Origin of the sequence: Sphingomonas taxi (assembly GCF_000764535.1) — a bacterium.
GTDB lineage: Bacteria > Pseudomonadota > Alphaproteobacteria > Sphingomonadales > Sphingomonadaceae > Sphingomonas > Sphingomonas taxi.
In genome coordinates, this window is the sequence record NZ_CP009571.1 from 2,987,533 (window position 1) to 3,043,526 (window position 55,994).

Sequence of the window (55,994 nt, forward strand, 5' to 3'; positions counted from 1 at the left end):
CGCCAATCGCACCGATGCGCAGATCAAGGCGCAGCAGGAGATCGACAAGGTCGAGCAGGACCAGCGCATCGCCGCGCAAAAGGCGCGCGAGGAGAAATTGCGCAGCCAGTTCAAGACGGTCGACGACGCGATGTCCAAGTGGGGGCTGTAAGTAGCGGCGACGACGCGCGCTGGATGGGCGCGGCGCTCGCGCTCGCCGAACGGACGCGCGGCCGTACCGCGCCCAATCCCAACGTCGGCTGCATCCTCGTCGCGGACGATCGCGTCGTCGGCCGGGGCTGGACGCAGCCCGGCGGCCGGCCGCATGCCGAAGCGAAGGCGCTCGCCGCCGCCGGCGCGGCTGCGCGTGGCGCCACCGCCTATGTGACGCTGGAGCCCTGTGCGCATGTCTCGCCGCGCGGCCCCGCCTGCGCCGATCTGCTCGTCGCTGCGGGCATTGCGCGGGTGGTCGTGGCGCTCGGCGATCCCGATCCGCGCACCGACGGCGCGGGCATCGCGCGGCTGCACGACGCCGGGATCGCCGTCGCGACCGGGGTGCGTGCCGAGGACGCCGCGCGCAGCATGGCCGGCTTTCTGACACGCCGGCGCCTCGCCCGGCCGTTCGTGACGCTCAAGCTCGCCACCTCGCTCGACGGCCGCATCGCATTGCCCGACGGCAGCAGCCGCTGGATCACCGGCGCCGGGGCGCGCGCCCACGCGCATCTCGAACGCAGCCGGCACGAGGCGATCCTCGTCGGTCGCGGGACATGGGAGACCGACCGACCCAGCCTCGACGTGCGGCTGCCGGGGCTGGAAGAGCGTAGCCCGTTGCGGGTCATCCTGTCGTCTCGCCCTCACCCTTCCGCGCCTGCGGCGCTCCCTCCCTCTCCCGATGGGAGAGGGAAAAGGCGCGCAGCGCCGAAGGGCGAGGGTGAGCGCGAGACGGTATCGATCGACTCGCCTGCCGCCATCGCCACCCTCCCCGCCGACCATATCCTCGTCGAGGGCGGCGCGGCGACCGCCGCCGCCTTTCTCCGCGCCGATCTGGTCGATCGCCTGCTGCTCTACCGCGCGCCGATCCTGATCGGCGCGGGCAAGGCGGCGCTCGGCGACCTCGGCATAGCCGATCTTGGCACCACCCATGGTCGCTGGCTGTTGCACGATGCGCGCGACCTTGGCACCGACCGTCTCGAGGTCTACGAGCGCACCCCATGTTCACCGGCATAGTCAGCGATATCGGCACCATCGAGACGGTCGAGGTCCGCGGCGACACGCGCGTCCGCATCGCCACCGCTTATGATACCGAGACGATCGACCTCGGCGCATCGATCGCCTGTTCGGGCGTCTGCCTGACCGTCATCGACAAGGGGCACGAGGGGGATCGCGGCTGGTTCGACGTGCAGGCGTCGGGCGAGACGATCGCGCGCACCGCCCGCGATCAATGGACGGCAGGTCGCCGCCTCAACCTCGAGCGCGCGATGAAGCTCGGCGACGAACTCGGCGGCCACATCGTCACCGGCCATGTCGACGGCATCGCCGAGGTGCTCGACGTCACGCCGGACGGCGAATCGCATCGCATCGGCTTCGCCGTCCCGGCGGCGCTCGCGCCGTTCATCGCCCCCAAGGGCTCGATCACGATCGACGGCGTCTCGCTGACCGTCAACGACGTCGAGGACGACGGCGCGACGACCCGCTTCTGGGTCAACCTCATCCCCCACACGCAGGCGGTCACCACGCTCGGCGGCCTCGCCGAGGGGCAGGCGGTCAATATCGAGATCGACGTGCTCGCCCGCTATCTGCAACGCATGGAGCATTATCGTGGCCGCTAAACCCGAGCTGGGGCGTCTGCGTCACGCCTTCCTGTCCTCGCCCGAGGAGATCATCGACGAGGCGCGCAACGGCCGGATGTTCATCCTCGTCGACGACGAGGATCGCGAGAACGAGGGCGATCTCGTCGTTCCCGCGCAGATGGCGACGCCCGAGAAGATCAACTTCATGGCCAAGCACGGTCGCGGCCTGATCTGCCTCGCGCTGACCAAGAAGCGCGTCGACGAGCTCGGCCTGACGCTGATGAGCCGCAACAACGGCACGCGCTACGAGACCGCCTTCACCACCTCGATCGAGGCGCGCGACGGCGTCACCACCGGCATCTCCGCCGCCGACCGGGCGCGCACCATCGCGGTGGCGATCGATTCGTCGAAGGCGCGCGAAGAGATCGTTACCCCCGGCCACGTCTTCCCGCTGGTCGCGCGCGACGGCGGCGTGCTGGTGCGTACCGGCCATACCGAGGCGGCGGTCGACGTGTCGCGGCTCGCCGGGCTCAACCCCTCGGGCGTGATCTGCGAGATCATGAACGAGGACGGGACGATGGCCCGGCTCGACGACCTCGTCACCTTCGCGCAGTTCCACAACCTCAAGATCGGCACGATCCGCGACCTCATAGCCTATCGCCGCCGCTACGACCATCTCGTCGAGAAGCGCGCCGAGGCGCGTTTCACCAGCGAATGGGGCGGCGAATGGACCGCGCTCACCTTCTGGAACAAGGCGACCGGCACCGAGCAGATCGCTTTGGTCAAGGGCAAGGTCGATCCGGCCAAGCCGACGCTGGTGCGGATGCACGCGCTGTCGCCCTTCGCCGACATCTTCGGCGAGAATGGCGCGCGCGAGGGGCTGCTGCGTCGCTCGATGGAGATCATCGCGGAGGAAGGGGCCGGCGTGATCGTCGTCATCAACCGTCCGCGCGCCGACCAGTTCACCGTCGCGCTCCAGGCCAAGGCCGGGACGCTGCCGGCGGCCGACATGGAGGAATTGCGCGACTATGGCGTCGGCGCGATGATCCTCACCGAGCTCGGCGTCGAGGAAATGGTGCTGCTCACCAACACCCACCATACGTTGGTCGGGCTCGACGGCTATGGCCTGTCGATCGTCGGCGAACGGGCAATCGAGGCGGACGACTGACATGGCGCATATCCTCATCGTCGAAGCGCGCTTCTACGACCATCTCAACGACATGCTGCTCGCCGGCGCCCGCGCGGCGATCGAGGCGGCGGGCCATAGCCACGAGACGGTGACCGTGCCGGGCGCGCTTGAGGTGCCCGGTGCGATCGCGCTGGCGGCGGATACCGACCGGTATGACGCGTTCGTCGCGCTGGGCGTCGTGATCCGCGGCGAGACCTATCATTTCGAGATCGTCTCGAACGAGAGCGCGCGCGGCATCATGGCGCTGACGCTCGACGGCCTCGCGATCGGCAACGGCATCCTGACCACCGAGAACGAGGCGCAGGCGATCGCCCGCGCCGACCCGGCGCAGCTCGACAAGGGCGCCGGCGCGGCACAGGCGGCGCTGGCGATGCTCGCGCTGCGCGAGCGGCTGGCGTAATCACGTAAGGGTTTTGGCGCGCAGAGACGCGGGGACGCAGAGGGGTTTCGCCCGCTGCGGCGGCCACGGCCCAGCGAAATTCCGCACCGCTCACCCCGCCCAGATATCCTCTGAGCCTTCGCGCGAACATCGACTCACGCGAAGGCGCGAAGGTGTCGCCTTCGTGCCGACGCCATGCCCCGATCCGCCGTCATGCGAAGAGCAGGCTGACGCCTGCGCCACCCACACCCCCTTCGCGTCTTCGCGTCTTCGCGCGAACCAAAAAAGACCCGGTACGTCGCCGTACCGGGTCAAGGTCGTCCGCAGGAGGAACGTCGTGGGGGGCGGAGGTCTCGTGCCCCCGCCCCCGATAGGATCAATTATAGGCGCGCTCGCCGTGCTCGCCGAGGTCGAGGCCTTCCTGCTCGACTTCGGGAGCGACACGCAGGCCGGTGATCGCCTTGGCGACGAGGATCGCGATGACCGTGCCGATCGACGCCCAGACGACGGTGGTGACCACCGCTTCGATCTGGACGAGCAGCTTGGCGCCCATCGCATAATCCGCCGCACCCGGCCCGCCGAGCGAGGGCGCATAGACGATGCCGGTGCCGACCGCGCCGATCATGCCGCCGACGCCGTGCACGCCGAAGGCGTCGAGCGCGTCGTCATAGCCGAGCTTCGGCTTGAGCACCGAGACCGCGAAGAAGCAGACCACCGAGGCGACGGCGCCGAGCACGATCGCGCCGAACGGCCCCGAATTGCCCGCCGCCGGCGTGACGGCGACCAGCCCGGCGATGATGCCCGAGCAGAAGCCCAGCGCCGACCCCTTGTGACCGCGCGCCCGCTCGACCAGCATCCAGAACAGCCCGCCCGAAGCGGTGGCGACGAAGGTGTTGAGCATCGCCAGCCCTGCCGAACCATTCGCCTCCAGCGCCGAACCCGCGTTGAAGCCGAACCAGCCCACCCACAGCAGGCCGGTGCCGACCCCGGTCAGCGTCAGCGAATGCGGCGGCATCGGCGTGGTGGGATAGCCCATCCGCTTGCCGAGCATGATCGAGGCGACCAGCGCCGAGACGCCGGCGTTGATGTGGACGACGGTGCCGCCGGCGAAATCCAGCGCGCCTGCTTTGAAGAACACGCCCGACGACGCCCAGACCATGTGCGCGATCGGGAAATAGACGATCGTCAGCCAAACCGCGGCGAACACCATCACCGCGCTGAACTTCATCCGCTCGACCACCGATCCCAGTACCAGCGCGACGGTGATCGCCGCGAAGGTCATCTGGAAGCAGATGAAGACATATTCGGGGATCTCGACCCCCGCGGTGAAGGTCGCCGCCTGCGACGAGGCGGTGACACCCTTGAGGAATGCCTTGTCGAGGCTGCCGATCACGTTCGACAGGCCGCCGGTGACGTCGGGGCCGAAGGCGAGGCTGTAGCCATACATCACCCACAGCAGCATCGCCAGGCAGGCGACCGCGCCGATCTGCGTCATCGTCGACAGCATGTTCTTGGAGCGGGTGAGACCGCCGTAGAACAGCGCGAGGCCGGGCAGGATCATCATCATGACGAGAACCGTCGAGGTCATCATCCAGGCGGTGTCGCCCTTGTTCACCGTCGCGGCCGGCGCGGCGGCGGCGGGCGCCTGCAAGGCGGCGTCCTGTGCCCAGGCGGGCAGCGCGGCGAACGCGAGGGCGGCAAGCCCCGCGGTGCCGGCGATCTTCAATCCGTGCTTCATCCTGTTACCCCCCTCAGAGCGCCGAATCGTCGGTTTCGCCGGTGCGGATGCGCACCGCTTGGCCGACTTCGAGCACGAAGATCTTGCCGTCGCCGATCGCGCCGGTGTTCGCCGAGGCCTGCACCGCTTCGACGACGCGGTCGGCGAGATCGCCCGGACAGACCACCTCGATCTTGATCTTGGGCACCATGTTGGTGCTGTATTCGGCGCCGCGGTAGATTTCGGTCTGCCCCTTCTGGCGGCCGAACCCCTTGACCTCGGTAACCGTCATTCCCGCCACCCCCAACGTGGTGAGCGCTTCCCTCACCTCGTCGAGCTTGAACGGCTTGATGATCGCAATGACCAGCTTCATCCCTGCCCCCTCGATTGTCCGAGGGAAGCATCGCAATCATCGTGCCAATCGCTGAAAGGGAGATATAGGCGCGCTTTGTGACGCGTCGTGGGGTTTGCCCGTTAGATAATTGTGCAGATGCGAAAGACTGCCTTAAAATTGGGCAGCATCGACGATCGCTTTGGCGGCATCGACATCTTCGTCATCGACCATCACCCGTACCGGGATCAGCAGATAGCTGCCGTCGGCGATGCTCGCCCCGCCGTCGAAGGCGATCGCATCGATCCCCTCGGAGTCGAGCCGCCCGACGATGATATTGGCGAGGTTGCGATCGTAGCGACCCAGTTCGACGAGGCTCATGGGACATCCCTCTATGGTCGCACGGCCACCCCTTGGCGTCCGTTGACCGGCCGACCCATCGTCCATATCATCACTTCATGGCAAGTACGCTCGACCTGCCGCTGAAGAGCACGCGTCAAATGAGCGTGACTGAAGTTCGCGCCGAGGCCGCGCGCTTCGGCGTCGCCCATGATGACGATGTCGAGTCCCTACGCGCAGCCTTGAAACATGAACTCGATCATCGCTGGCGCGAGCAGAGTCGCGAGTGGGCGGAGGCCGTCAATCGCTGGGTGGAACAGAACGGGTTGCCGCTGGAAAAGTATCGGCTGTTCTGATGGCGCAGTTCGACGTGTATCGCACGCCGGACGGCCAGCTTATCCTAGATTGTCAGGCGGACTCGCTAGGGTTTCTCGGCAGCCGTCTCGTCGTACCGTTGATGCGGCTTGAGGAAGCGCCGCCTCGCCGTGCGCGTCTCAATCCGATGTTCGACATAGAAGGGGAACGCTATGCGATGGTCACGCAATTCGCCGCAGCATTGAGCCGCGGCGCGTTGCAAACCTACATAGCCGATCTCAGCGCTTATCGCTTCGACATCATCGGCGCATTCGACATGATGCTGACGGGGGTGTAACGCAGGGATTACCCCGTTGCCGTCCCGCCCACCGTCAGCCCGTCGACCAGCAGCGTCGGCTGGCCCACGCCGGCCGGCACGCTCTGCCCGCCCTTGCCGCAGACGCCGATCCCTTCGTCCAGCGCGAAGTCGTTGCCGATCCCGGCGACCTTGGTCAGCACCGTCGGGCCGTCGCCGATCAGCGTCGCGCCCTTGATCGGCGCGCCGATCCGGCCGTCCTCGATCAGATACGCCTCGGTGCAGGAAAACACGAACTTGCCCGAGACGATATCGACCTGCCCGCCGCCGAAGCTCTTGGCGAAGATGCCTCGCTTCACCCGGCTCAGCAGTTCGGCGGGATCGTCGGTACCGCCCTTCATGAAGGTGTTGGTCATCCGCGGCATCGGCGCATGCGCGAAGCTCTCGCGACGACCATTGCCGGTCGGCGCGACGCCCATCAGCCGCGCGTTGAGCCGGTCCTGCATATAGCCCTTGAGGATACCGTCCTCGATCAGCACCGTCTCCGACGTCGGCGTGCCCTCGTCGTCGATCGACAGCGAGCCGCGCCGGTCGGGAAGCGAGCCGTCGTCGACCACGGTGACGCCCGGCGCCGCGACGCGCTCGCCGATCCGTCCCGAGAACGCGCTGGTGCCCTTGCGATTGAAGTCGCCTTCAAGGCCATGGCCGATCGCCTCGTGCAGCACGATCCCCGGCCAGCCCGGCCCGAGCAACACGGTCATCTCGCCCGCCGGCGCCGCCACCGAGTCGAGATTGACGAGCGCATGCGCCAGCGCCTCATCGATGCCGCGGTTCCACACCGTCGCGTCGAACAATCGATCGTAGAGATAGCGCCCGCCGATGCCGAACGTGCCGGTCTCGCGGCGGCCGTTCTGTTCGACGACGATCTGGATGTTGAGCCGCACGAGCGGTCGCACGTCGGTGGCGACGAAGCCGTCGGGGCGGACGATCTCGACCACGCTCCACGTGCCGGACAGGCCGACCGAGACCTGCGCGACGCGCGGATCGCGCGCCCGCGCCGCGGCGTCGATCGTCTGGCACAGGTTCACCTTGTCGGCGAACGGCACCAGGTCGAGCGGATCGGCGTCAGTATAGAGGTGGCGGTTGTTGCCCTGCGGCGGCGGCGCCTTGGCGCTCGTCGTCGGATCGATCAGCGCCATCGTTTCGCCGGCGCGGCGGATCGCTGCCTCCGACAGTTCGTTGGCGTGCGCGAAGGCGGTCATCTCGCCCGACACCGCGCGCAGGCCGAAACCGGCGTTGGTGTCGTAGCTCGCCGTCTTCAGCCGGCCATCGTCGAAGCCGAACGCCTCGGCCTTGCGATATTGCAGGAACAGTTCGCCGTCATCGGCGCGGCCGAGCGCATCCGCGGTGAGGCGGAGCGCGGCGTCGGGCGACAGAGCGTCGCGGTAGAGGAACGAGCGGGGATCGGCGGCTACAGTCATACCCCCGATATAGGGGCGTTAAACGCTGGCGCCATCCGGATGATCGGGCAATTTCGACTGGTCGGCGCCGTCGGCGGGTCCGCCGATCAGCACGAAGCGCCGATCGCAATAGCCGCAATCGACATAGCCCTCGTCGTCGATCTGCAGGAAGACGCGCGGATGGCCGAGCGCGGCGCCACCCGGAATATCGGTAGCGCCATCACAGGCGACACGGCGTTGCGAGACGCGGATGGTTTCGGGCGGCGGGATCATGCGGAGGCGGATAGCAAGACGCGCGAGCCGCTTCAATCCTCCCGACGCGGGGAAGGGGACCGCCGTGCCGGGGAGGAATGGGTTGCACCCCATCACGATCCGCGTATTCCGCCTGCATGACCGAGGCAGCGATCCGCATCCAGAACCTCTGCAAGACCTATCAGGGCGGCAAGCGCGCGCTCGACGGGGTCAGTTTCGACGTGCCGCGGGGGCAGATCTTCGGCCTGCTCGGCCCCAATGGCGCGGGCAAGTCGACGCTGATCAACATCCTCGCCGGGCTGGTCAACAAGACCAAGGGCAGCGCCGAGATCTGGGGCTTCGACATCGACGCGCAGCCGCGCAACGCCAAGGCGTCGATCGGTATCGTCAATCAGGAGATCCTGTTCGACCCCTTCTTCACGCCGATCGAGACGCTGGAAATCCAGGCGGGCCTCTACGGGGTCCCAAAGGGCCAGCGGCGCAGCATGGAATTGCTGCGCGCGGTGCATCTGGAGGACAAGGCGAAGGCCTATGCCCGCACCTTGTCGGGCGGCATGAAGCGGCGGCTGATGGTCGCCAAGGCGATGGTTCATTCGCCGCCGGTGCTGGTGCTCGACGAGCCGACCGCGGGGGTCGACATCGAATTGCGCCAGCAACTCTGGGCCTATGTCCGCCAGTTGAACGACGCCGGCGTCACCGTGGTGCTGACCACGCACTACCTCGAGGAGGCCGAGGAATTGTGCGACCGGATCGCGATCATCAATCACGGCCGGCTGATCGCCAACGAACCGACCCGGGAGCTGGTCGGCAAGGCGCAGGAAAAGGTGGTGGCGGTCACCGTCGACCGCGACGTCGCGACGCTGCCGGTCAACGCCTGTTTCGGCAAGATCGTGCTGAAGGGCGCGCGGACGCTGGAGATCACCTATGCCAAGGACCGGGTCAACGCCGGCGAGGTGCTCGCCGCGGTCCAGCACGACGGCTTCGGCATCGTCGACGTCTCGACCAAGGAGCCCGATCTGGAGGACGTGTTCCTCAGCCTGACGCGCGCCAGCAACGCGTGACCGAAGCGACCCGCAACAGCGACGTCCTCATCGTCGGCTCGGGCGCCGCGGGGCTCACCGCGGCGCTCAACCTCGCGGAACGGTTCAGGGTCACCGTGCTCGCCAAGGGCGCGCTCAACGAAGGGTCGACCGCCTGGGCGCAGGGCGGGATCGCCGCGGTGCTCGAACCCGGCGATACGTTCGACAATCACGTCGAGGATACGATGGTCGCCGGGGCCGGCCTCAATGACCGCGATATCGTCGAATTCGTCGTCGAGGGCGCCCCCGCCGCGATCGAGCGACTGACACAGCTCGGCGTCCCCTTCGCCACCGAGGGGAATACGCTTCATCTCACCCGCGAGGGCGGCCACAGCCATCGCCGTATCGTCCATGTCGCGGACGCGACCGGCTGGGCGGTGCAGGAGGCGCTGCAACGCGCCGCCGAGGCGCATCCCAATATCACGCTCGTCCCCGATCAGGTCGCGATCGACCTCGCCACCAGCCGCCACGAACAGCGCTATTCGGGCGCAGGCAACGTCTGGGGCGTCTATGCAGTCGATCGCGGCACCGGCCGCGTCACGCTCTACACCGCAAAGGCGACGGTGCTCGCCACCGGCGGCGCGGGGCGCACCTATCTCTTCTCCACCGCGCCGCGCGGCGCGACCGGGGACGGCATCGCGATGGCGTGGCGGGCGGGTGCGCGCGTCTCCAACATGGAGATGATGCAATTCCATCCGACCTGCCTCTACCATCTCGAGGTCAAGAACTTCCTCATCACCGAGGCGGTGCGCGGCGAGGGCGGGCGGCTGATCAACCCGACCACCGGCAAGCGCTTCATGTCCTATTACGATGCCGAGCGGATGGAGCTGGCGCCGCGCGACGTGGTCGCGCGCGCGATCGACGCCGAGATCAAGCGCTACGGCCTCGATTACGTCCATCTCGACATCAGCCACCAGCCCGCCGATTTCGTCCGCGGCCATTTCCCCAACATCTATGAGAAGTTACGCGGCCTCGGCATCGACATGACGACGCAGCCGATCCCGGTGGTGCCGGCGCAGCACTACACCTGCGGTGGCATCGTCATCGACCGCGACGGCCGCACCGATCTACCCGGCCTCTATGCCGCGGGCGAGTGCACCGAGAGCGGGCTGCACGGCGCTAACCGGCTCGCCTCGAACAGCCTGCTCGAATGTTTCGTGTTCGGCGAGGCCTGCGCCGACCATATCGCGGCGCATTGGGACGGGCTGCCGCCTGTCCCGGTGATCCGCCCGTGGGACGAGAGCCGCGTCACCGATTCGGACGAGGAGGTGGTGATCAAGCAGAATTGGACCGAGATCCGACGCTTCATGTGGAATTACGTCGGCATCGTCCGCACCACCAAAAGGCTCGAACGCGCGCAGCACCGCATCCAGATGCTGACCGAGGAGGTGGCGGATTATTACGGCCATTTCCGCGTCACCCCCGATCTGATCGAGCTGCGCAACCTGTTGCAGACCGCCGCGCTGATCGTCCGCTCGGCGCTGCACCGGCACGAGAGCCGCGGCCTGCATTATACGCTCGACTATCCCGAGACGCTGCCGGAGGCGGTCGATACGGTGCTGGTCCCGTAAGGGAAGCGATCGCCGCCCTCAGCCGGTCACCTCCTTGAACAATTGCCGTGCCGTCTCGGCGATCACCCGGCCGGCGCCGCGGTCGCCCTTGGCCATCGACGACATGAATGCCTTGGCCTGCGCCAACGTCAGATGCGGCGGCAACGGCGCGACCTCGGGATCGGTCTTCACCTCGAGGATCACCGGCCGGTCGGAGGCCAGCGCCGCCGCCCAGGCCCCCGCCAGATCCTCGGGTCGCTCGACGAAGATGCCCTTAAGCCCGATCATCTCGGCGAAGCGCGCATAGGGCACGTCGGGCAGGTCCTGCGTCGTCGGGAAGCGCGGATTGCCCTCCATCACACGCTGCTCCCACGTGACCTCGTTGAGGTCCTCGTTGTTGAACACGCAGACGATGAAGCGCGGATCGGCCCAACGCTGCCAATATTTCTGCACGGTGATCATCTCGGCGAGATTGTTCATCTGCATCGCCCCGTCGCCAACCAGCGCCACCACCGGCCGCTCGGGATGCGCGAACTTCGCCGCGATTGCATAGGGCACCGCCGCCCCCATCGACGCGAGCCCGCCGGACAGCGACGCGCGCTGTCCCTGCTTCAGCTTGAAGTCGCGCGCATACCAGTTGCAGCACGATCCGCTGTCCGAGGTGACGATCGCATTCGCGGGCAGCTGCGGTGACATCTCCCACACCACGCGCTGCGGGTTGACCGGTTTGGCCTCGGCCATCGCACGCGCTTCCAGCGTCTGCCACCAGTCGACGACGCCTGCCTCGATCGTCTCGCGCCAGCTACGGTCGGGCTTGGCGTGGAGCAGCGGGATCAGCGCCTCCAGCGTCTCGCGCGCACCGCCGTGCAGATTGACCTCGGTCGGATAGCGCAGCCCGAGCATGCCGGCATCGACGTCGATCTGCACCGCGCGGACCTTGCCGTCGGGCGGCAGGAACTCCGCCCATGGAAAGCCGGTGCCGATCATCAGCAGCGTGTCGGCGCCCTGCATCATGTCCCATGACGGCTTGGTGCCGAGCAGGCCGATCGCGCCGGTGACGAAGGGCAGTTCGTCGGACAGCACGTCCTTGCCGAGCAGCGCCTTGGCGACACCCGCGCCAAGCAGGTCGGTGACGCGCACCACCGCCTCGGCACCGTCGCGCGCGCCGGCGCCGATCAGGATCGCGACCTTCTCGCCGGCGTTGAGCACCTCCGCGGCGCGGGCGAGGTCGCGCGGCTGCGGCACGATCAGCGGCCGGCTGTAGCCGACGCCCGAGCGGGTGAAGCCGTGCTGGACTTTCGGATCCTCATAGGGTTCGTCCTGCACGTCCTTGGGCAGCACGATCACGCCGACGCCATTGCCCGCCACCGCGATGCGGATCGAGCGGTCGGTGACATGGCGGACCTGCGCCGGCGCGGTCGCCTCCTGCACGTAATCGGCGACGTCGGCGAAGATGCGGTCGAGGTTGAGCTCCTGCTGATAGCTCGCGCCGCGCACCGTCGTCTCCGCCTGGCCGGCGATCGCCAGCACCGGCGCATGATCGAGCTTGGCGTCGTACAGGCCAGTGAGTAGATGCGTCGCGCCGGGGCCACCGGTGGACAGGCAGACGCCGAGCTCGCCGGTGAACTTGGCGTGCGCGCTCGCCATGAACGCGGCCATTTCCTCGTGGCGGACCTGGATGAACTCGATGCCCTCGCCCGCCTTCTCCGCGCGTTGCAGCGCGCCGAGCACGCCGTTGATGCCGTCGCCCGAATAGCCGTAGATGCGGGTCACGCCCCAGGCTTTCAGCCGGTCCACGAAAAAGTCGCTGGTCATCTGTGCCATGGCGGTCGTCCTGATTGCCCGATTGCGGCAGTAACGGACGGGCCGCGGCAATGGTGCCCCGCGTTTCGCCGTACCGGTGCCGCGGTTCGTCGCAGTCGACCCGATCGCCGGTTCCTCCGCACCGTTCCTCCGATAAGGATCGTCGCCTTGCCAGCTGAGGCCCCTATTCCCGTATGATAGCGTATGGCCGTCCGGCCCGATCGATCCTGATGATCGCCAGTTGCGCCGCCCTTGCCGGCTGCGGCTCGACCTCGCGGCCGATCGGCAGCGGCCCCGCCCCCGCCGAGACACCGGCGCTCGCGGTGTCGATCCCGATCCCCGCCGCCGCACCGCCGCCGCGCCGGGTGGCACCGGCACAGCTGACCAGCGCAATCGATGCGCTCGCGCGCAATTTCGACGGCAAGTTCGGCATCGCAATCCGCGCCGTCGACGCGGGATGGACGGTGACCTCGCCGGGCGCGCGGATCCGCCTGCCGCAACAGTCGGTGAGCAAATTGTGGGTCGCGATGACGCTGATGGACCTGCGCGACCAGGGCAAGGCGCGGCTCGACGATCCCGTCGTCGTCCGCCCCGAGGACCTGACGCTGTTCCACCAGCCGATCGCGATGCTGGTCAAGGGCGACGGCTATCACACCACCGTCGGCGAACTGCTCACCCGTGCGCTGACGCACAGCGACAATACCGCCAACGACCGGCTGCTCACCTATGTCGGCGGCCCCGCCGCGGTGCATGCGATGATCGAGCGCAAACAATTGGGCGACATCCGCTTCGGCCCCGGCGAGCGCCTGCTCCAGTCGAGGACCGCGGGGCTGACGTGGAGCCAGTCGATGGCGGTCGGCGGCGGCTTCGAGGCGGCACGCTCGCGCCTGTCGCCGGAGGCGCGCACCGCGGCGCTCGACGCTTATGTCAACGATCCGCCGGACGGCGCGGCACCGCTCGCGATCGCCGACGCGCTGTCGCGGCTGGCGCGTGGCGAGCTGTTCACCGAGACCTCGACGCGCATCCTGCTCGATACGATGGGCGCCTCGGTGACCGGCCGCGCCCGGTTGCGCGCCGCTTTGCCCGCCGGCTGGCAGATCGCGCACAAGACCGGCACCGGGCAGGATCTCGGCGGTCGCAATGCCGGCTTCAACGACGTCGGCCTGCTCACCGCGCCCGACGGTCGGCGCTATGCGATCGCGGTGATGATCGGGGATTCGCGACGGCCGATCCGCGAACGGCAGCAGCTGATCCAGTCGGTCGCGGCGGCGGTGGCGAATTATGCGGGGGGCGGGGCGACGGGCGCCTGACCCCTATCGTCATCCCGGCGAACGTCGGGATGATTAAGGCCCTGTTACCCCAAAGCCACACTCCGCCAAACCCGGCGTCCATCCCAAGCAGAGGTTGGTGCCGCCCGGCCGATCGGGTAAACGCAGCCACGATGCCCCATCTCTATCTCGTCGACGGCTCGGGCTATATCTTCCGCGCCTATCATCGCCTGCCGCCGCTCACCAACAAACACGGCGAGCCGGTCGGTGCCGTCTATGGCTATACCGCGATGCTGTGGAAGCTCGCCGACGAGCTGCACGCGGCGGAGGGGCCGACGCATATGGCGGTGATCCTCGACAAATCGTCGAAGACCTTCCGCAACGATCTGTACGATCAGTATAAAGCCCACCGGCCGCCGCCGCCCGAGGATCTGGTCCCCCAGTTCCCGATGATCCGCGACGCCACCCGCGCCTTCTCGTTGCCATGTATCGAGACCGAGGGGCTGGAGGCGGACGACATCATCGCCTGCTACGCCAAGGCGGCGCTGGCGCAGGGCTGGCAAGTGACGATCGTCAGTTCCGACAAGGATCTGATGCAGCTCATCGAGCCCGGCCTCGACCTCTACGATACGATGAACAACCGCCGGCTCGGCGCGGAGCATGTCGCCGAGAAGTTCTTCGGCATCGCGCCGACGCAGCTCGGCGACGTGCTCGCGCTGATGGGCGACAGCGTCGACAACGTACCCGGCGTCCCCGGCGTCGGCCCGAAGACCGCCGCCAAGCTGATCCTCGAACACGGCGACCTCGAATCGGTCCTTGCCGCCGCGGAGGGGATGAAGAAGGGCAAGCTGCGCGACAATCTGATCGAGCACGCCGGCATGGCGCGGCTGAGCCGCGAACTCGTCTCGCTGCGCTGCGACGTCGCGCTGCCCGAACCGCTCGAGGATCTCGAACTCAAGGGCATCCCCGACGCGCCGCTGCGCGCCTTCCTCGAACATCACGGCTTCCGCACCCTGCTCGCCAAGCTCGGCCAGGTCGCCGACGATCCCGTCCCCGCACCCGCCTCGGTGCCCTATGAAGCCGATCCGCCGTGCGAGCATGACGCCTATGAAACCGTGGTCGACGTCGAGACGCTCGACCGCTGGATCGCGCAGGCGCAGCATCAGGGCTGGGTGGCGATCGACACCGAGACGACCGGCACCGACGCGACCGGCGCTGATCTGGTCGGCGTCAGCCTCGCGCTCGGCGCCAACAAGGCGTGCTATATCCCGCTCGGCCACGGCGGCAGCGACCTGTTCGGCGAGACGCCGCCGCAGATCGAGCGCGACGCGGCGCTCGCCCGGCTGAAGGTCCTCTGCGAGGACGCGTCGGTGCTCAAGATCGGGCATAATCTCAAGTTCGACATGATCGTGCTCGGGCTGCATGGCATCGCGATCGCGCCGCACGACGATACGATCGTGATGAGCTTCGACCTCGACGCCGGGCTGCACGGCCATGGCATGGACGAGCTGGCGGCGACGCACCTGTCGCATAGCTGCATCGCGTTCAAGGACGTGGTCGGCACCGGCAAGACGCAGCGCGGCTTCCACGAGGTCGATCTCAAGGCGGCGACGCGCTACGCCGCCGAGGATGCCGACGTCACCTATCGGTTGTGGAAGCGCTTCAAGGCGCGGTTGCCCGCCGAGGAGGCGACGCGCGTCTATGAGATGGTCGACCGGCCGCTGGTGCCGGTGATCGCGCGGATGGAAATGCGCGGGATCAAGGTCGATCGCGAGCGGCTGTCCGGCCTGTCCGCCGAGTTCAGCGGCCAGATCGCCGGGCTGGAGACGGTGATCCACGGTCTTGCCGGCGCGCCGTTCACGATCGGCAGCCCCAAGCAATTGGGCGACGTGCTGTTCGAGCGGATGGGCATCAAGGGCGGCCGCAAGGGCAAGTCCGGCGTCTATTCGACCGACGTCACCGAGCTGGAGCGGATCGCCGCCGACAAGGATTCGCCCGGCGCCGAGATCGCCGCGCGCGTGCTCGACTGGCGACAGCTCACCAAGCTCAAGAACACCTATACCGATGCGTTGCAGGCGCAGATCAACCCGCGCACCGGCCGCGTCCACACCAGTTACTCGCTGACCGGGGCGCAAACCGGGCGCCTGTCGTCGACCGAGCCCAATCTGCAGAACATCCCGATCCGTACCGAGGTGGGCCGGCAGATCCGCGACGCCTTCGTCGCCGAGCCGGGCAACGTCATCCTCGCCGCCGATTATTCGCAGATCGAGCTGCGGCTGGCGGCGCATATGGCCGACGTGCCGGCGCTGCGCGACGCCTTCGCCAATGGCGACGACATCCACAGCCTGACTGCGATGGAGCTGTTCGGCGAGGTCAACCGTGACACCCGCGGCCGCGCCAAGACGATCAACTTCGCAATCCTCTACGGCATCAGCCGCTGGGGGCTCGCCGGGCGGCTCGACGTCAGCGCCGAGGAGGCGCAGGCGATGATCGACCGCTATTTCGAGCGCTTCCCCGGCATCAACACGTATATCGCCGAGACGACGCAGAGCGTGCGCGAGCGCGGCTTCACCACCACCCTGTTCGGCCGCAAGACGCACTTCCCGCGCATCCGCAGCAAGGTGCAGCACGAGCGGCAGGGCGCCGAGCGCGCCGCGATCAACGCACCGATTCAGGGCACCAGCGCCGATATCATCAAGCGCGCGATGGTGCGGATGGAGCCGGCGCTGCGCGACGCGGGGCTGCCCGACGTCCAGATGCTGTTGCAGGTGCACGACGAACTGGTGTTCGAACTGCCCGAGGGCGACGTCGACGCGGCCAGGCCGGTGATCGAGCGGGTGATGGCCGAGGCGGCGCAGCCGGCGGTAACGCTGTCGGTGCCGCTCGGGATCGAGATCGGGACGGGCGCGAGCTGGGGAGCGGCGCATTGATCGCTGACGGCGCGCGCTCGCCCTTACCCTTCGCCGCCTTCGGCGGCTTTTCCCTCTCCCGGCGGGAGAGGGAGGGAGGCGCGCAGCGCCGGAAGGGTGAGGGTGGGTGCGGGACGCTCGCGATCGTCAACCCGTGACCGAATCGAAGGACATCGACGCGCTCGCCAAGGGCGGGCGCACCAATATCGCCGGCTTCGTGCTGCGCCTCGCCGCGCGCATCCCGTTCCTGTTCATCGCCGGCCGCCTCTACGGCCCGGATCTGGTCGGCCGCTTCGCGCTCGCCGTCGTCGTGGTCGAACTCGCCGCATTGGTCGCTACACTGGGTCTCAAGCGTGGCCTCGCGCAGGCGCTGTCGTCCTCCGACCAGCCGCATGTCTGCGTCGTCTGGGATGCGCTGGCGCTCGCCTTCATCCTGTCGATCGCGGCGAGCGCGGTGCTGATCGCCTTCCCGCAGGTGATGTACGCCAATACGCAGGTGACCGGGCTCGACCGGTTCCTGCCGTGCATCATCGTCGCGGTGGCCTGGTCGGACGTCAGCCTGTCGGCGCTCGCCTATCGCCACGACGTCAAGGCGGCGGTGACCGCGCGCGCCGTGGTCGAGCCGTGGACGATCTCGATCGCCGCCTGGGTCTTTTCCTTCTTCACGATCAAGGACGGGCTGGTCCTGTCCTATGTCGCGTCGATGACCGCAGCGCTGATCGCCAGCTTCGTGCCGTTCCTGCGCAGCTACGGCCTGCCGCGCGGCTGGTCGCCGCATCCCGGGCAATTGTTCGCGCTCGCCCGCGCCAATGCGCCGCTCGCCGGCGCCGACGCACTGGAATGGGGCAGCCGCAACGTCGACCGCTTCATCCTCGGCGTGATGTTCGAGCCGAAGATCGTCGGCATCTATTACATGGCGCAGCAGGTCGCGAGCCTGCCGCAGAAGCTCAAGACCAGCTTCGATCCGATCCTCGGCCCGGTCATCACCAAGAGCCTCGCGGTCAACGATCGCGCCGCGATCGCGCATCAGGTGCGGCAGGTGGCGTTCTGGATCATGGCGGCGCAGGCCGGGCTGGCACTGATGGGATCGATCCCCGCGGGGGCGGTGATGGGCGTGGTCGGGCCGCAATTCGTCGCTGGGAGTGCGGCGCTCGGCTTCCTGCTGACCGCCGAGGTGCTCGCCTCGACCGGGGCGGTGTGCGAATCGGCGCTGGTCTATACCGCGCGGCATCGCAACCTGATCATCTCGATCGTCATGCTGGCGGTGCAGATCGCGCTGAGCTTCGCGCTGATCGTCGCGATGCGCCGGCTCGGCTGGCCGACGACGTGGCAGGCGGCGGGGCCGGCGGTGGCGCTGATGGTCAGCGTGGCGCTGACCTCGGTGGTGAAGGCGACGCTGCTCGGCCGTATCCTGTCCGCACCGGTGTCGCCGTGGCGCTGGCCGCTGCTGTGGGCGGTGATCGCCGCGACGCTGGTCGGCGGCGTGTTCACCGCGCTGCCGCCGCAGTTCGAATGGCTCGAACTCGCCGGCGGCGAACCGGCGATCGCCGCGACCTATCTGTTCGTGCTGTGGAAATGGGCGTTCGGTCCGGCCGACCGGGCGTTGTTCGGCAAGATGCCCAATGCCGAGGAGGCCACCTTGCCCAACGTGGGATCACCCGTCCGGTAGACTTGAAGCCCTCCCCCGCAAGGGAGGGCTATAGGCGTTAGTGGCGGAAGTGGCGCATGCCGGTGAAGACCATCGCGAGGCCCGCGGCGTCGGCGGCGGCGATCACTTCCTCGTCGCGGATCGATCCGCCCGGCTGGATCACCGCGGTCGCCCCCGCCTCGACCGCGGCGAGCAGGCCGTCGGCGAATGGGAAGAAGGCGTCCGACGCGACCGCCGAGCCGATCGTGCGCGGCATCGCCCAGCCCGCCTTGTCGGCGGCGTCCTTCGCCTTCCTCGCGGCGATGCGCGCTGATTCCAGACGGTTCATCTGGCCCGCGCCGACGCCGGCGGTCGCGCCGTCCTTGGCATAGACGATCGCGTTCGACTTGACGTGCTTGGCGACGGTCCAGGCGAAGCGGCAGTCGGCCAGCTCCTGCTCGGTGGGAGCGCGCTTGGTGACGACCTTCAGCTCGCCTGGCGTACCATTGTCGCGGCCCTGCACCAGCCAGCCGCCGGCGATCGACTTGGCGAACAGGCCGGCGCGCGCCGGATCGGGCAGGTCGCCGGTGAGCAGCAGCCGCAGGTTCTTCTTGGCGGCGAACAGCGCCAGCGCCTCCTCGTCGGCGTCGGGGGCGACGACCACCTCGGTGAAGATGCCGGTAATCGCCTTCGCCGTCGCCGCGTCGAGCGGGCGGTTGACCGCGATGATGCCGCCGAACGCCGAGACGGTGTCGCAGGCGAAGGCCTCGGCATAGGCCGCTTCGAGGCTGGAGGCGGTGGCGACGCCGCAGGGGTTGGCGTGCTTGACGATGACGCAGGTCGGCGCGGCGTCGCGGAACTCGGCGACCAGCTCGAGCGCGGCATCGGCGTCGTTGAGGTTGTTGTAGCTCAGCTCCTTGCCCTGCACCTGGCGCGCCTGGCCGATGCCGCGGATGCCGTCGTTGCTGGCGTAGAAGGCGGCGGACTGGTGTGGGTTCTCGCCGTAGCGCAGCGAGGCGGCGCGGGTCATCGTCACCGGCAGCACCGCGGGGAAGGGCTCGGCCTGATCGACGGTGCCGAACCAGCGCGCGATCGCGCCGTCATAGCTGGCGGTGGCGGCAAAGGCCTTGGCGGCGAACAGGCGGCGCTGGTCGAGCGTCGTCTCGCCGGCCGCGACGATGGCATAGTCGGCGGGGTCGGTGACGATCGCGACATAGGCGTGGTTCTTGGCGGCGGAGCGGACCATCGAGGGGCCGCCGATGTCGATGTTCTCGATGACCGTGTCGCGGTCGGCGCCGCGGGCGACGGTCGCCTCGAACGGATAGAGGTTCACCACCACCAGGTCGATCGCGCCGATCGCATGCTCCGCCATCGCCGCGGCGTGCTCGGGGTCGTCGCGGACCGCGAGCAGGCCGCCGTGGACCATCGGGTGGAGCGTCTTGACGCGGCCGTCCATCATCTCGGGAAAGCCGGTAACTTCACTAACGTCGCGCACAGCAAGGCCGGCGTCGCGCAGCGCCCTGGCGGTGCCGCCGGTCGAAACCAGCTCGACGCCCTTCGCGGCAAGTGATTGAGAAAGCTCGACAATGCCGGTCTTGTCGGAGACCGACAGCAGGGCGCGCTTGATGGAGATGGTGGACATGGTCTTCCTTTGCGGCAGTCGCGCGTCCCCCTAGCGGCGGAACATGCGTCCGAACAGGTCAGATCGCGCGTTTCAATGCCCAGCTCACGTTGGCGCCGCCCGCCGGCGCCTCGCCGCTGACGACGAGCTGTTGCGTGGCGACCGGGTGGCCCTCGCCGTCGATCCACAGCGAATCCTCGATCGTCAGCGTCCCGCCGCGGCAGCGGAACTGCCAGAGCGCGCCGCCGGGCAGGCGGAGCAGCGCCGCCAGACCATCGGCGGTCGGCGACGCCTCGACCTGCGACCCCAGATGGAAGCGCACCGCGAACGGCACGACGCCGAGCTTGCGGCGCCGGCCCTGCGGCAGCAGCGCATCCTCGCCGCGCAATTCCTTGCCGTCGCCGGTCAGCATGAGCTGGCGGCGGTGGACGAAGCCCCAGCGACGGACATAGCCGTCGTGGCTCGCCTCGATGCGGCTGGCGACGTCCGATTCCTGCCGCGACAATTCGACCTCGGCGACGCCGCGGCCGAGCGTGCCGTCGGCGAGGATCGCGGTCGAATTGGAATCGCCCACCACCAGCGTCGAATGCGCCGCGGTGGTGCGCAGCCCCTCGGCATAAGCGGCCGGCAGTTGCGGCACCGCGGCGCGCGCGCCGCCGCAATTGACGATCAGCCGGGTCTCGCCGTCGGAGAATTCGAAGGCGAGCGTCGAGGCGCAGCCGCCCTCGACCAATTTGGCGATCGGCGGTGGCGCGGCATCGACGATCAGCACCGCGCCGCCGGCGGCGAGCCGCTGATAGCCCCAGTCGCGCGCCTGGCGCAGCGGCCGGGTGCGCACGCCGCTGGCGGCGATCACCGCGGCGAGCGCATCGGGCATCGCCGGGCCGCCGCCCTGCCAGCTCGACAGCATGCCGTCGCCATGGGTGACGCCGAGCAGCGCCGGCACGGCGCGGGTCAGCGCTGTCTGCGCCACGGCGGGCATCTCCTCGCGCCGCGCCTCATAGGTCTCGCGCAGCATGGCGAGCAGCATGATCGTGTCGAGCAGCATCACCGGGCTTCGCGACACCGAGCCGCCATCCTCGCTGAGCCCGTTGGCGAGCGCGCGGGCGAGCCCCGCCTCGCCGAAACTGCGGCGCGGATCGCCGCCGGGGATCAGCAGCCCCGCCGCGACGACGCCGCACCAGGCCGCGATGCGCGGCGCACCCGGCGGCGCCTTGTCGGCGCCGCGATCGAGGTGGCGGGCACCGCGCGCCAGCGTGTTGAGCACGCTGGAGCGATAGACGAGATCGGTCGACGACAGGATCAGCGGCGCATGCGCGGTCCAGAACAGCAGCCGCCGGCCCCACAGGTCGGGACGCCAGGCGAGCGGATCGACGCGCTCGGCATAATCGCCGAGCCAGCGCGCCATCAACGCCTCGGCGATCGGCGCGCCCTGCGCGCGCGTCGCCACCGTCGACAGGTCGCGCAGCCACGCGAAGCTGTGGACGTACTCGGCGAAGGGCTTGCCCCATTCGCCACGCTTGAACGCGAGCGTGTCGATCGGATGCGTCTCGCCGCGGAAGCTGAGATCGCCGCGCAGCATCGCCTGACCGCGGCGGACGTCACCGATGACGGGGTCGTCGGGGACGGCGATCAGCTTGAGCGGGTAGCGGCCCTTGAGGCGCATATTGTGGATCGGCGTGCGCCACGTCAGTTTGTGCAGCCGTTCCGAAAGGCGTTCGGCGAGGCTGAGCCCGCGCTCGCCGCCGACGCGCATCAGGCGCTTGCCCTCCTCGATCCCGTCGGGCGGCGATTCGGTGAGGGGGGCGTCGGTCGGCGGCGACAGGTCGTTCATCCCGCCGCCGGGGTGCCGCGCAGCGCGGCGATGTTGGCGGCATAACAGGACGGGCCGCCGCGGAAGGCGGCAGTGCCGGCGACCAGCGCGTCGGCGCCGGCGGCGACGCAGCGTGCGGCGTGGACCGGATCGACGCCGCCGTCGACCTCGAGGTCGATCGCGCGGCCGGTCTGGTCAATCATCTTGCGGATCGCGGCGATCTTCCTGAGCTGGCTGTCGATGAAGCTCTGGCCGCCGAAACCGGGGTTGACGCTCATCACGAGCACCAGATCGACCATGTCGATGAGGTAATCGAGCATCTTGGCGGGGGTGCCGGGGTTGAGCACGACGCCGGCGCGCTTGCCGAGCCCTTTGATGTGCTGGATCGTGCGGTGGATGTGCGGGCCGGCCTCGGGGTGGACGGTGATGCCGTCGGCACCGGCCTCGGCGAAGGCGTCGAGATAAACGTCCACCGGCGAGATCATCAGATGGACGTCGAACGGCTTGCTCGTATGCGGCCGCAGCGCCTTCACCACCGCCGGGCCGATCGTGATGTTGGGGACGAAATGACCGTCCATCACGTCGATATGGATCCAGTCGGCGCCCGCGGCATCGATCGCGCGGACCTCCTCGCCGAGTTTGGCGAAGTCGGCGGAGAGGATGGAGGGGGCGATACGGACCGGTTGCATGGCCTTTCTCTCTAACCGCCTGTCCTTCTATTACAATGCGCTTGGGGGCGGGGTTAACCAAATCTGCGGCGGTCGTGCTCCGGGTCCGCCGCAGGGTGGACCTTCGGAAAAGTCGAAACGTCGCGAACGTCCGCGTCGGCGGTGGAGACGCACGGTGCTCCTGCGAAAGCAGGAGCCCAGGGTTACGCAAAACAACGTCTTACGGCGTGCGGGACTCCTGGGCTCCTGCTTTCGCAGGAGCACTGGGGCAGTTTCGAAGGGGGCCCGGACACGTCCGGGTGACTGATTTTCGCGGTGATCGGCCGGCGTCGACGACGTTACGCGGGATCGCCACTTGCAAGCATTGGAAGCGGCTGACCAAGTCCTCCCCCGCCAGGGGGAGGGGGACCGCCGCGCGCAAGCGTGGTGGTGGAGGGGGAGGATGGGGTGGGAGCTTGCTAAGCGGGCTCCCGCCCTGTCCTCCCCCTCCGTCAGCGCTTCGCGCTGCCACCTCCCCCTGGCGGGGGAGGACTTGGTCAGCCGCGTTTCAGCCTTGCGATGAAGAAGCCGTCGCAGCCGCCTTCGCCGGTCAGCATGTTCGGCAGCGTGCGGACGTAGCCGTCGGGGTGGACGGGGATGCCCGCCGGGAGCAGCGCCGCGTCCGGTGCGTCGATCGCATAGTCTGGGCGTGCTGACAGGAAGCGGGCGAGCTGGTCCTCGCCTTCCTGACGTTCGAGGCTGCACGTCGCGAAGACGAGCGTGCCGCCGGGCTTCACCCAGTCGGCGGCGCGGGCGAACAGACGCGCCTGCAGCGCCGCCATCTCCTCGATGATCGGCGGGTGGACGCGGTGGAGCACGTCGGGGTGGCGGCGGAAGATGCCGGTGGCGCTGCACGGCGCGTCGATCAGCAGCGCGTCGGCCGGCTCGGCCGGCGCCCATTTGAGCACGTCGGCGGCGATCACCTCCGCCTTCAGCCGCGTGCGGAACAGGTTCTCGCGCAACCGCTTGATGCGCGCATTGGAGACGTCGACCGCCGCCACGGTGAAGCCGGCGGCGGCGAGCTGGAGCGTCTTGCCGCCGGGCGCGGCGCACAGGTCGATCGCGCTGCCGTGCGCGGCATCGGCGAGCAGCCGCGCGGGCAGCGAGGCGGCGACGTCCTGCACCCACCAGCGCCCCTCGGCGAAGCCGGGCAGATCGGTGACCGAGCCGGCGTCCGCGATCCGGACATGGCCAGGCAGCAGGCTGGTGCCGCCGAGTTCGGCGACCCAATGGTCGGTCTCGGCGGGATCGGCGAGCGTGACGTCGAGCGGCGGCGGCGCGGCGATCGCCAGCGCCGCGCCGTCGATCATCGCGGCGCCCCATTCGCCCTCCCAGCGCGCCTCGGCGAGCGGCGGCAGCGCCGGGATTTCGGGAAGCAGCACGCCCGAGCGGACGATCGCGCCGAACACGCCATGGACGAGCTTGCGCGGACCGCCGTCGACCAGCGGCAGCACGGTGGCGATCGCGGCATGATGCGGCGTGCCGAGGACGAGCGCCTGAACCAGCGCGATGCGCAGCGCCATCCGCGCCTTGGCATCGTCGGGCAGCGGCCGTTCGGTGACCGAATCGATCAGCGCGTCGAGATCGGGCAGCCGGCGCAGCACCTCGGCGGCGATGGCATGCGCGAGGCCGCGATCGGGGCCGTAGACGTGGCGCGTCGCGGCGACGAGCGCCTGTTCGAGCGGCTCGCCGCGGCGCAGGACCGCATCGAGCAGGCGCAGCGCGGCGCGGCGGGAGGGGGTGCCGAGCGCATCGGAATCGGTATTGGAAGAACGGGGCAAACTTGTCTTACCTGACGGTGGGGACCATGTGGAATCCACCTCTTAGACCGGAGAGACGCAATGGGCCAACGTCCCGAGCATGTGAAGCCGCCCGCTTATCTGAGCCAGAATCCGCCGGTGCCGCAGCCGGAGGCGAAAACATCGACGCAGCCCGACCCGCTTGGCCTTGATCCGACGCGCTATGGCGATTGGGAGCTGAAAGGTATTGCGATCGACTTCTGACCATAACGGAACCATATCGGCCTGATGCGCGTCCATGATGCATGTTAGCGTGGCGTCAGGCTTGGGCCGAACGATGGGTGTGAGGCCGGGGTTTTGAGGCCGGACAGGCGCGTCCTCCTGCTGGCCATCGCCGGGGCGATATCGCTGGTAGCCCTCCTCGTCATCGCGGCCTTTCCGTTCGGGATGCTCAAGGGCGTCGTCGCCGACCGGCTGAGCAAGCGCTTCGGGCGGCCGGTGACGATCGCGGCGATGACGCGGACCGACGGGTTCGGCTTCACGCCGACGATCGCGGTGCGCGGGGTGCGGATCGCGCAGGCGGACTGGGCGGGCGGCGGCGACTTCCTGCGGCTGCGCGAGGCGCGGGTCAGTTTTCCAGTGTGGCCGCTGCTCACCGGCACGTTCAAGCCGCGCGACATCGTCGTCGACGGATTGCAGCTCGCTCTGGTGCGGGCCGCCGACGGGCGCACCAACTGGTCGCGGCCGGGCGATCCGGAGCGCGGCGGATCGTCCAACGATCTCAAAGGGCTGACCGTAAGCGACAGCATCATCGCCTATCGCGACGACAAACGGCAGCGCAGCGTGCGCGTCGCCTTCGCGTCGGACGCGCAGGGGCTGCGCGCCAAGGGCAGCGGGACGATCCGCGGCACGCCGGTGCGGATCGCGCTCACCGGCGCCTCGGTCGCGCAGCCGGTGGCGGGGCCGTGGGCGTTCACCGCGACGATCGACGGCGCGGCGCTGCACATGCGCGCGACCGGCACGACCGACCGGCCGCTCGACACCGATGCGATGACGCTCGACGTCGCGGCGCGCGCCGCCGACCTGCGGCTGATCGACGCGGTGATCGAGGCGGGGCTGTTCGGGACGCAGCCGGTGGCGCTGACCGCGCACGTCCGCCATGCGGCGCCGCGGTGGATCGTCACCGGCCTCAAGGGCACGATCGGCCGGTCCGACATCGCCGGCCACGTCACCGTCGACAAGCAGGACGGGCGCACCAAGCTGGACGGCGCGGTGACGGCGCGCCGGTTCGACTTCGACGATCTGTCGTCGGACGAGGGGCTCGCCAAGGGTGCCGCGCTGGAGCGCGCGATCGGGCCGCGGCTGGTGCCGAACACGCGGATCAACCTCGCCAACATCGACCGCACCGACGGGCGGATCGCGGTGCACGTCGCGCGCGTGTTCAGCCATGGCGGCGGCACGTCGGTGACGGGGATCGACGGCGTGCTGGCGCTCGACCACCAGCGGCTGCGGGTCGCGCCGCTGACCGTGCGGCTCGCCGGCGGGACGGCGCGGGGCAGCGTGACGGTCGACCAGCGCGGCGGGGCGAAGACGCCGATGCTGGCGGTCGACCTGCGGCTGGTCGGCACGCGGGTCGAGGCGTTCGACGGTGCCGCGGGCGCGTTCACCGGGCGGGTCGAGGCGCTGGCGCGGCTGCGCGGGCGCGGCGACACGATCCGCGCGGCGGTCGGGCGGTCCGACGGCAAGATCGGCCTGACGATCCGCGACGGCAGCCTGCCGGCGCGCTATGCGGCGGCGCTGGGGTTCGACGCGGGGCGGGCGCTGCTCGCCGGCGGCGGCGACAGCGCGCGGCTGCGCTGCCTGGTGCTGGCGCTGCCGGTGCGCGGCGGGCGCGGCAGCGCGGCGCCGCTGGTCGTCGACACCAGCGCGAGCCAGCTGCACGGCGCCGGGACGGTGCGCTTCCCCGACGAGCGGATCGACCTGCGGCTGACCGGCGCGCCCAAGGGGCACAGCCTGCTGCGGCTGCCCGGATCGGCGTTCGTGACCGGCAGCCTCAGCGATCCCCGGCTGACCGTGCCGGCGGAGGTGAAGTCGGCCGGCAACATCTTCAAGGCGATCGGCCGCGCGATCACCGGCCGCCAGGGGCCGAGTGCGGTCGATGCCGATTGCGGCGGGCTGGTGGCGCGGGCGCTGCGATAAGGGGGGCGACGCTGCGATTCCCCTGACGTTTCCGCTCGCCGTGCCGTAGCGGCGCGGTTAGGGTCGGCGGCATGAACGACACCGCCTCCGCCACCGGCGCCAGCCTCCTGCCCGACAGCACCGACGCGTTCACCATCGCGCATCTCGCCGTTTTGGCGATCTTCGCGCTGCTGGTGATCGCCGCGATCGTCTGGGGGGCGCGGCTGAAGGCGCGGCGCAAGACCGCCGAACGCGATATCGAAAGCCGCAACGAGGACGTGATCGCCGCCGCCCCCGCCGAACCGACGCCGGTGCCGGCCCCGCCGCCGGCGCGGCGTGCAGAGGATGCGGCCCCCGCCGAGCCGGCGATCGAACCGGTGCGCGATCCACTCGCCGACGAACCGATCGCCGCCGCCGCGCCGCTCGACGCCGCGCCGGCGGTCGAGGCGGTGTCGGCCCCCTCCCCCGCCCCCGCTCCGACGGGCGAATCGCCGGCCGATGCGCCGGTGGGGACGTTGAAGGGACTCGGGCCGAAGCTCACCGCGCGGCTGGCCGAGCTGGGCATCACCACGGTCGGCCAGGTCGCGGCGCTGAGCGACGACGAGGCGCTGCGGCTCGATGCGCAGCTCGGGCCGTTCGCCGGGCGGATCACGCGCGATCGCTGGATCGAACAGGCGCGCTTCCTCGCCGCGGGCGACCGCGCGGGGTTCGAGGCGGTGTTCGGCCGGCTCTGACGCCGGTCAGCGGTCGAGGAAGGGCGCGGCGAGGTCGGGCCGCACCCGCAGCAGCCGGCCCGTCGCGCGGTCGAGCAGCGCCCAGGTGGTGACCGCCTCCACATTCACCTTGCCGTCGGCGCCGATGAAGCGGACGTGGCGGTCGAAGCGCGCGCCCTTGGGCGGTTCGGGGACCCAGGTCTCCCCCGTCACCGTCTCGCCGGCGGCGACGTTGCCGCGATAGTCGATCGCGTGGCGGGTCACGACCCAGACCAAAGCGGCACGGTCGGCCGCCGACGCGACCGCCTCCCAATGCGCGACGGCGATGTCCTGGATCCAGCGGACCCACACCGCATTGTTGACGTGGCCGAGCTCGTCGATGTCGTCCGCCGCGGCGGTGATCGACAGGGTGAAGCGCCCGCTCATCGCTGCCCCCTCACCGCTGCCGCCGCCGACGCCACCAGCGGAAGGCGGCGAACAGCGTGCCGAGCACCACCGCCGCCAGCGCCACCCACAGCCATTGCCGGCCGTGCGGACGATAGCGGCCGAGCAATTCGGCGATGCCGGTGCCGAAGACATAGCCGAGGCTGGTGAACAGCACGCCCCAGACCGCCGCGGCGATCGCGTTGATCCACAGGAAGGTGCGCGTCGGCACGTGGGTGGTGCCGATCGCGATCGGACTGACTGTGCGCAGGCCGTAGAGGAAGCGGAAGAGGAAGATGAAGCCGATCGGATAGCGTTCGAGCGTGTCGAGCGCCTTGGCGAAGGCGGGCTTCGACTGCGCGCGCTGCACCCAGCGATGGTCGCGGAAACGCCGGCCCGCCGCGAAGAACGCCTGATCGGCGACGAACGAGCCGGTCGCCGCGGCGATCATCGCGCCGGGCAGCGACAGCAACCCCTCATGCGCGAAGAGGCCGCCGGCGAGCACCATCGTCTCGCCCTCGATCCCCGCGCCGAGGAACACCGCGGCGAGCCCATATTGGGCGATGAGCGTCTCGATGCTCAGCGGTCGATCCCGAGCTGCCAGAGGACGAAGGCGTGCTCCTCGGCGGCTTCGCGCAGCGATTCGAACCGGCCCGACTTGCCACCATGGCCCGCGCCCATATTGGTCTTGAGCAGCAGGACGTTATCGTCGGTCTTGGTGGCGCGCAGCTTCGCCGCCCATTTCGCCGGCTCCCAATAGGTCACGCGCGGATCGTTGAGCCCGCCCGCGATGAACATCGGCGGATATCCTTGCGCGACGACATTGTCGTACGGGCTGTAGCTGCGGATCAGCTCGAACGCCGCTTTGTCCTCGATCGGATTGCCCCATTCGGGCCATTCGCCCGGGGTGAGCGGCAGATCGGCGTCGAGCATCGTGTTGAGCACGTCGACGAACGGCACGTCGGCGATCACCGCGCCCCACAGTTCGGGATCGGAATTGACGATCGCGCCCATCAGCTCGCCGCCCGCGGAGCGGCCGGCGGTGGCGATGCGGCCGGCGCTGGTCCAGCCGGCGTCGATCAGCCCCTTCGCCACGTCGACGAAATCGTTGAACGTGTTGGTGCGCTTGTCGAGCTTGCCGTCGTGATACCATTGCTGGCCGAGGTCGTCGCCGCCGCGGATATGCGCGATCGCATAAGCGAAGCCGCGGTCGAGCAGCGACAGCCGCCCGGTCGAGAAGCCGGGCGGGATCGCATAGCCGTAGGCGCCATAGGCATAGAGGAACAATGGCTGCGACCCGTCGCGCTCGAACCCCGCGGGATAGACGATCGACACCGGGATTTCGGTGCCGTCGCGTGCGGCGATCCTGAGCCGCTCGGTGCGATAGCCCGCGGCGTCGTAACCGGCCGGGATCTCCTGTACCTTAAGCACTTCGAGCGCGCCGGTGGCGACGTCGTAATCGTAGACGGTGCCGGGCGTGACCATCGATTCATAGCCGAGCCGCAACGTGTCGACGGCATATTCGGGATTGTCGCCGAGGCCCGCGGCATAGCTGGCTTCGGGAAAGGCGATGCGCTGCGGTTCGGTCGGCGCGTCGTAGCGATGGATCGCGATCTGATCGAGGCCGTCCAGTCGCCCCTCGACGACGAAGAAGTCGCGATAGCATTCGACGCCGGTCATGTAGAAATGCGCGTCGGCGGGGATCAGCTCGTGCCAGTCGCCCGGCGCGTTGACGCTGGCGGTGCACAGCCGCCACATCGGGTCGGTGTCGTTGGTGTGGATGAACAGCGTGCCGTCATGCGCGTCGACGTCATATTCGCGCCCCTCCTTGCGGGGGGCGACGAGGATCGGCGTCGCCAGCGGGTCGTGCGCCGGGAGCAGCCGCACCTCGCTGGTGACATGGTCGCCGGTGCCGATCACCAGCCACTGGCGATCGCTCGTCTCGGCGACGGCGACGCGATAGCCCTCGTCCGCCTCGCGGAACAGCTCGACGTCGTCGCTCACCGGCGTGCCGAGCCGATGGAAGCGGGCATTGTCGGTGCGCCATTGCTCGTTGGCGAGGCCGTAGAGGAAGCCGGCATCGTCGCTGGTCCAGACGATGTCGGAGAGCATGCCGGGGATCACCTCGGGCAGATGCTCGCCGGTGGCGAGATCCTTGACGCGCACCTCGAACCGTTCGGCGCCGCTGTCGTCGATGGCGTAGGCGAGATGGCGACCGTCGTTGCTGACCGCGAAGGCGCCGAGCCGGAAATATTCCTTGCCCTCGGCGAGCGCGGGTTCGTCGAGCAGCAGTTCGTCGGGGCCGCCGGCGACGGGCTTGCGCCACCATTTGCGATATTGGCCGCCGGTCTCGTAGGCGGTCCAGTAGAGCCAGTCGCCGTCCTTCTGCGGCACCGAGGATTCGTCCTCCTTGATGCGCGCCTTCATCTCTTCGTACAATCGGTCGACCAGCGGCTGGTGCGGCGCCATCACGCTTTCGAAATAGGCATTCTCCGCCGCGAGATAGGCGAGCACGTCGGGGTCGGTGACCTCGGGATAGTTCGGGTCCTTAAGCCAGGCATAGGGATCCTCGAGGGTGATGCCGTGCGTGGTGAAGCGGTGCGGGCGCCGGTCGGCGACGGGCGGCGTGATATCGGTCATTCCTATGCCTTAGCTGCGCGATCGGGGGCCGTCATGCCCTTCCCCATGCAATCGGACGGTCGAGCAACAAAGCGGAAACACCTCGACCATTGAACCGTTCCGGCCGCGCCGCCATGGCTGCTCCCCGGACGATTGGGGGACATGGGACATGGCCGGCGGATTGGTTGCGCTGCTCGACGATATCGCGGCGATGGCGAAGCTCGCCGCCGCCAGCCTCGACGACGTCGCCGGCGCGGCGGGCAAGGCGGGGGCGAAGGCGGCGGGCGTCGTCATCGACGATACCGCGGTGACGCCGACCTATGTCGTCGGACTGAGCCCGGCGCGCGAACTGCCGATCATCGGCAAGATCGCGCTGGGGTCGCTCAAGAACAAATTGCTGTTCCTGCTGCCCGCGGCGCTGGTGCTGAGCGCGCTGGCGCCCTGGGCGATCACGCCGATCCTGATGCTCGGCGGCGCCTATCTGTGCTTCGAGGCGGCGGAGAAGATCGTCGGCGCGCTGACCGGCCACGGCCATGGCGACGATGCCGCGGTCGAGACCGATCCCAAGGCGCTGGAGGACCGGCAGGTGTCGGGCGCGATCCGTACCGACCTGATCCTGTCGGGCGAGATCATGGCGATCGCCTTGGGCGAGCTGAACGGGCAGTCGCTGGTCAATCAGGGAATCGCGCTGGCGCTGGTGGGGATCGCGATCACCGTCGGTGTCTATGGCGTCGTCGCGCTGATTGTGAAGATGGACGATATCGGCCTGCACCTCGCGCAGAAGCCGGGCGCGGGATCGCAGGCGTTCGGGCGCGGGCTGGTCGCGGCGATGCCGGTGGTGCTGAAGGCGCTGTCGCTGATCGGCACCGCGGCGATGGTCTGGGTCGGCGGCGGGATCATCGTCCACGGGCTGGAAGCGTTCGGCGTGACCGGCCTGCCGCACGCGCTCCACGCCGCCGCCGAGGGCGCGGCGCATGCGGTCGGCGTGCTGCCGGGGGTGGTGAACTGGGTGGTGACCGCGGTGGGATCGGGGATCGTCGGGCTGATCGTCGGCGGCGCGATCGTCGGCCTGCTACACCTGCTGCCGCGCAAGGGGCATTGAGGGGCGCGCCTTATCAGGGCCCGACTGCCTGCCAAAAACGTCCCGTCACCCCGGACTCGTTCCGGGGTCCACCGGCCCACAAGGGCATGGATCGAGGCTCAAGCCGATCCCCTCGCCGCAGAGTGGACCCCGGAACAAGTCCGGGGTGACGGAATGCATTGGGATACGTCATTCCGATTCAGGAGGTCGCCTCGCTCGCCGCGGTGGTCCAGCCCAATCTCGGGATCGTGATCGAGCGTTTGCCCGACAGGTCGACCCGCGCGACGAACAGTTCGCGGCTCTCGATATAGCCGATCAGCCGCCGCACCCGCCCCAGCGAGCTCGTGCCATAGGTCTCGGCCAGCGCCGTATCCGACGGACACGGCTCGCCGCCCTTCGCGGCGCGCGCGACCAGCAGGAAGGCGCCGATCATGTCGTCGGGCAGCGAATAGGCGAGCTCCATCGCCTCGGCCCATTGCGGGTCGGTGACGTCGAAGATCCCCGCGCGCGCCGCCGACAGCCGGCGGGTGAAGCCGGGCAGGTCGAGCGGCGGCCTGGCGAGGCCCGCCATGCGGCAGCGCACCTGGAAATCCTGGAACAGCACCGAGGGCGGGCGCAGCGCCGAATCGCGATCGGCGACGATCGCTTCCAGCACGCCCGCATAGATGCCCTCGACCTCCTCGTCCGACTTGTCGGGCAGCGGCGCCAATGTCGTCTGCTGCGACGCCGGCCGCTCGATCGTGTCGAGCAGTTCGTCCGCCGGCACCCGGCGCGGGCGCGAGTCGAACGCCATCGGCAGTTGCGGCGCCGCGTCGGGCGGCGGCGCGAAGATCAGTTGCTGGAGGTTCTCCGCCGGCGCGCTCGGCAGCGGCGTCAGCTTGGGGCTGCCGCTGCGCGCCGAGGTGGCGACCTGGCCGATCTTCACCGTGATCGGCCGCCGCGACACCGCCGGCCCGAGCGCAAGGAAGGTGCCGCGCGCGAGATCGCGGATCACGTCGGCCTGGCGCCGCTCCATGCCGAGCAGATCGGCGGCGCGCGCCATGTCGATGTCGAGGAAGGTGCGCCCCATCAGGAAGTTGCTCGCCTCCGCCGCGACGTTCTTGGCGAGCTTGGCGAGCCGCTGCGTCGCGATCACCCCGGCGAGGCCGCGCTTGCGGCCGCGGCACATCAGATTGGTCATCGCCGACAGCGAGGCGCGACGCACCTCCTCGGCGACCTCGCCGCCCGTCACCGGCGCGAACAATTGCGCCTCGTCGACGACGACCAGCGCCGGATACCAATGCTCCCGCGGCGCATCGAACAAGGCCGACAGGAAGGCGGCGGCGCAGCGCATCTGCCCTTCCGCCTCCAGCCCCTCGAGGCTGAGCACCACCGAGGCGCGATGTTCGCGCAGCCGGGTGGCGATGCGCGCGATCTCGGGCACCGAATAATCCGCCGCCTCGATCACGACATGGCCGTACGGCCCGGCGAGCGTGACGAAATCGCCCTCGGGATCGATCACCACCTGCTGCACCTGCCCCGCCGAGCCTTCGAGCAGGCGGCGCAGCAGATGCGACTTGCCCGACCCCGAATTGCCCTGGACGAGCAAACGGGTAGCGAGCAGTTCTTCGAGGTCCATGGTCACGGGCGCGCCGCGGTCGTCGCTGCCCATGTCTACGCTGACGGTCATTGGTTGCGCGTTTGGCGTATCCGGGGGGGCGGGGGCAAGCGGTTTGCGTCCGGTTGCCGCCCGGCGACGCGTCCGGTACGCCACCGCCGCCCGCCCCGACCAAGGACGCTCCCGATGGCACAGCTCCCCCTCGCCGATCTCGCCCAGCGCCTGCTGCGCAAACCCGCGCATGCGCTCGATCCCGAGGAGCGGCGCGTCCTCGATTCGATCGATTCCGGCACGATCGTCAGCCGCGACGCCGCCGACGAGGCGGATGCGCGCTCGAGCCTCGGCGACCGGCTCGCCGACCGCGTCGCGGCGGTGGGCGGATCGTGGGGGTTCATCATCGCCTTCACCGTCGTGCTGCTCGGCTGGATGCTGCTCAACACCGACGTGCTCGCGCATTTCGGCATGGCGTTCGATCCCTATCCCTACATCTTCCTCAACCTGATGCTGTCGACGCTCGCCGCGATCCAGGCGCCGGTGATCATGATGAGCCAGAACCGCCAGGCGGCGAAGGACCGGCTCGCCGCCAGCCTCGACTACGAGACCAATTTGCGCGCCGAGCTCGACATATTGCGGCTGCACGAGAAGCTGGACGGGATCGTGCTCGACCGGCTCGCCGCGCTGGAGGCGAAGATCGACGCTCTGGCGAAAAGCGTACCCACCGCCTAAAGGCACAGGATTATTCGCTAGAGGCAGTCATGGCAGGCCATTCCAAGTTCAAGAACATCATGCACCGCAAGGGCGCGCAGGATAAGAAGCGCTCGGGCATGTTCTCCAAGCTCAGCCGCGAAATCACCGTGGCGGCGAAAATGGGGATGCCCGACCCCGACATGAACCCGCGGCTGCGCGCCGCGGTCAACGCCGCCAAGGCGCAGTCGATGCCCAAGGACAATATCCAGCGCTCGATCGACAAGGCGAGCCGCAGCGATACCGAGAGCTACGAGGAGATCCGCTACGAGGGCTTCGGCCCGGGCGGCGTGTCGCTGATCATCGAGGCGCTGACCGACAATCGCAACCGCACCGCGACCAACGTGCGCACCGCGGTCGCCAAGAACGGCGGCAATCTCGGCGCATCCGGTTCGGTGAGCCATGCCTTCGACCGCGTCGGCCTGATCAACTATCCGGCGAGCGCCGGCGATGCCGAGAAGGTGTTCGAGGCGGCACTCGAGGCGGGGGCCGAGGACGTCTCTTCGTCCGAGGACGGTCACGAGATCTGGACCGCGGTCGGCGACCTGCACGAGGTCGCCAAGGCGCTGGAGCCGGTGCTCGGCGAGCCCGAGGGTGCCAAGCTCGCGTGGCGGCCGCAGACGATGGTGGCGGTCGACGAGGGCGATGCGGCGACGCTGTTCAAGCTGATCGACACGCTCGACGACGACGACGACGTGCAGACCGTCTGGGGCAATTACGAGGTCTCCGACGAGGTGATGGAGAAGCTGGGCTGACCTCGCCGGGTTCACGCGGAGGCGCGGAGGCGCGGAGTGTCGCGCCCGCGGCTGCGCCTTCCCGCGCCAGCGGGCCTCATCCCATGTCTGTCCGCTGGCGGGACCGTCGTCCCAAACGCGCGCCCTTCGCGTCTTCGCGTCTTCGCGCGAATCTGGTCCCCGGCTATCCAGGTAGAGCAGCTTTGGTTCACGCGAAGACGCGAAGCCGCGAAGAGGTTTTGCGCGCAGAGGCGCAGAGCGCGCAGAGAATGGTGCGTTCTGGACGGGCGTCTCGCCTATGGCTGAGCGGACATGCTGCCGCGCTCCTGACGCTCTCTCTGCGTCCTCTGCGCCTCTGCGCGCAAAATCCTTATTGCGTGGCGGCATCATGATCATTCTCGGCCTCGATCCCGGGCTCGGCACGACCGGCTGGGGCGTCATCCATGCCGATGGCAACCGGCTGTCGCACATCGCCAACGGGCAGATCCGCACCGATCCGTCGATGCCGCTGCCGCGGCGTCTGTCGAACCTGCATGCGGCGCTGATCGACGTGATCCTCACCGAGCGCCCCGACGGCGCCGCGGTCGAGGAGGTGCTCGGCAACACCAATGCGCAGTCGACGCTCAAACTGGGGCAGGCGCGCGGCGTCGTGCTGCTCGCCGCGGCGGGCAACGGGCTGCATATTGGCGAATATCATCCCTCGACCGTCAAGAAGGCGGTGGTCGGCACCGGCGGCGCCGAGAAACGACAGATCCAGGCGATGATGGCGGTGCTGCTGCCCGGCGCCAAGCTCGCCGGCCCCGATGCGGCGGACGCGCTGGCGGTGGCGATCACACATGCGCACCATCTCGCCTCGGCGCAGGGCATGGCGCGGCGGGCGCGGGTAACGGCATGATCGCGCATCTCAAAGGCCGGCTCGAATCGACTGGGATCGATTATGCGGTGATCGACGTCGGCGGCGTCGGCTACCTCATTGGCGCCTCGGCGCGGACGCTGGCGGCGATCGGTCCGGTCGGCGAGGCGGCGATGCTGCATACCGAGATGCTGGTCAGCGAGGATTCGATCCGCCTCGTCGGCTTTGCGCGCGCCGAGGAGCGCGACTGGTTCCGCCTGCTCACCGGCGTGCAGGGCGTGGGATCGCGCGTCGCGCTGGCGATCCTGTCGGCGCTCGACACGGCGGAGATCGCACGCGCCGTGTCGGCGCAGGACAAGGCGATGGTGGCGCGCGCCAATGGCGTCGGGCCGAAGCTCGCCGAGCGGATCGTGCGCGAATTGAAGGACAAGGTGGGTACGGTCGCGCTCGGCCCGGCGGCGGCGGCGCAGGTGATGCCGGTCGGCGCGGCGGCGGATGCGGTGTCGGCGCTGCTCAACCTCGGCTTCCGCCCCGCCGAGGCGGCGAGCGCGGTCGGCGCGGCGGAGGAAGACCTCGGGCCGTCCGCGACGCTCGACGCTTTGGTGCGGCTGGCGCTGCGCAAGGCGGCCAAGTAGTCGCCGCATTGCTGGACGCTCCGGCGAAACGGGACTATATCGGGAACATGGCGCAGCTTCACGTGTCCTTGCCGACGAGGACCACGCGATGAACCGATATCTGCCGGGTCGGCCATGATGCCGACGCGGTACGGGTGAAGGCGTCGATCGACGAAGGAAACGGCTTCAGCTGTCATCGATCGACAGCCCCCGTCCGATCGGTGGCGAGCCGATCGACGATCCGGACCGGTGTCGTCGAGCAAGGCGGGGCGGCCCGGTGGTCACGCTGGCGCCGCATGCAGGGGCGAGCTAGCAACGAAATATTCCCGAGGAGGCTTGCATGCACGTGACCGCAATTCTGAGCCATGCCGACGAGGGGGGCTTTACCGCCTTCAACCCCGAAACCGGCACCGCCACGCAGGGCGAGACGCTCGACGAGGCGCTCGCCAATCTGCGCGAGGCCGTCGAACTGTATCTCGAGGAATTCCCGATGGCGACGCGTGCAGCGCCATTTGTCACCAGCTTCGATGTCGCGGTGCATGCCTAAGCTGCCGATCTTGTCGGGTGCGGAGATCATCCGGATGCTGGAACGACTGGGTTTCGAACAGGTGAGGCAGCGCGGCAGTCATGTCGTCCTGCGTCGCGGCGATGTCGGCTGCGTCGTTCCCCTCCACAAGGCGGTGAAGACCGGCACGCTGGCAGGCCTGCTCCGTCAGGCCGGCGTGACGATCGACGAATTGTTGGCAGCACATTGACCGACGACCGTCTCCTCTCCGCCAGCCGTCGTCCCGAGGACGTGGATGCGGCGCTCCGTCCGCGCAGTCTCGACGAGTTCGTCGGGCAGCAGGCGGCGCGTGAAAACCTGCGCGTGTTCATCGAGGCGGCGCGCGGGCGCGGCGATGCGCTCGATCACGTGCTGTTCTTCGGGCCGCCGGGGCTCGGCAAGACGACGCTGGCGCAGATCATCGCGCGCGAGATGGGCGTCGGCTTCCGCGCCACCTCCGGCCCGGTGATCGCCAAGTCGGGCGATCTCGCCGCCTTGCTCACCAATCTCGAGGACGGCGACGTGCTGTTCATCGACGAGATCCACCGGCTGCAACCCGCGGTGGAAGAGGTGCTGTATCCGGCGATGGAGGATCGCGCGCTCGACCTGATGATCGGCGAGGGGCCGTCGGCGCGCAGCGTGCGGATCGACCTGCCCAAGTTCACGCTGGTCGGCGCGACGACGCGGCAGGGGCTGCTGACGACGCCGCTGCGCGACCGGTTCGGCATTCCGGTCAGGCTGCAATTCTACACGGTCGAGGAACTGACACGCGTCGTCACCCGCGCCGCCGGGCTGCTCGACCTCGACATCGCCCCGGATGGCGCGAGCGAGATCGCGCGGCGCGCGCGCGGCACGCCGCGCATCGCCGGGCGGCTGCTGCGCCGGGTGCGCGACTTCGCCAATGTCGCCGGCACGCCGACCGTCGACCGCGCCGCCGCCGACCGCGCGCTCAACCGGCTCGAGGTCGATTCGCTCGGGCTCGACGCGATGGACCGGCGCTATCTGCACATGATCGCCGACATCTATCGCGGCGGACCGGTAGGCGTCGAGACGCTCGCGGCCGGGCTCAGCGAGCCGCGCGACACGATCGAGGAGGTGATCGAGCCCTATCTGATCCAGCTCGGCCTCGTCGCGCGCACCGCACGCGGGCGCGTGCTCAATGCGGGCGGCTGGAAGCATCTCGGCCTCAACCCGCCCGCCGGATCGCAGGACGGCCTGTTCGACGTTCCCTGATGATCCGGTGTCGGCCCCGGGGCAGGCTGGCGCGTGGAGATGGCTCATGAGGATCGTGGCGAACCCTTCGGAAATCCCGTCACCCCGGGCTCGTTCCGGGGTCCACCGGGCCGCATGGCATCGGCCTGAGCCGCCAGCCTTTCTCCTCGTCGCAGAGTGGACCCCGGAACGAGTCCGGGGTGACGGCGTAAGCTCGGATGGCGCGCGGCCAATAGGAACGGCCATGTTCCACCGCCCTGCGGTCCGGCGAGCGTCTTGCACCTACAAACGCTGTTCGCCGCGCCCCGGACAGGCTAGATCGACCGCCACATTCTTATCCCGGAGCCTCGCGTGATCGCGCTTACCCTCATCCAGATCATCCAGGTGCTGCTGAACGTGCTGTGGTGGATCATCATGATCCAGTTCGTGCTGTCGCTGCTGATCGTGTTCAACGTCATCAACACCTCGAACAATTTCGTCAGCCAGCTGCATTACGGCCTCGATCGGCTGACCGAGCCGCTCTACCGGCCGCTGCGCCGGATCCTGCCCAACATCAGCGGCATCGACCTCGCGCCGCTGGTGGTGCTGATCATCATCCGCATCCTCGACAGCGTCATCCTGCCGAACATCGCGACCAGCCTGCTGGTCAACGGCGCAGTCTGATCCGCCGCCGATGCCGGCCTGGACGATCCGCGACGACGGTCTGCTCGTCGCGATCCGGGTGACGCCGCGCGGTGGGCGCGATGCGATCGCCGCCGGCACCGAGGAGCATCTCGCCGCGCGGCTCGCCGCCGCGCCGGTCGACGGCAAGGCCAATGCCGCGCTGATCGCGCTGGTCGCCAAAACCTTCGGCGTTCCGAAGCGCGCCGTCACGCTGGTCGGCGGTGATACCGCGCGGTTGAAGCGGTTGCACGTCGCCGGCGACGCCGCCGCGCTGGCGAAAATCGCCGCCGCGCTTTATGAGGCCGCGGCATGACCGCCACGATCATCGACGGCAAGGCCCATGCCCTTGCCCTGCGCACCCGCGTCGCCGCCCATGTCGCCACCTTTCGCGAGGCCACCGGCCGCGCCCCCGGCCTCGCCGTCGTGCTGGTCGGCGAGGACCCCGCCTCGGCGGTCTATGTCCGCAACAAGGGCAAGGCGACGCGCGACGCCGGCATGGCGAGCTTCGAGCATCGCCTGCCCGCCGACACCGATGCCGGGACGTTGCTGGCGCTGGTCGCGCAACTCAACGCCGATCCCGCGGTCGACGGCATACTCGTCCAATTGCCGCTGCCGGCGCATATCGATGCGGAAGCGGTGCTGCTCGCGATCGATCCCGACAAGGACGTCGACGGCTTCCACCCGGTCAACGCCGGCCGGCTCGCGATCGGCGCGGAAGGGTTCGTGCCGTGCACGCCGCTCGGCTGCCTGATGCTGCTCAAGGACATCCACCCCAATCTGTCGGGGATGGAGGCGGTGGTGGTCGGCCGGTCGAACATCGTCGGCAAGCCGATGGCGCAATTGCTGCTCCAGCAGAGCTGCACCGTCACGATCGTCCACAGCCGCACGCGCGACGTCGCCGCGCATCTGCGCAGGGCGGATATCGTCGTCGCCGCGGTCGGCATCCCGCGCTTCATCCAGGGCGACTGGATCAAGCCGGGCGCGAGCGTGATCGACGTCGGCATCAACCGGACCGATGACGGGCTGGTCGGCGACGTCGACTTCGCCGCGGCCAGCGCGGTGGCGGGCGCGATCACGCCGGTGCCGGGCGGCGTCGGGCCGATGACGATCGCCTGCCTGATCCGCAACACCTATGTCTCGGCGTGCCGGCGGGACGGCATCGAGGCTGCCCTGTGATCGAGCTGTTCGTCTCGACGCTGATCACCTTCTTCGTCATCATCGATCCGCTCGGCTGCGCGCCGATCTACGCCGGCCTGTCGGCGGGCGCCTCGCCGGTGCAGCGGCGCGCGATGGCGATCCGCGCGGTCGGCGTCGCGACGGTGATCCTGCTCGTCTTCGCGCTGGCGGGCGAGGCGCTGCTCAAGGGGCTGGGCATCAGCCTGGCGAGCTTCCGCATCGCCGGCGGCATCATGCTGTTTCTGATCGCGCTCGAAATGGTGTTCGAGAAGCGCACGCAGCGCCGCGAGGATCGCGCTGCCAAGGTGGCGCACGATCCCGAGGCGGACGACGTGTCGATCTTCCCGATGGCGATGCCGATGATCGCCGGGCCGGGCTCGATCGCCTCGGTGATGCTGCTCGTTGCGCGCACCAACGGCATCGAGGCGACGCTGGTCGTGCTCGCGGCGATGGGGGTGATCCTGTTGCTGACGCTGGTGGCGCTGCTCGCGGCGGGGCCGCTGATGCGGCTGCTCGGCGCGCGGATCGAGGCGGTGATCACGCGGCTGCTCGGCGTGCTGCTCGCGGCGCTGGCGGTGCAGTTCGTGATGGACGGGTTGCAGGTGAGTTTGCGGTAACCGCGGGCGTCCCCCTTTCCTCCCCCTCCGGCGCGCCGGAGGGGGAGGACACGGCGCCCTCCCGGCTCAATGCACCTTGAACAAGCGCAGCGGCGAATTGGCCGGCAGCGGCAATGGCGTCAGCCATGCCGGCACCTCGCCATGCGCGAGCTGGTCGTAGAAGCCGCCCGGATCGCGCGCGCGATAATTGGTCGATTCCGAATGGTTCGGGCAGAGCATCAGCATCGTCGCGCCGTGGCGCCTGATGATCGCATGCGCCTGGTCCGCGCTTCCACCAAAGGCATGCTGGACGTCGAGGATCGCATCGCCATTGCGGTGATACGGCCCCGCGATCGCGTCGTGATGCGTCACCGTGATCAGCCGCGGCCCGAGGTCGACGAAGGTGAAGATCGTCTGCGCCGGATAGCGGTCGAGCGCCTTCAGCACCGTATAGCGCACGCAGCTCCCGGTCGAACGGTTGACCCGCTTGGTATAGGCGTTGGGGACGTCGACCGGCAGATATTTGATGATCAGCCCGGCGAACAGGCCCGAGACGATGAGGAAGGCCGCCACCGTACCGCCGATCCGCACCGGCCACGAGCGATGCTCGAGCAGCCAGGGCAGCACGATCCAGCCGAGCAAGGTCGCGCCCGGCACCGCGAGCAGCTGCGCCGCCGGCCCGGCGCGCACCTGCCACAGCAGCATCAGGCAGGCGAAGGTGACGAACAGCGCCACCGCGCTCCAGCCGATCAGCGCCGGCGAGCGCCGCGCCCGCCACGTGCCGAGGATCACGCCGACGACGCCGACGATCGGCAGCGCCGCGATCGGAAAGCCGAGGCGGAACGGATGTTTGTAGATCGGCTTCGCCTCGCGGACGTTGTTCAGCCAGTTCTTCTGGAGCTCGGGCGAGACGCCCTCGGGCCGGCCGAGGCATTGCGGGAAGAAATGGACGAACCCCGCCGCGATTCCCGCCCCCGCCGCTACGGCGAGGCCGATGCGCAGCCCCCGCGACGTCGGGTTGAGCCACGCCAGCAGGAACAGCAAAGCCCCCGCCGCGACGGTGACGCTGAGCCACACCGGGGTCAGCGCGTCGCAGCGCATCGCGTAATTCGCGGTCGAGGCGAACGCCGCGAAGCCGATCGCGCTGCCGCCGCCGAGGCTGAGCGCATAGGCCTGCAACCGCCGCGCCTCGCCGCGGTCCCACACCCAGCGCAGCGCGAGGATCGCGCCCGCCATCGCGCAATAGGGCAGCATCTCGAGCCCGATCGCGAGACTGACCGCGCTTGCCAGCCCGACCATCAGCCCGCCGCGCGCGCCTTTGGCATCGCACAGGCCGGCGACGGTGAGGCTGAGCATCGCGAGCTGCCAGCCGTGATGGTCGATCCGCTCGGGCAGAAACATCAGCATTGTCGCCGAGGTGCCGAGCAGGAACAGCAACGCCAGCGGCCACGCGCGCGGATCGATCAGCCGCCGCACCGTCGCCGCGACGCCGAGCATCGCGATCGAGAGCGGCAGCAGCGGCGCGATCCCGCACGCCAGCCGCTCCGCCCAGAAATTGCTGGTGAACAGGCGGAAGAACAGGATCAGCCCGGCGATCGGCAGATCGACGATGCGGCTCCAGTGGATGTCGAAGCCGACCGGCGGATTGAGCCGGTAGTTGCGCAGATCGTACCAATCCTGCCCGGCGAGCCAGGCGCGCACCTGCATCAGCCGCATATTGTCGTCGGTGTCGCCGAGCGACAGCCAGCGGATCAGGTTCCAGTCGTTCCAGACGTACCAGACCATCACCCCGAGCCAGGTGACGAGAGTGAGCGCGATCCAGTGCCGGGCGAGCGCGTCGTCCAGCCGACCGCGGGGAGCTATGTTCAACTGAGCGACTTTCGTTTTGGCCGTTTCGTTCCCGGAGCAATGGCTTTAGGGCGGAGCGGATGGCGAGGGAAGCACCGGCACGACTTGCGGCGATACGCGACAGCGGCATGCTGGGGCAGATGATCCGCTTCGGTATCGCCGGGGGTATCTCGACGCTGATCTATTCGGCGGTCTATCTGCCGCTGACCGCCTGGGTCTTCCCGCGCGAGCATGCGGTCTACGCCGTGCCGTTCGCCTTCGCCGTCGCGGTCACCGCGGGCTTCTTCCTGCACAGCCGCTGGAGCTTCAAGGGCCATGGCACGCGTCGCCGTGGCGGCTGGCAGCAGGCGCAGTTCGTCGGCGTGCAGGCGACCGGCATGGCGCTCAACGCGATCGTCACCTGGATCGGCACCGCGCATTTCGGTCTGCCCGCCTGGGCACCGCTGCTGCCCGCGGTGGCGCTAGCGACGATCGTCACCTTCATCCTCAATCGCTGGCTGGTGTTCGCTTAATGGATCGCATCGTCTACGACCGCATGGCCGCGCATGATTCCACCCATTGGTGGTATCGCGCCCGCCGCGACATCCTCAGCGACTATCTGACCCGCTACGGCGCCCTGCCCAAGGACGCTCGCATCCTCGAGATCGGCTGCGGCACCGGCCACAATCTGCCGATGCTGGCGAGCTTCGGCGAGGTCGATGCGATCGAGATCGATCCCGCCGCACGCGCGATCGCCAGCGAGCGGCTCGGACGCCCGGTCGGCGATGCGCCGCTGCCCGACCTGCCCGGCGTCGCGCGCGGATCGTACGACCTCGTCGCGGTGCTCGACGTGGTCGAGCATATCGAGGACGATGTCGCGGCATTGAAGGGGATGGCGAGCCTGCTCAAGCCGGGCGGCAAGATCCTGATCGCGGTGCCGGCGCACCAATGGCTGTGGAGCGCGCACGACGTCGTGAATCACCACCACCGGCGCTATTCGAAGGCGTCGCTGGTCAAGGCGATCGCGGCGGCGGGGCTCGCGCCGCGCAAGCTCACCTATTTCAATTCGCTGCTGTTCCCGCTCGCCGCGGCGGCGCGGATCGCCGGACGGCTGACGGGCCGCGACGACAGCGACGATTCGCCCCCCGCCAAGCCGCTCAACGCCTTGTTCGAGAAGATCTTCCGGCTCGAACGCCACGCCGTCGGCCGCGTGCCGCTGACGCCGGGCGTGTCGATCGTGACGCTGGCGGAGCCGAACTGATCCGGACGGCGGCTATTCGGCCGCCCGTCGTTCGTCCGCCAATTCGAACTCGGGCGAGGGTTCGGCGGCGTTGAAGCCGAGCGTCGAGCGGCCCTTTACCGGGCCGGCGATGTCGGCGACCAGATAGAGCGGCCGCCGCTTCGATTCGATGTAGAGCCGGCCGAGATATTCGCCGATCATGCCGAGGACGAACATCTGCGCCGCCGACAGCACGGTGACGACGAGCATCGTCGAGGTCCAGCCCTGCACCGGCGAGCCTTCGAAAAAGCCCCACAGGATGTAGAAGAGCAGCAGCAGCGAGGCGCCGGCAAGGATCACCGAGGCGTGGCTGGCGAAGCGCAGCGGCGCGGTCGAGAAGCCGGTGACCGCGTCGAAGGCGAGCCGTACCATCTTGCCGAGCGGATAATTGGTCTCGCCGGCATGGCGTTCGGCACGGTCGTAGGGAAACGGTACCTGACGGAAGCCGACCCATGCCACCATGCCGCGGATGAAGCGCGCCTGTTCCGGCAAAGATAGCAGTGCGTCGAGCGCGCGGCGGCTCATCAGCCGGAAATCGCCGGTATCGAGCGGGATCGGCGTGTCGGTGACGCGGTCGAGCACGCGATAGAAAGCAGCGGCGGTCGCCTTCTTGAAGATCGTCTCGCCCTCGCGCTTGCGGCGCACCGCATAGACGACGTCGGCGCCCTCAGCGCTCATCGTCGCGCGCATGTCGGTGAGCAGTTCGGGCGGGTCCTGGAGATCGGCGTCGATGATGAGGATCTGTTCGCCCGAACACAGATCGAGCCCGGCGGTCAGCGCCAGTTGGTGGCCGTGGTTGCGCGACAGGTTGATCGCGACCAGCCGCGGGTCCTGTTCGCTGAGCCGCTGCATCACCGCCCAGCTGTCGTCGCGGCTGCCGTCGTTGATGAGGACGATCTCGTGATCGTCGCCGACCGCGGCGCGGGCCGCCGCCGCGACCCGCGCGTGCAGCAGGTCCAGGCACGCGGCCTCGTTGTAGCACGGGATGACGACGGACAGGGCGGGACGGTACATGACGCCCCGTCCTTAGCGGCTCACACGCCCGTCATCCATACGTAACGTGGCAGCGCATGGTCGTAGGCGCCGGGCGGCGCCTACGACGCGATGCTCAGCTATAGTCCTTGAGCTCGTCGCCGATGATGCGGACGACGTGGAGCACGTTGGTCGACCCCGGCGTGCGGAACGGCACGCCCGCCATCACGATCACCCGGTCGCCCGCCTGCGCGATGCCGGTGCGCAGCGCCATGCGCTTCGCCTTGCCGACCATGTCCTCGAACGATTCGACGTCGCGGGTGTGCACCGCATGCGTCCCCCACAGCAGGCCGAGCCGGCGCGCCGTCTCCTTGCTCGGGGTGAGCACGAGGATCGGCACCGAGGGCCGCTCGCGGGCGATGCGGCGCGCGGTCGAGCCCGAAGTGGTGAAGCAGATGATCGCGGTCGCCGAGGTGGTCTTGGCGATCTGCTTGGCGGCTTCCGACAGAGCGTCGGCGGTGGTCGGGTCGGGGCGCGTCACGGTGAAATGGACGCGGTCGCCGTGCATCGGGTCGCTTTCGACCGAGACGCCGATCGAGTTCATCATCGCGACCGATTCGACCGGCCACGCGCCCGCGGCGCTTTCCGCCGACAGCATGATCGCGTCGGCGCCGTCGTAGATCGCGGTGGCGACGTCGGACACTTCGGCGCGGGTCGGCGACGGGCTCTGGATCATCGATTCGAGCATCTGCGTCGCGACGACGACCGGGCGGCCGAGCCGGCGCGACGTCTCGACGATGCGCTTCTGGAGCGGCGGCACGGTCTGCGGCGGCAGCTCGACGCCGAGATCGCCGCGCGCGACCATCACGCCGTCGCACATCTCGACGATCTCCTCGAGCCGGTCGATCGCCGCGGGCTTCTCGATCTTGGCGAGCAGGGCCGCCTTGCCGCCGATCAGCTTGCGCGCCTCGGCGAGATCCTCGGGCCGCTGCACGAAGGAGAGCGCGATCCAGTCGACGCCCTGTTCGACCGCGAAGGCGAGGTCGCTGCGGTCCTTCTCGGTCAGCGCCGCCATCGGCAGCACGACGTCGGGGACGTTGAGCCCCTTGTTGTTCGACAGCGCGCCGCCGACCTCGACCAATGTCTCGATCCGGTCGGCGTCGTGGTCGGTAACGCGCAGCACCAGCTTGCCGTCGTCGAGCAGCAGGCGTGCGCCCGGTTCGATCGCCGCGAAGATCTCCTTGTGCGGCAGCTCGACGCGGGTGGCGTCGCCCGGCGTCGGATCGCGGTCGAGCACGAAGGTGCTGCCGTGTTCGAGCACGGTGCGCCCGCCCTCGAACTTGCCGACGCGCAGCTTCGGGCCCTGCAGATCGGCGAGGATCGTCGTCGGACGGTTGAATTCCTGTTCGAGCGCGCGGATCGCCTGGATCACCGCGACCTTGGACTGCTGGTCGCCGTGGCTCATGTTGACGCGGAAGGCGTCCGCGCCCGCCTGGAACAGCGTCGCGATCATCTCGGGGGTGTTGCTTGCCGGACCTAATGTCGCCAGCACGCGAACCTTTCGCGCGCGGGGCGCAATGGCAGTCGTCATAGAAAGGGCTCCTGGGGAATGGCCGCGCTCCCCTCTAGCCCCTATCTAGGACCGATCAACTTCCGAAAGGTTTTCATGACCGACAAACTCGCCGCGCTGCCCGACGCCGTCGCCGCGGCGGCGTTCCGCCGCCTCGTCCGCCACCTGCGCCATCGCACCGATGCGCAGAACGTCGACCTGATGGGCCTGTCGGGATTCTGCCGCAATTGCCTGTCCGACTGGATCGAGGAAGCGGGCGGCCTGAGCAAGGCCGAGGCGCGCGAGACGATCTACGGCATGCCGCAGGCCGAGTGGAAGGCGCGCTACCAGAGCGAGGCGACCCCCGAACAGCTCGCCCGCATGGAGGAAAGCCTCAAGCGCAACGAGGGCCGCGACGCCGGGGATGCGGCCCTCGACGAGGCGCTCGACGAGAGTTTCCCGGCGAGCGATCCGCCCGCGATGACCGAGCCCGGCCGGGGTTGAGCCCGGCGGGCTAAGCGCCTAGACGCCCGCCCCTACCGGTCGTGACCGGTATCCTTTCAGCGAATCATATGAGGGCCGCAGGGCGCCTGCGGCGGGGTGGGACAATGGCGGAAGAACGGCAAGACGGCATGGGCGGCGGCCAGGTCGCGGCGGACGAGCTGCGCCTCCTGATCGAGCGCGCCGAGCGGCTCGAGGAAGAGAAGAAGGGCATCGCCGACGACATCAAGGACGTGATGGCCGAGGCCAAGGGCCGCGGCTACGACCCCAAGGCGATCCGCAAGATCCTCTCGATCCGCAAGAAGAAGAAGGAAGAATATCAGGAGGAGGAGGCGATCCTCGAAGTGTACATGCAGGCGCTCGGAATGATCTGATCGCTGGGTGCGGAGATAGCGGCGTGTGGCCGCACCTTTTCTCCCACCCACGCCGTCACCCCGGACTCGTTCCGGGGTCTACCCTGCGGCGAGGAGAATGGCCGGAGCCGTGAGCGCGCGCCTGTGGCCCCGTGGACCCCGGAACCAGTCCGGGGTGACGGGTTTCGAATGGCGCAGTGGCGAGCCTTGATGGGGCACTGGCCATCGGCGAATCACCCCCGGTCGAGCCGCCGGCCCAAACCGACGAACAGATAGATCAGCGGCGGCACCAGGATCGCCGAGAGCAGCACCTTGGCGATCATCTGGCCGAGCAGCAATTCGCCGATCGGGAAGACGCCGGCGAAGGCGATCGTCACGAACAGCAAGGTGTCGACGATCTGGCTGAGCACGCTGGCGATGCCGGCGCGCAGCCAGAGCAGCCCGCTCCCCTCGCGCCCTTTCAGCGCGGCGAAGATCGTCACGTTGAGCGTCTGCGAGATGCCGTAGGCGACGATGCCGCCGAGCCAGATGCGCGGCGTGCCGCCCATCATCAGCGTGAAGGCGTCGCGCCGCGCCGGGTCCATGTCCGCGGCGGCGGGCACCGACAGCACCACCACCGACAGCAGGATCGACACGATCAGCGGCGCGAAGCCGATCCGCACCAGCCGCGTCGCGGTGTCGCCGCCGTGCAGTTCGGCGATCGCGCTCGACACGACGACGAGCAGCAGGAAGGCGAAGATGCCCGCCTCCACCGCGAGCGGGCCGAGCCCGACGAGCGGCCCCAGCGCCGACAGCGGGCCGAGCGCGACCTGTTTGTTGCCGAGCACGCCGGCGATGCAGACCATGCCGCCGTAGAAGATCGAGAAAGCGAAGAGCGAGCGCGGGATAGCGCGAACCGGAGTGTCCATCGCCGCGACGCTAGCGGCTTTCGCCCGGCCTGCAAACCGCGCGCGGGGCGGCCGGTGCGGATAGCCATTCCCACGCAGGCGCGCGACGGGTAACGTCGCCCGCGGAGAAGAGGATGCCATGGCCGATCCGCACGACGACCAGACCGCCCGCGCACAGGATGCCGCCCCCGGCGCGCCCGATCTCGCCGAGCTCCAGCATTGGACCTGGGTGATGGGCCGCGCGCAGCAGATGATGATGGAGCAGGGCCTGGGCCTGATGACGGCGGGCGGCGCGCTGCCCGACGCGGCGCCCTCCCCGCTCGTCAATCCCGCGCTGGTCCGCCAGACGCAGGATTATTGGCGCGACAATCTGGCGCTGTGGCAGCGCTTCGTCGATCCCGCCGCGGCGGTGCCGCCGCCGCCGCAATCGGACGGCGACGCGCGCGACAAGCGCTTCAAGGCGGCGGCGTGGCGCGACGATCCCTGGTTCGACTGGATCCGCCGCAGCTACAATCTGATCGCCGACCATATGCTGCGCGGCGTCGACGCGCTCGACGGCGTGCCCGAGCGGCAGAAGGAGCAGTTGCGCTTCGCCGCGCGCGGGCTCGTCGAGGCGATGAGCCCGTCCAACTTCCCGCTGACCAACCCCGAGGTGGTCGAGAAGACGATCGCGACCAAGGGGCAGAACCTGCTCGACGGGCTCAGGAACATGCTCGCCGATATCCAGAAGGGCCAGCTCACCCATACGTCCGAGGGCGCGTTCGAGGTCGGCCGCAACCTGGCGACGACGCCGGGCAAGGTGGTCAAGCGCACGCCGCTGTACGAGCTGATCCAATATACGCCGACCACCGACCGCGTCATGACGACGCCGCTGGTGATCTTCCCGCCGTGGATCAACCGCTTCTACATCCTCGATCTGACCCCCGAGAAGAGCTTCATCCGCTGGGCGGTGGAACAGGGCATCACCGTCTTCATGGTGTCGTGGAAGTCGGCGGACGCGTCGATGAAGGACGTGGTGTGGGACGATTACGTCACCGCGCAGGTCGACGCGGTCGACACGATCCGCGCCGCGCTCGACGTCCCGGCGGTGCATACGATCGGCTATTGCGTCGCCGGCACGACGCTGGCGGCGACGCTGGCCCTGCTCGCCGCGCGCGACGAGGCGGACAAGGTCGCCAGCGCGACCTTCTTCACCGCGCAGGTCGATTTCGCGCAGGCCGGCGAATTGCAGCATTTCGTCACCGACGAGCAACTGGCGCTGATCGGCACCTTGTCGCCGCAGGGCTTCCTCGACGGGCGCTACATGGCCGCGACGTTCAACCTGTTGCGCGGGCGCGACCTGATCTGGAATTACGTCACCAACAATTATCTGTTGGGGTCCGACTATACGCCGTTCGATTTGCTCCACTGGAACGGCGACACCACCAACCTGCCGGCGAAATGGCATCTGTCGTACCTGACCGATCTGTATCGCGACAATCTGCTCGTCCAGCCGGGCGCGATGTCGGTGGCGGGCGAGGCGCTCGATCTTCGCCGGGTGACGACGCCGGCCTATGTCCAGGCGGGGCGCGAGGATCATATCGCGCCGGCCGACAGCGTCTGGCGAATCACCCATCTGCTGCGCGGGCCGCTGCGCTTCGTGCTCGCCGGATCGGGGCATATCGCGGGCGTGGTGAACCCGCCGGCGGCGGGCAAATACCAATATTGGACCAACGAATCGGGTGCGGAGAGCCTCGCCGAATTCGTCGCCGGCGCGACCGAGACGAAGGGTAGCTGGTGGCCGGACTGGCTCGCCTGGCTGCGCGCGATCGACGGCGACACCGTCGCCGCGGCGGGCGCACGGCTGCCCGGCACGGGGGCGCTGACCGCGCTCGGCGAGGCACCGGGAGACTATGTCCGCGCGCGGTAACGCTATCATGCTGCACCGCAACAAATTTAGTTGAAAGTGAGGGCGATACCGACTATTGTGCGTTGCAGCATAATAGCTGGAGTAGGATCGATGGACGATACCGTCCCGAAGTCGCCGATCACGCCCGCCCGCCGTGGCGCCGGCGCCGCGCGTGGCGCCGATAGCGCCGCCGCCCCGTCCCAGCGTTCCAAGATCAAGCCGACCGGCAGGAAGCCGGCTGCGGTGCGTGCGCCCGAGCCGGCGACCGCATCGCTTCCCGTCGTGCCCGCCGCCGTCCCGGTCGCGGTCGCGCCGATTGTCCCACCCGCAGCAAAGGAAGTTCCCATGGAAACGATCGAAAACGTCACCGCCACGACCCAGACCGCCTTCACCGATGCGACCGACCGCGCCAAGGGTGCCGTCGACAAGAGCCAGAAGCTGCTCCAGGAGGCCAGCGAGTTCGGCAAGGGCAATATCGAGGCGCTCGTCGAATCGTCGAAGATCGCCGCGCGCGGCCTCGAGACGCTCGGCCAGGATGCTGCCGCTTATGCCAAGAAGTCGTTCGAGGAGGCCGCCACGGTCGCCAAGACGCTGACCTCGGTCAAGTCGCCGACCGAATTCTTCAAGCTGCATTCGGATTACGTCCGCTCGTCGTTCGACGCGCTCGTCCAGCACAGCTCGCACAATGCCGAAGCGGTGCTGAAGCTCGCCGGCGAAGTGGTGCAGCCGCTGTCGAACCGCGTCGCGCTCGCCGCCGAGAAGCTGAAGGTCGCGGCGTAAACTTCTATTCGATCCAGAGCAAAGGGGCGGCCGCAGCGATGCGGTCGCCCTTTTCCTGTTCCAAGCCCTTGCTCCGCGCGCCCGGCGTGCCATATTTCGGCGATCACCATGACAGTTGAAGCGATCACGATGGCCGAACGCCGCGACGATGGAACGGATGAGGGCACCGGCCTCGCCACCAAGACCCGGACGCGGACAAAACAGCCGACGCCGTACCGCGTTCTGATGCTCAACGACGACTATACGCCGATGGAATTCGTCGTCCTGTGCCTGCAACGCTTCTTCCGGATGAACATGGAGGAGGCGACGCGGGTCATGCTGCACGTCCATCAGAAGGGCGTCGGCGTCTGCGGCGTGTTCTCCTACGAAGTCGCCGAGACCAAGGTCGGGCAGGTCATGGACTTCGCCCGCCAGAACCAGCATCCGCTGCAATGTACGCTGGAGAAGGCGTAAACGTCGGACAGGCCGCCGTCGCCGTTACCGCGCGCCCGGCAGCCAGCTGAAGTCGAGACCTGCCGCCCGTGCGGTGTCGCGCGCGGTGTGATGCGCGGTCCGCACCAACATGGTTTCGTCGACGAAGGTCATCCGGCCGCCGTCGCGCGCGATCATCCCCTCGTCCTGCAGCTGGCGCAGCATGCGGTTGACGTGCACCGCGGTGAGCCCGGTGGCATCGCCGATCTCCTCCTGCGTCAGCCCGAGCTGGAAGGTGTTGCCGGCGGTGCCGTCGACGATGCGCAGCCGGTTGCGGATGTCGATCAGCAGCGCCGCGACGCGCGCCTTGGCCGAGGTGCGGCCGAGCCCGGCGAGCCGGTCGGTGAGCGCGACGCGTTCGATCTGGTCGACCGCGATCAGCAGCGCGGCGAGTCGGGGATGATCGGCGCTGAGCGTGCCGATCGCCGCCCGCTCGACCGGCGCGACGGCGCATTCGGTGAGCGCGATCACCGTTTCGGGCGAGTTGCGATAGACCAGCCCCGCCATCGCCACCAGATCGCCGCGGAACAGGAACCGCAGGATCTGGCGGCTGCCGTCGGGCAGGATGACATAGCTCATCATCGTGCCGCGTTTGACCACGAACAGCTCCGGGGATTTGTCGTGTTCGCGCAGCAGCACCGCGCCGCGGCGCAGTGTCCGTTCGCGCTGTTCGAGGCTGTCGAGGGCCGCCTTCTCATTGTTCGACAGGTCGATCAGTTCGCCGAGGCGCTCGGCGAGGCAACTGGTCGTCACGCTGTTGAAATCCCCCAATTAATCGATTCTGGGTAGCAGCAACCCAAGTCGGTGCATTAAAATCAATCAACAAGCCGGGTTAAAGTTGGTTATGCGGGTGCGATCGTCCATCGCCGCATTCGCGTCTTGCGCGGGCGCGGCGGCGCGTTAGACGACGGGGATGGACCGTATCCTCATCCGTGGCGGCAATCGCCTGTCGGGCCGCCTGCGCATCTCGGGCGCCAAGAACGCCGCGCTGACGCTGATGCCCTGCGCCTTGCTTACCGACGAACCGCTGACGCTGCGCAATTTGCCGCGGCTCGCCGACGTCGACGGTTTCGGCCATCTGCTCAACCAGTTGGGCGCCTCGACGCGGATCGAGGGGACGCGGCCGGAGGATTTCGGCCGGGTGATGACGATCCGCGCCGGCAAGCTCACCTCGACCGAGGCGCCCTACGATATCGTCCGCAAGATGCGCGCGTCGATCCTCGTGCTCGGCCCGGTGCTGGCGCGCGCCGGCGAGGCGACGGTGTCGCTGCCCGGCGGCTGCGCGATCGGCAATCGCCCGATCGACCTGCACCTCAAGGCGCTGGAGGCGATCGGCGCCGAGCTCGAAATGGCGGCGGGCTATGTCAAGGCGACCGCGCCGGGCGGGCGACTGACCGGTGGGCGCTATCGCTTCCCGGTGGTGTCGGTCGGCGCGACCGAGAATGTCGTGATGGCGGCGGTGCTGGCCAAGGGCAGCAGCGTGATCGAAAATGCGGCGCGCGAGCCCGAGATCGTCGACCTGTGCAACTGCCTCGTCGCGATGGGCGCGCGGATCGAGGGGATCGGCACCGAGACGCTGGAGATCGAGGGCGTCGACCGGCTCCACGGCGCGACCTATGCGGTGATGCCCGACCGGATCGAGGCGGGCAGCTATGCCTGCGCCGCGGCGATCACCGGCGGCTCGCTCGAGCTGCTCGGCGCCAATGCCGCCGACATGCAGGCGACGATCGACGCGCTGCGCGAGGCGGGCGTGACGGTGACCGAGACGCGCGACGGCGTGTCGGTCGAGGCGAATGCGCCGCTCGGCCCGATCACGTTGTCGACCGCGCCCTATCCGGGCTTCGCCACCGACATGCAGGCGCAGTTCATGGCGATGCTGTGCAAGGCGTCGGGCGCCAGCGTGCTGACCGAGACGATCTTCGAGAACCGCTACATGCACGTGCCCGAGCTGGCGCGGATGGGTGCCGACATCCAGGTCCACGGCCGTACCGCGGTGGTCAAGGGCGTCGACCGGCTGGTCGGCGCGCCGGTGATGGCGACCGACCTGCGCGCGTCGATGAGCCTGATCCTCGCGGGGCTGGCGGCGGAGGGCGAGACCTCGGTCGCGCGCGTCTACCACCTCGACCGCGGCTACGAGCGGCTGGAGGAGAAGCTCTCCGCGGTCGGCGCCGACATCGAACGCGCCAGCGACGGGTGACGTTCGGGGCTGAGCCCCGCAAGATCCGTGACCCCGGCCTATATCAGCGCAGTGCTCCTGCGAACGCAGGAGCCCAGAGCCAAGCAAACAACGTCTTATGGCGTTCGGGAATCCTGGGCTCCTGCTTTCGCAGGAGCACCGGGCGACTTTCCTGGAGGCCTCGACTTGTTCCGGGATGACGGAGTGGTCGGTGTGCGATTACGCGAAACCAACCCCCACCCCCGACGAATGGTGCATGGCACCCTGCCCCGGCATCTGTTAGCCCTGCTGTCATGCCCAGTTCGGCCGCCGCATCCGCCCGTGAGATCCTGACCCGCCTTCACGACGTGATGGCGGGTCGCAACCCGGCGCAGGCCAAGCTCAACGCCGTCGTCGGCATCATCGCCGAGGCGATGGATAGCGAGGTCTGCTCGATCTATCTGCTGCGCGAAGGCGTGCTCGAACTCTTCGCGACGCGCGGGCTCGACCAGGCGGCGGTCCACGTCACCAAGCTGGCGCTCGGCGAGGGGCTGGTCGGCTCGATCGCCGAGGATGTCGAGGTGCTCAACCTCGACGAGGCGGCGAGCCACCCCGATTTCGCCTACAAGCCCGAGACCGGCGAGGAACGCTATCACAGCTTCGCCGGCGTGCCGATCATCCGCCGCGAGCGCGCGGTCGGCGTGCTCGCCGTCCAGCATAGCGAGCAGCGCAAATATCAGGACGTCGAGATCGAGGCGTTGCAGACCGTCGCGATGGTGCTGTCGGAACTGATCGCCAACGCCGGGCTGATCGACAGCGCGACCGCCGGCAGCGACCGGCCGCAATCGACCGCGGCGGTGCGCCTGCCCGGGCAGAAACTGGTCGAGGGCATGGCATCGGGCCACGCCGTCTTCCACCAGCCGCGCATCGTCGTCGAACATACCGTCGCCGAGGACACCGACGCCGAGCGCCACCGCGTCTATGCCGCCTTCGACAAGATGCGCGAACAGATCGACCGGATGACGCGCGAGGCGGAATTCGGCGTCGGCGGCGAGCATGAGGAGGTCCTCCAGACCTACAAGATGTTCGCCTATGACGAGGGCTGGGCGCGGCGGATCAACGAGGCGATCGATTCGGGGCTCACCGCCGAGGCCGCGATCGAGCGCGTCCAGCAGCGCACCCGCCAGCGCATGCGCCAGATCGACGATCCGCTGCTCGCCGACCGGATGCACGATCTCGAGGATCTCGCCAACCGGCTGCTGCGCATCGTCTCGGGCCAGATGGGCACGGCGGCGCAGATGGGGCTGCGCCAGGACACGATCCTGATCGCGCGCAATCTCGGCCCCGCCGAATTGCTCGAATATGACAAGCGGCGGCTGAAGGGGGTGATCCTGGAAGAAGGGTCGCTCACCGCACATGTCACGATCGTCGCGCGCGCGATGGGCGTGCCGGTGCTAGGGCGCGTCCGCGACGTCCGCCGATTGATCGCCGAGGGCGATCTGCTGCTGCTCGATTCGGTTGCCGGCAACGTCTTCGTCCGCCCGTCGGCGGCGATGGAGGAGGCGTTCGAAGCCAAGCTCGCGATGCGCCAGAAACGCAAAGCCGCCTTCGCCGCGCTGCGCGACGTGCCGCCGGTGACCAAGGACGGTCACCGCGTCACGCTGATGGTCAACGCCGGACTGCGCGACGATGTCGCCGCGCTCGACGTGACCGGTGCCGACGGCATCGGCCTGTTCCGCACCGAATTCCAGTTCCTCGTCTCGGCGACGCTGCCGCAGCGCGAGCGCCAGCAGCGGCTCTATCGCGAGGTGCTCGACGCGGCGGGGACGCGTCCGGTGATCTTCCGCACGGTCGATATCGGCGGCGACAAGGCATTGCCCTATCTCAACAAGAAAGATGCCGACGAGGAGAATCCGGCGATGGGCTGGCGCGCGCTGCGGCTCGCGCTCGACCGCGACGGCCTGATGAAGGTGCAGGCGCGCGCGCTGATCGAGGCGGCGGCGGGGCGCACGCTCAACGTCATGTTCCCGATGGTGTCGGAGGCGTGGGAATTCGCCGAGGCGAAGGCGCTGTTCGAGGCGCAGCGCGTCTGGCTCGATGCGCGCGGGCGGCGGCCGCCGCTGGCGATCCGCTATGGCGCGATGCTCGAGGTGCCCGCGCTCGCCGAGCAGCTCGATCTGTTGCTGCCCGACATCGACTTCCTGTCGGTCGGCACCAACGACCTCACGCAATTTTTATTCGCGGCCGATCGCGCCAATCCGCGGCTCGCCGAACGCTACGACTGGCTGAGCCCGTCGATCCTGCGCTTCCTGTCGCGGGTGATCGGGCCGTGCCGCGACGCGGGCGTCGACCTCGGCGTCTGCGGCGAGATGGGTGGGCGGCCGGTCGAGGCCATGGCGTTGATCGGATTGGGAATCGATCGGCTGTCGATCACCCCGGCGGCGATCGGGCCGATCAAGGCGATGGTGCGCAGCCTCGATCATGGCGCGGTCCAGCGTTTCGTCGCCGAGCTGATCGCGCGTCCGCCGCGCGACATGCGCGGCGCGCTGACCGAATGGGCGGCGCAGCACGGCGTCGATCTGGCCTGAAAGGCTGCCGAACCGCGGCCACCCCGCGTTGACTTGCAGCAAGGCATCGGGGAATGTCATGCACGTCAGCGATCCGCAGCCCTCCCTTGGAGACACGAATGGACGAGGTCGATCCCGGCCAGCCGAACCCGACCCCCGTTGCCCAGGCTCGCCCGGGTGAACGGCTGCGCCAAGCGCGGGAGATCAGGGGGCTGAGCCTGGCCGAAGTCGCGGCGCGGACGCGCGTGCCGCAACGACATCTGGAGGCGTTGGAGACCGGCGACTATGCGCTGCTGCCCTCGCCGACCTATGCGATGGGCTTCTCCAAGGCCTATGCGCGCGCCGTCGATGCCGACGAGGTCTCGATCGCGCAGGACGTACGCCGCGAGCTCGACCGGCTCGGGCCGCGCCAGCCCGAATACGTCCCCTACGTCACCGCCGACCCGGCGCGGGTGCCCTCGCGCGGCGTCGCGGTGATCGGCGCCGGCGTCGCGCTCGCGGTCTTGATTCTCGTCGCGCTCTGGTATGGCAGCAGCCTGTTCCAGCCGCAGGCCACCACCACGGCGGCGACCGACGACGTCGCCACGCAGGCGGTCGCGCCCAAGCCGACCGCGGCGCCGTCGCCGGCGATCCCGACCGGCGGGCAGGTGGTGCTGACCGCGACCGACACGGTATGGCTGCGCGTCTACGACGCCGACGACAAGGTGCTGTTCCAGGGTACGATGAAGCCAGGCGACCGGTTCGAGGTGCCCGCCGCCGCCAAGGATCCGATGATCAACGTCGGCCGTCCCGACAAATTGGCGGTCACGCTCAACGGTTCGGCGATCCCGCCGCTCGGCGACGGATCGCGCCCGAT

Annotated in this window: 56 protein-coding genes (2 of these 56 only partly in view); 37 read left to right on the top strand and 19 right to left on the bottom strand. The window is 68.9% G+C overall.

From position 1 onward, the window contains the following. The 5 genes in view from MC45_RS13595 to ribH are tightly spaced (at most 23 nt apart) and all read left to right on the top strand, a layout consistent with a single transcriptional unit that may run on beyond the window. Positions 1 to 151, top strand: partial view of a hypothetical protein gene (locus MC45_RS13595; protein ID WP_038664169.1) — the final stretch only. It extends 197 nt beyond the left edge of the window; the window shows 151 of its 348 coding nt (coding positions 198-348); its start codon lies beyond the left edge, outside the window; the stop codon is at positions 149 to 151. A 23-nt stretch (positions 152 to 174) separates the two neighbouring features. Continuing rightward, positions 175 to 1,206 (top strand): bifunctional diaminohydroxyphosphoribosylaminopyrimidine deaminase/5-amino-6-(5-phosphoribosylamino)uracil reductase RibD, encoded by a 1,032-nt coding sequence (ribD, locus tag MC45_RS13600; RefSeq protein ID WP_038664173.1) that lies wholly within the window; start codon positions 175 to 177, stop codon positions 1,204 to 1,206. Next, the gene (locus MC45_RS13605; RefSeq protein WP_038664176.1) at positions 1,191 to 1,808 is read left to right on the top strand and encodes a riboflavin synthase; all 618 of its coding nucleotides are present in this window, start codon (positions 1,191 to 1,193) and stop codon (positions 1,806 to 1,808) included. The genes ribD and MC45_RS13605 overlap by 16 nt, the downstream gene beginning before the upstream one ends. After that, positions 1,798 to 2,937: a 3,4-dihydroxy-2-butanone-4-phosphate synthase gene (ribB, locus tag MC45_RS13610; protein ID WP_038664179.1), complete on the top strand. Its 1,140-nt coding sequence runs from the start codon at positions 1,798 to 1,800 to the stop codon at positions 2,935 to 2,937. Before MC45_RS13605 ends, ribB begins: the two co-directional genes overlap by 11 nt. Before the next feature lies 1 nt (position 2,938). Further along, positions 2,939 to 3,358 (top strand): 6,7-dimethyl-8-ribityllumazine synthase, encoded by a 420-nt coding sequence (gene ribH / locus MC45_RS13615; protein WP_038664181.1) that lies wholly within the window; start codon positions 2,939 to 2,941, stop codon positions 3,356 to 3,358. A gap of 355 nt (positions 3,359 to 3,713) precedes the next feature. Here ribH and MC45_RS13620 read toward each other — a convergent pair whose 3' ends face one another. From MC45_RS13620 to MC45_RS13630, 3 genes are all read right to left on the bottom strand, one after another. Next, entirely contained in the window at positions 3,714 to 5,075 is a 1,362-nt protein-coding gene (locus MC45_RS13620) for an ammonium transporter (RefSeq protein ID WP_038664184.1), read from the bottom strand. 13 nt (positions 5,076 to 5,088) lie between these two features. Then, positions 5,089 to 5,427, bottom strand: coding sequence for a P-II family nitrogen regulator (locus tag MC45_RS13625; RefSeq protein WP_038664187.1), 339 nt, complete (start codon positions 5,425 to 5,427; stop codon positions 5,089 to 5,091). 132 nt (positions 5,428 to 5,559) lie between these two features. Next, entirely contained in the window at positions 5,560 to 5,766 is a 207-nt protein-coding gene (locus MC45_RS13630; protein ID WP_038664189.1) for a putative signal transducing protein, read from the bottom strand. Between the two features lie 77 nt (positions 5,767 to 5,843). Between MC45_RS13630 and MC45_RS13635 the strand changes: the two genes are divergently transcribed. Together MC45_RS13635 and MC45_RS13640 are read left to right on the top strand one after the other, a co-directional pair. After that, a complete protein-coding gene (locus MC45_RS13635) occupies positions 5,844 to 6,080 on the top strand; it encodes a type II toxin-antitoxin system CcdA family antitoxin (protein WP_081974439.1) in 237 nt (78 codons plus the stop codon). Continuing rightward, complete coding sequence (locus tag MC45_RS13640) at positions 6,080 to 6,376, top strand: CcdB family protein (protein WP_038664191.1); 297 nt, start codon at positions 6,080 to 6,082, stop codon at positions 6,374 to 6,376. Before MC45_RS13635 ends, MC45_RS13640 begins: the two co-directional genes overlap by 1 nt. Before the next feature lie 8 nt (positions 6,377 to 6,384). Here the strand turns inward: MC45_RS13640 and tldD are convergent, their stop codons facing one another. Beyond that, a complete protein-coding gene (gene tldD / locus MC45_RS13645; protein WP_038664193.1) occupies positions 6,385 to 7,815 on the bottom strand; it encodes a metalloprotease TldD in 1,431 nt (476 codons plus the stop codon). 18 nt (positions 7,816 to 7,833) lie between these two features. Continuing rightward, a complete protein-coding gene (locus tag MC45_RS13650) occupies positions 7,834 to 8,067 on the bottom strand; it encodes a zinc-finger domain-containing protein (protein WP_038664196.1) in 234 nt (77 codons plus the stop codon). 116 nt (positions 8,068 to 8,183) lie between these two features. Here MC45_RS13650 and MC45_RS13655 point away from each other — a divergent pair, with 116 nt between their 5' ends. Both MC45_RS13655 and nadB read left to right on the top strand, forming a co-directional pair. Continuing rightward, positions 8,184 to 9,107: an ABC transporter ATP-binding protein gene (locus tag MC45_RS13655; RefSeq protein ID WP_038664199.1), complete on the top strand. Its 924-nt coding sequence runs from the start codon at positions 8,184 to 8,186 to the stop codon at positions 9,105 to 9,107. Further along, complete coding sequence (gene nadB / locus MC45_RS13660; protein ID WP_038664202.1) at positions 9,104 to 10,696, top strand: L-aspartate oxidase; 1,593 nt, start codon at positions 9,104 to 9,106, stop codon at positions 10,694 to 10,696. Before MC45_RS13655 ends, nadB begins: the two co-directional genes overlap by 4 nt. Before the next feature lie 18 nt (positions 10,697 to 10,714). Here the strand turns inward: nadB and MC45_RS13665 are convergent, their stop codons facing one another. Continuing rightward, positions 10,715 to 12,499 (bottom strand): thiamine pyrophosphate-requiring protein, encoded by a 1,785-nt coding sequence (locus MC45_RS13665; protein WP_038664205.1) that lies wholly within the window; start codon positions 12,497 to 12,499, stop codon positions 10,715 to 10,717. Between the two features lie 209 nt (positions 12,500 to 12,708). Between MC45_RS13665 and MC45_RS13670 the strand changes: the two genes are divergently transcribed. The 3 genes from MC45_RS13670 (at position 12,709) to MC45_RS13680 (ending at position 18,324) form a co-directional block, all read left to right on the top strand. Beyond that, a complete protein-coding gene (locus MC45_RS13670; RefSeq protein WP_038664208.1) occupies positions 12,709 to 13,788 on the top strand; it encodes a serine hydrolase in 1,080 nt (359 codons plus the stop codon). 131 nt (positions 13,789 to 13,919) lie between these two features. Further along, on the top strand, positions 13,920 to 16,676 hold the full coding sequence (gene polA / locus MC45_RS13675; RefSeq protein ID WP_038664211.1) for a DNA polymerase I: 2,757 nt from the start codon (positions 13,920 to 13,922) through the stop codon (positions 16,674 to 16,676). Between the two features lie 133 nt (positions 16,677 to 16,809). After that, entirely contained in the window at positions 16,810 to 18,324 is a 1,515-nt protein-coding gene (locus MC45_RS13680) for a lipopolysaccharide biosynthesis protein (RefSeq protein ID WP_038664214.1), read from the top strand. Positions 18,325 to 18,361: 37 nt separating this feature from the next. On the opposite strand, the gene purH is transcribed toward MC45_RS13680, so the two are convergent. The 4 genes from purH to MC45_RS13700 form a co-directional block, all read right to left on the bottom strand. Next, complete coding sequence (gene purH, locus MC45_RS13685) at positions 18,362 to 19,924, bottom strand: bifunctional phosphoribosylaminoimidazolecarboxamide formyltransferase/IMP cyclohydrolase (RefSeq protein WP_038664217.1); 1,563 nt, start codon at positions 19,922 to 19,924, stop codon at positions 18,362 to 18,364. Between the two features lie 58 nt (positions 19,925 to 19,982). Beyond that, positions 19,983 to 21,737, bottom strand: coding sequence for a heparinase II/III family protein (locus MC45_RS13690; RefSeq protein ID WP_038664220.1), 1,755 nt, complete (start codon positions 21,735 to 21,737; stop codon positions 19,983 to 19,985). Continuing rightward, the gene (gene rpe, locus MC45_RS13695) at positions 21,734 to 22,405 is read right to left on the bottom strand and encodes a ribulose-phosphate 3-epimerase (RefSeq protein WP_038664222.1); all 672 of its coding nucleotides are present in this window, start codon (positions 22,403 to 22,405) and stop codon (positions 21,734 to 21,736) included. Before rpe ends, MC45_RS13690 begins: the two co-directional genes overlap by 4 nt. 515 nt (positions 22,406 to 22,920) lie before the next feature. After that, positions 22,921 to 24,204, bottom strand: a complete 1,284-nt coding sequence (locus tag MC45_RS13700) for an RsmB/NOP family class I SAM-dependent RNA methyltransferase (protein WP_052075677.1) — start codon at positions 24,202 to 24,204, stop codon at positions 22,921 to 22,923. Positions 24,205 to 24,264: 60 nt separating this feature from the next. Between MC45_RS13700 and MC45_RS18970 the strand changes: the two genes are divergently transcribed. From MC45_RS18970 to MC45_RS13710, 3 genes are all read left to right on the top strand, one after another. Further along, positions 24,265 to 24,426, top strand: coding sequence for a DUF1674 domain-containing protein (locus tag MC45_RS18970; RefSeq protein ID WP_081974441.1), 162 nt, complete (start codon positions 24,265 to 24,267; stop codon positions 24,424 to 24,426). 93 nt (positions 24,427 to 24,519) lie between these two features. Beyond that, on the top strand, positions 24,520 to 26,361 hold the full coding sequence (locus tag MC45_RS13705; RefSeq protein ID WP_245640729.1) for an AsmA family protein: 1,842 nt from the start codon (positions 24,520 to 24,522) through the stop codon (positions 26,359 to 26,361). A gap of 71 nt (positions 26,362 to 26,432) precedes the next feature. After that, positions 26,433 to 27,074, top strand: a complete 642-nt coding sequence (locus MC45_RS13710) for a hypothetical protein (protein ID WP_038664227.1) — start codon at positions 26,433 to 26,435, stop codon at positions 27,072 to 27,074. Positions 27,075 to 27,080: 6 nt separating this feature from the next. On the opposite strand, the gene MC45_RS13715 is transcribed toward MC45_RS13710, so the two are convergent. From MC45_RS13715 to MC45_RS13725, 3 genes are read right to left on the bottom strand one after another with little or no spacing between them, the layout of a single operon-like run. After that, positions 27,081 to 27,479 carry an acyl-CoA thioesterase gene (locus MC45_RS13715; protein ID WP_038664230.1) on the bottom strand — a complete coding sequence of 133 codons (399 nt, stop codon included), beginning with the start codon at positions 27,477 to 27,479 and terminating at the stop codon, positions 27,081 to 27,083. Positions 27,480 to 27,489: 10 nt separating this feature from the next. After that, positions 27,490 to 28,059: a DedA family protein gene (locus tag MC45_RS13720; RefSeq protein WP_038664233.1), complete on the bottom strand. Its 570-nt coding sequence runs from the start codon at positions 28,057 to 28,059 to the stop codon at positions 27,490 to 27,492. After that, positions 28,056 to 30,116: a S9 family peptidase gene (locus MC45_RS13725; RefSeq protein WP_038664236.1), complete on the bottom strand. Its 2,061-nt coding sequence runs from the start codon at positions 30,114 to 30,116 to the stop codon at positions 28,056 to 28,058. The genes MC45_RS13720 and MC45_RS13725 overlap by 4 nt, the downstream gene beginning before the upstream one ends. 148 nt (positions 30,117 to 30,264) lie before the next feature. Here MC45_RS13725 and MC45_RS13730 point away from each other — a divergent pair, with 148 nt between their 5' ends. Further along, the gene (locus MC45_RS13730; protein WP_038664239.1) at positions 30,265 to 31,197 is read left to right on the top strand and encodes a DUF808 domain-containing protein; all 933 of its coding nucleotides are present in this window, start codon (positions 30,265 to 30,267) and stop codon (positions 31,195 to 31,197) included. A gap of 178 nt (positions 31,198 to 31,375) precedes the next feature. Here the strand turns inward: MC45_RS13730 and MC45_RS13735 are convergent, their stop codons facing one another. Further along, a complete protein-coding gene (locus MC45_RS13735; RefSeq protein WP_038667441.1) occupies positions 31,376 to 32,845 on the bottom strand; it encodes an ATP-binding protein in 1,470 nt (489 codons plus the stop codon). Positions 32,846 to 32,959: 114 nt separating this feature from the next. Between MC45_RS13735 and MC45_RS13740 the strand changes: the two genes are divergently transcribed. From MC45_RS13740 to MC45_RS13790, 11 genes are all read left to right on the top strand, one after another. Then, positions 32,960 to 33,499, top strand: a complete 540-nt coding sequence (locus MC45_RS13740) for a DUF1003 domain-containing protein (protein ID WP_038664242.1) — start codon at positions 32,960 to 32,962, stop codon at positions 33,497 to 33,499. Between the two features lie 29 nt (positions 33,500 to 33,528). Next, on the top strand, positions 33,529 to 34,272 hold the full coding sequence (locus tag MC45_RS13745; protein WP_038664245.1) for a YebC/PmpR family DNA-binding transcriptional regulator: 744 nt from the start codon (positions 33,529 to 33,531) through the stop codon (positions 34,270 to 34,272). Positions 34,273 to 34,639: 367 nt separating this feature from the next. Then, positions 34,640 to 35,146, top strand: coding sequence for a crossover junction endodeoxyribonuclease RuvC (gene ruvC / locus MC45_RS13750; RefSeq protein WP_038664248.1), 507 nt, complete (start codon positions 34,640 to 34,642; stop codon positions 35,144 to 35,146). After that, positions 35,143 to 35,739, top strand: coding sequence for a Holliday junction branch migration protein RuvA (ruvA, locus tag MC45_RS13755; RefSeq protein WP_038664251.1), 597 nt, complete (start codon positions 35,143 to 35,145; stop codon positions 35,737 to 35,739). Before ruvC ends, ruvA begins: the two co-directional genes overlap by 4 nt. A 319-nt stretch (positions 35,740 to 36,058) precedes the next feature. Then, positions 36,059 to 36,265, top strand: a complete 207-nt coding sequence (locus MC45_RS13760) for a type II toxin-antitoxin system HicB family antitoxin (protein ID WP_038664253.1) — start codon at positions 36,059 to 36,061, stop codon at positions 36,263 to 36,265. Beyond that, a complete protein-coding gene (locus MC45_RS13765) occupies positions 36,258 to 36,473 on the top strand; it encodes a type II toxin-antitoxin system HicA family toxin (protein ID WP_038664256.1) in 216 nt (71 codons plus the stop codon). The genes MC45_RS13760 and MC45_RS13765 overlap by 8 nt, the downstream gene beginning before the upstream one ends. Continuing rightward, the gene (gene ruvB, locus MC45_RS13770; protein WP_038664259.1) at positions 36,470 to 37,495 is read left to right on the top strand and encodes a Holliday junction branch migration DNA helicase RuvB; all 1,026 of its coding nucleotides are present in this window, start codon (positions 36,470 to 36,472) and stop codon (positions 37,493 to 37,495) included. The genes MC45_RS13765 and ruvB overlap by 4 nt, the downstream gene beginning before the upstream one ends. A 330-nt stretch (positions 37,496 to 37,825) precedes the next feature. Continuing rightward, on the top strand, positions 37,826 to 38,137 hold the full coding sequence (locus MC45_RS13775) for a YggT family protein (RefSeq protein ID WP_038664261.1): 312 nt from the start codon (positions 37,826 to 37,828) through the stop codon (positions 38,135 to 38,137). Positions 38,138 to 38,147: 10 nt separating this feature from the next. Continuing rightward, positions 38,148 to 38,450, top strand: a complete 303-nt coding sequence (locus tag MC45_RS13780; protein ID WP_038664264.1) for a DUF167 domain-containing protein — start codon at positions 38,148 to 38,150, stop codon at positions 38,448 to 38,450. Continuing rightward, complete coding sequence (gene folD, locus MC45_RS13785; RefSeq protein ID WP_038664268.1) at positions 38,447 to 39,313, top strand: bifunctional methylenetetrahydrofolate dehydrogenase/methenyltetrahydrofolate cyclohydrolase FolD; 867 nt, start codon at positions 38,447 to 38,449, stop codon at positions 39,311 to 39,313. The genes MC45_RS13780 and folD overlap by 4 nt, the downstream gene beginning before the upstream one ends. Next, positions 39,310 to 39,930 (top strand): MarC family protein, encoded by a 621-nt coding sequence (locus MC45_RS13790; RefSeq protein ID WP_038664271.1) that lies wholly within the window; start codon positions 39,310 to 39,312, stop codon positions 39,928 to 39,930. Before folD ends, MC45_RS13790 begins: the two co-directional genes overlap by 4 nt. Before the next feature lie 66 nt (positions 39,931 to 39,996). Here the strand turns inward: MC45_RS13790 and MC45_RS13795 are convergent, their stop codons facing one another. Further along, positions 39,997 to 41,778, bottom strand: a complete 1,782-nt coding sequence (locus MC45_RS13795; protein ID WP_052075678.1) for a hypothetical protein — start codon at positions 41,776 to 41,778, stop codon at positions 39,997 to 39,999. A 59-nt stretch (positions 41,779 to 41,837) separates the two neighbouring features. Between MC45_RS13795 and MC45_RS13800 the strand changes: the two genes are divergently transcribed. Continuing rightward, positions 41,838 to 42,269, top strand: a complete 432-nt coding sequence (locus MC45_RS13800; RefSeq protein ID WP_081974442.1) for a GtrA family protein — start codon at positions 41,838 to 41,840, stop codon at positions 42,267 to 42,269. Further along, on the top strand, positions 42,269 to 42,997 hold the full coding sequence (locus MC45_RS13805; protein ID WP_038664276.1) for a class I SAM-dependent methyltransferase: 729 nt from the start codon (positions 42,269 to 42,271) through the stop codon (positions 42,995 to 42,997). The genes MC45_RS13800 and MC45_RS13805 overlap by 1 nt, the downstream gene beginning before the upstream one ends. A gap of 12 nt (positions 42,998 to 43,009) precedes the next feature. Here the strand turns inward: MC45_RS13805 and MC45_RS13810 are convergent, their stop codons facing one another. Then, positions 43,010 to 44,029: a glycosyltransferase family 2 protein gene (locus MC45_RS13810; protein WP_038664279.1), complete on the bottom strand. Its 1,020-nt coding sequence runs from the start codon at positions 44,027 to 44,029 to the stop codon at positions 43,010 to 43,012. A 94-nt stretch (positions 44,030 to 44,123) separates the two neighbouring features. Continuing rightward, positions 44,124 to 45,578: a pyruvate kinase gene (pyk, locus tag MC45_RS13815; RefSeq protein ID WP_038664282.1), complete on the bottom strand. Its 1,455-nt coding sequence runs from the start codon at positions 45,576 to 45,578 to the stop codon at positions 44,124 to 44,126. Positions 45,579 to 45,653: 75 nt separating this feature from the next. On the opposite strand from pyk, the gene MC45_RS13820 reads away from it, so the two are divergent. Continuing rightward, positions 45,654 to 46,040 carry a DUF1244 domain-containing protein gene (locus MC45_RS13820; protein ID WP_038664285.1) on the top strand — a complete coding sequence of 129 codons (387 nt, stop codon included), beginning with the start codon at positions 45,654 to 45,656 and terminating at the stop codon, positions 46,038 to 46,040. A 104-nt stretch (positions 46,041 to 46,144) separates the two neighbouring features. Next, positions 46,145 to 46,411, top strand: a complete 267-nt coding sequence (locus tag MC45_RS13825) for a DUF2312 domain-containing protein (RefSeq protein ID WP_052075679.1) — start codon at positions 46,145 to 46,147, stop codon at positions 46,409 to 46,411. 212 nt (positions 46,412 to 46,623) lie between these two features. Here MC45_RS13825 and MC45_RS13830 read toward each other — a convergent pair whose 3' ends face one another. After that, on the bottom strand, positions 46,624 to 47,298 hold the full coding sequence (locus MC45_RS13830) for a queuosine precursor transporter (RefSeq protein ID WP_038664288.1): 675 nt from the start codon (positions 47,296 to 47,298) through the stop codon (positions 46,624 to 46,626). A 118-nt stretch (positions 47,299 to 47,416) separates the two neighbouring features. On the opposite strand from MC45_RS13830, the gene MC45_RS13835 reads away from it, so the two are divergent. The 3 genes from MC45_RS13835 to clpS all read left to right on the top strand — a co-directional run bounded on the left by MC45_RS13835 (position 47,417) and on the right by clpS (position 50,398). Further along, entirely contained in the window at positions 47,417 to 49,186 is a 1,770-nt protein-coding gene (locus MC45_RS13835; protein WP_038664290.1) for a PHA/PHB synthase family protein, read from the top strand. Between the two features lie 90 nt (positions 49,187 to 49,276). Then, positions 49,277 to 49,945: a phasin family protein gene (locus tag MC45_RS13840; protein ID WP_038664293.1), complete on the top strand. Its 669-nt coding sequence runs from the start codon at positions 49,277 to 49,279 to the stop codon at positions 49,943 to 49,945. Between the two features lie 129 nt (positions 49,946 to 50,074). Further along, entirely contained in the window at positions 50,075 to 50,398 is a 324-nt protein-coding gene (clpS, locus tag MC45_RS13845) for an ATP-dependent Clp protease adapter ClpS (protein WP_038664297.1), read from the top strand. Positions 50,399 to 50,422: 24 nt separating this feature from the next. On the opposite strand, the gene MC45_RS13850 is transcribed toward clpS, so the two are convergent. Further along, complete coding sequence (locus tag MC45_RS13850; RefSeq protein ID WP_038667450.1) at positions 50,423 to 51,169, bottom strand: Crp/Fnr family transcriptional regulator; 747 nt, start codon at positions 51,167 to 51,169, stop codon at positions 50,423 to 50,425. Between the two features lie 160 nt (positions 51,170 to 51,329). Here MC45_RS13850 and murA point away from each other — a divergent pair, with 160 nt between their 5' ends. The 3 genes from murA to MC45_RS13865 all read left to right on the top strand — a co-directional run. Beyond that, a complete protein-coding gene (murA, locus tag MC45_RS13855) occupies positions 51,330 to 52,613 on the top strand; it encodes a UDP-N-acetylglucosamine 1-carboxyvinyltransferase (RefSeq protein ID WP_038664300.1) in 1,284 nt (427 codons plus the stop codon). Between the two features lie 272 nt (positions 52,614 to 52,885). Then, on the top strand, positions 52,886 to 55,159 hold the full coding sequence (gene ptsP, locus MC45_RS13860; protein ID WP_038664303.1) for a phosphoenolpyruvate--protein phosphotransferase: 2,274 nt from the start codon (positions 52,886 to 52,888) through the stop codon (positions 55,157 to 55,159). Between the two features lie 98 nt (positions 55,160 to 55,257). Next, positions 55,258 to 55,994, top strand: partial view of a helix-turn-helix domain-containing protein gene (locus MC45_RS13865; RefSeq protein WP_081974444.1) — the 5' portion only. 220 nt of this gene lie beyond the right edge of the window; 737 of the gene's 957 nt are visible here — the first part of the coding sequence; the start codon lies at positions 55,258 to 55,260; the stop codon falls past the right edge of the window.

Bases quoted from the DNA above. Each gene is read 5' to 3' on its own strand.
- MC45_RS13665 (WP_038664205.1), bottom strand. From the start codon at position 12,499: ATGGCACAGATGACCAGCGACTTTTTCGTGGACCGGCTGAAAGCCTGG.
- ribD (WP_038664173.1), top strand. From the start codon at position 175: ATGGGCGCGGCGCTCGCGCTCGCCGAACGGACGCGCGGCCGTACCGCG.
- MC45_RS13730 (WP_038664239.1), top strand. From the start codon at position 30,265: ATGGCCGGCGGATTGGTTGCGCTGCTCGACGATATCGCGGCGATGGCG.
- MC45_RS13605 (WP_038664176.1), top strand. From the start codon at position 1,191: ATGTTCACCGGCATAGTCAGCGATATCGGCACCATCGAGACGGTCGAG.
- murA (WP_038664300.1), top strand. From the start codon at position 51,330: ATGGACCGTATCCTCATCCGTGGCGGCAATCGCCTGTCGGGCCGCCTG.
- MC45_RS13825 (WP_052075679.1), top strand. From the start codon at position 46,145: ATGGCGGAAGAACGGCAAGACGGCATGGGCGGCGGCCAGGTCGCGGCG.
- MC45_RS13620 (WP_038664184.1), bottom strand. From the start codon at position 5,075: ATGAAGCACGGATTGAAGATCGCCGGCACCGCGGGGCTTGCCGCCCTC.
- MC45_RS13630 (WP_038664189.1), bottom strand. From the start codon at position 5,766: ATGAGCCTCGTCGAACTGGGTCGCTACGATCGCAACCTCGCCAATATC.
- folD (WP_038664268.1), top strand. From the start codon at position 38,447: ATGACCGCCACGATCATCGACGGCAAGGCCCATGCCCTTGCCCTGCGC.
- MC45_RS13780 (WP_038664264.1), top strand. From the start codon at position 38,148: ATGCCGGCCTGGACGATCCGCGACGACGGTCTGCTCGTCGCGATCCGG.
- MC45_RS18970 (WP_081974441.1), top strand. From the start codon at position 24,265: ATGGGCCAACGTCCCGAGCATGTGAAGCCGCCCGCTTATCTGAGCCAG.
- tldD (WP_038664193.1), bottom strand. From the start codon at position 7,815: ATGACTGTAGCCGCCGATCCCCGCTCGTTCCTCTACCGCGACGCTCTG.
- pyk (WP_038664282.1), bottom strand. From the start codon at position 45,578: ATGACGACTGCCATTGCGCCCCGCGCGCGAAAGGTTCGCGTGCTGGCG.
- MC45_RS13650 (WP_038664196.1), bottom strand. From the start codon at position 8,067: ATGATCCCGCCGCCCGAAACCATCCGCGTCTCGCAACGCCGTGTCGCC.
- MC45_RS13830 (WP_038664288.1), bottom strand. From the start codon at position 47,298: ATGGACACTCCGGTTCGCGCTATCCCGCGCTCGCTCTTCGCTTTCTCG.
- ruvC (WP_038664248.1), top strand. From the start codon at position 34,640: ATGATCATTCTCGGCCTCGATCCCGGGCTCGGCACGACCGGCTGGGGC.
- MC45_RS13710 (WP_038664227.1), top strand. From the start codon at position 26,433: ATGAACGACACCGCCTCCGCCACCGGCGCCAGCCTCCTGCCCGACAGC.
- MC45_RS13800 (WP_081974442.1), top strand. From the start codon at position 41,838: ATGGCGAGGGAAGCACCGGCACGACTTGCGGCGATACGCGACAGCGGC.
- ribH (WP_038664181.1), top strand. From the start codon at position 2,939: ATGGCGCATATCCTCATCGTCGAAGCGCGCTTCTACGACCATCTCAAC.
- MC45_RS13735 (WP_038667441.1), bottom strand. From the start codon at position 32,845: ATGACCGTCAGCGTAGACATGGGCAGCGACGACCGCGGCGCGCCCGTG.
- MC45_RS13725 (WP_038664236.1), bottom strand. From the start codon at position 30,116: ATGACCGATATCACGCCGCCCGTCGCCGACCGGCGCCCGCACCGCTTC.
- MC45_RS13820 (WP_038664285.1), top strand. From the start codon at position 45,654: ATGACCGACAAACTCGCCGCGCTGCCCGACGCCGTCGCCGCGGCGGCG.
- MC45_RS13625 (WP_038664187.1), bottom strand. From the start codon at position 5,427: ATGAAGCTGGTCATTGCGATCATCAAGCCGTTCAAGCTCGACGAGGTG.
- polA (WP_038664211.1), top strand. From the start codon at position 13,920: ATGCCCCATCTCTATCTCGTCGACGGCTCGGGCTATATCTTCCGCGCC.
- clpS (WP_038664297.1), top strand. From the start codon at position 50,075: ATGGCCGAACGCCGCGACGATGGAACGGATGAGGGCACCGGCCTCGCC.
- MC45_RS13655 (WP_038664199.1), top strand. From the start codon at position 8,184: ATGACCGAGGCAGCGATCCGCATCCAGAACCTCTGCAAGACCTATCAG.
- MC45_RS13715 (WP_038664230.1), bottom strand. From the start codon at position 27,479: ATGAGCGGGCGCTTCACCCTGTCGATCACCGCCGCGGCGGACGACATC.
- purH (WP_038664217.1), bottom strand. From the start codon at position 19,924: ATGTCCACCATCTCCATCAAGCGCGCCCTGCTGTCGGTCTCCGACAAG.
- MC45_RS13635 (WP_081974439.1), top strand. From the start codon at position 5,844: ATGGCAAGTACGCTCGACCTGCCGCTGAAGAGCACGCGTCAAATGAGC.
- ptsP (WP_038664303.1), top strand. From the start codon at position 52,886: ATGCCCAGTTCGGCCGCCGCATCCGCCCGTGAGATCCTGACCCGCCTT.
- MC45_RS13640 (WP_038664191.1), top strand. From the start codon at position 6,080: ATGGCGCAGTTCGACGTGTATCGCACGCCGGACGGCCAGCTTATCCTA.
- MC45_RS13835 (WP_038664290.1), top strand. From the start codon at position 47,417: ATGGCCGATCCGCACGACGACCAGACCGCCCGCGCACAGGATGCCGCC.
- MC45_RS13745 (WP_038664245.1), top strand. From the start codon at position 33,529: ATGGCAGGCCATTCCAAGTTCAAGAACATCATGCACCGCAAGGGCGCG.
- MC45_RS13810 (WP_038664279.1), bottom strand. From the start codon at position 44,029: ATGTACCGTCCCGCCCTGTCCGTCGTCATCCCGTGCTACAACGAGGCC.
- MC45_RS13760 (WP_038664253.1), top strand. From the start codon at position 36,059: ATGCACGTGACCGCAATTCTGAGCCATGCCGACGAGGGGGGCTTTACC.
- MC45_RS13740 (WP_038664242.1), top strand. From the start codon at position 32,960: ATGGCACAGCTCCCCCTCGCCGATCTCGCCCAGCGCCTGCTGCGCAAA.
- MC45_RS13670 (WP_038664208.1), top strand. From the start codon at position 12,709: ATGATCGCCAGTTGCGCCGCCCTTGCCGGCTGCGGCTCGACCTCGCGG.
- MC45_RS13805 (WP_038664276.1), top strand. From the start codon at position 42,269: ATGGATCGCATCGTCTACGACCGCATGGCCGCGCATGATTCCACCCAT.
- MC45_RS13690 (WP_038664220.1), bottom strand. From the start codon at position 21,737: ATGAACGACCTGTCGCCGCCGACCGACGCCCCCCTCACCGAATCGCCG.
- MC45_RS13840 (WP_038664293.1), top strand. From the start codon at position 49,277: ATGGACGATACCGTCCCGAAGTCGCCGATCACGCCCGCCCGCCGTGGC.
- ruvA (WP_038664251.1), top strand. From the start codon at position 35,143: ATGATCGCGCATCTCAAAGGCCGGCTCGAATCGACTGGGATCGATTAT.
- rpe (WP_038664222.1), bottom strand. From the start codon at position 22,405: ATGCAACCGGTCCGTATCGCCCCCTCCATCCTCTCCGCCGACTTCGCC.
- MC45_RS13765 (WP_038664256.1), top strand. From the start codon at position 36,258: ATGCCTAAGCTGCCGATCTTGTCGGGTGCGGAGATCATCCGGATGCTG.